This is a genomic window from Ramlibacter sp. WS9 (assembly GCF_003797765.1).
In the GTDB taxonomy this organism is placed as follows: Bacteria; Pseudomonadota; Gammaproteobacteria; order Burkholderiales; family Burkholderiaceae_C; genus Ramlibacter.
On record NZ_RKMB01000005.1, the window covers coordinates 1 to 55,235 of the forward strand.

Sequence of the window (55,235 nt, forward strand, 5' to 3'; positions counted from 1 at the left end):
GCGGGGGGCAGAGGCATGGAGTGGTGGGTTCCCGGATGAGAGGGTCGAGAAGCAAAAAAGCCGCCTGGCGAGCCGGGCGGCTTTGTGCGGGTTAGCGGTGATGACGCGATGCGCCGGGATCAACTGCATGAATTCATTATGCACAAGTCACTTGACGCTACAACCGCACCGGGTTGCATGTTGCTACAAAACGTCAGGCGGCCTTCTTGAGCAGCTTGACGGCCTTGAGCACGTCGTCAACGTGGCCGGGCACCTTGAGGCCGCGCCATTCCTGCTTGAGCACGCCATCGGCGCCGATGAGGAAGGTGCTGCGCTCGATGCCCTTCACCTTCTTGCCGTACATGATCTTGTTCTTGACCACGCCGAACATGTGGCACATCTTCTCTTCGGTGTCGGCGATGAGTTCGAACGGCAGTTCGAGCTTGGTCTTGAACTCGTCGTGCGACTTCATGTTGTCGCGCGACACGCCGAACACTTCCGCGCCGGCCTTCACGAAGTCTTTGTACTTGTCGCGGAACTGCATGGCCTCGGTGGTACAACCGGGGGTGTTGTCCTTCGGGTAGAAGTACAGCACCAGGACATTGCCGTTGTGCGAGGTGTTGGTGACTTTGACGCCGCCCGTGGCGTTTGCTTCGAATTCGGGGATGGGCTTGTTGACAACGATCGCCATGGACTTTGTTTCTCGTGTGACAGGAATGCTCGTTGCTACATGGGGACGGATAGTCCCGTTGCAACCCGTGATTTTACCCTGAAACTGCCCTCAGGACGGGCTGAGGTCACGCAGGCTGTTCAATCAGCAGGGCCACCGCGACATTGCGCCCCTCATGCGCGAGGATGTTGTAGGTGCGGCAGGCCGCGGCCGTGTCCATCGTTTCGATGCCGATGCGGCGCGCGATGAGCGGCCGCAGCCACGCGGCCTGCGGAAAGCGGATGCGCGATCCGCTGCCGAAGATCACAACCTCGGCATCCACCTCGGCCAGCCGCGCGAAGTGGTCCGCGTTGAGGTCCTCGAAAGTGCGCGAAGGCCAGTCGATGCGCTCACCGCGCGAACTGAGGATGACGCTTTTCGTGATTTTTTCCGAGCCGACGCCGACCCATCCGGGTCCGTGTCCGCTGATCGATTGCACATCTGACTTGTCGGGTTGCAGCTTCATGGTGCGGTCATTGTTGCGCTGCACTAAAAACAGGCAGAACTGTGGTCAAATTATAGGTTTTCACCCGTGAAGAACACCCTTGGAGGGGCTTTGAAGACTGTCCAGAAATCCGCCAAGCTGGCGAACGTCCTCTACGACATCCGGGGTCCGATCATGGACGCGGCCCGGCAGATGGAGGAAGACGGCCACAAGATCATCAGGCTCAACATCGGCAACCTGGCCGTGTTCGGCTTCGATGCGCCCGAGGAAATCCAGCAGGACATGATCCGCAACCTGCCCAATTCGGCCGGTTATTCGGACAGCAAGGGTATTTTCGCCGCCCGCAAGGCGGTGATGCACGAAACCCAGAAGCAGGGCATCAAGGGCGTCACGCTGGACGATATTTACCTGGGCAATGGCGCGAGCGAACTGATCGCCATGGCCACCAATGCCTTGCTGGACGATGGTGACGAATTGTTGCTGCCGGCCCCGGACTATCCGCTCTGGACCGCCGCGACCAGCCTTTCGGGCGGCAAGCCCGTGCATTACCTGTGCGAGGAGGCCAACGGCTGGATGCCCGACCTTGCCGATATCCGCCGCAAGATCACGCCCGCGACCAAGGGCATCGTCGTTATCAACCCGAACAACCCGACGGGCGCGCTTTACTCCGACGAACTGCTCAAGGGCATCGTCGAGATCGCCAGAGAGCATGGGCTGGTGATCCTGGCTGACGAGGTCTACGACAAGGTCCTGTACGACGGCGCGAAGCACACCGCGATCGCCAGCCTGTCCGACGACGTGCTGACGCTGACTTTCAATTCCCTCTCCAAGAGCTACCGCTCGTGCGGCTATCGCGCCGGCTGGGTGGTGGTCTCGGGCGACAAGAGGGCCGCTGCCGACTACATCGAGGGGCTGAACATGCTCTCGAACATGCGGCTGTGCGCGAACGTGCCTGGCCAATGGGCGATCCAGACCGCGCTGGGCGGCTACCAGAGCATCAACGAGCTCGTGGCCGACGGCGGGCGCCTGCGCCGCCAGCGCGACCTCGCTTACGAACTGATCACCGCCATTCCGGGCGTGAGCTGCGTCAAGCCGTCCGCGGCGCTCTACATGTTTCCGAAGCTCGACCCCAAGGTCTACCCGATCCAGGACGACCGCCAGTTCTTCCTGGAGCTGCTGCAGGAAACGCGCGTGATGCTGGTGCAGGGCACCGGTTTCAACTGGGCCACGCCCGACCATTTCCGCATCGTCTTCCTGCCGCATGAAGACGATTTGCGCGAGGCGATCAACCGCATCGCGAAGTTTCTTGAGAGCTACCGAAAGCGCACCACTGTATGAAACCAATCCAAGTAGGCCTGCTGGGCATAGGCACCGTCGGCACGGGCGCGTACAACGTACTCAAACGCAACCAGGAAGAGATCAAGCGCCGCGCCGGCCGCGGCATCGAGATCACGATGGTCGCGGACCTCGACACGGCACGCGCCAAGTCCCTCGTCGGCCCCGACACGCAAGTCGTCAGTGACGCCCGCGCCATCATCGCCAACCCCGAGATCGACATCGTCATCGAGCTGATCGGCGGCTACGGCATTGCCAAGCAGCTGGTGATGGAAGCCATAGAAGCCGGCAAGCACGTCGTCACCGCCAACAAGGCGCTGCTGGCCGTGCACGGCACCGAAATCTTCGCGGCCGCTCACCGCCGCGGTGTGATGGTGGCTTTCGAAGCCGCCGTGGCCGGCGGCATCCCGATCATCAAGGCGCTGCGTGAAGGTCTCACCGCCAACAGCATCGAGTGGATCGCAGGCATCATCAACGGCACCACCAACTTCATCCTGTCCGAGATGCGCGACAAGGGCCTGGATTTCGACGTCGCATTGAAGGACGCGCAGCGCCTGGGCTACGCCGAGGCGGACCCGACGTTCGACATCGAAGGCGTCGACGCCGCGCACAAGGCCACCATCATGTCGGCCATCGCGTTCGGCATCCCGGTGCAATTCGACAAGGCCTACGTCGAGGGCATCACCAAGCTGGGCGCGCAGGACATCAAGTACGCCGAGCAACTGGGCTACCGCATCAAGCTGCTGGGCATCACCAAGCGCACACCCAAGGGGGTGGAGCTGCGCGTGCACCCGGCGCTGGTCCCGGCCAAGCGCTTGATCGCGAACGTCGAAGGCGCGATGAACGCCGTGATGGTGCAGGGCGACGCCGTCGGCACCACGCTGTACTACGGCAAAGGCGCGGGCAGCGAGCCGACGGCAAGCGCTGTGATCGCCGACCTGGTCGACATCACGCGGCTGCACACGGCCGATGCGGCCAACCGCGTGCCGCATCTGGCCTTCCAGCCGGACCAGATGAGCGACGCGGTGGTCCTTCCCATGAGCGAAGTCGTGACCAGCTACTACCTGCGCTTGCGCGTGGCCGACCAGGCCGGCGTGCTGGCGAAGGTGACGGGCCAACTCGCCGCGGCGGGCATCAGCATCGACGCGATGCTGCAGCGCGAAGCGGGCGAGGGCGAGAAGCAGACCGACCTGATCATCCTGACCCACAGCGTGCGCGAAGGCACGATGAACGAGGTCATCGCGCAGATGCAGGGCCTCCCCACCGTGCTGGCGCCAATCACGCGCATCCGCAAGGAAGAACTCGCCTGATGTTGTACGTCTCGACGCGCGGTCACGCTGACCGCAAGCACTTCTGCGAAATCCTGCTCGAGGGCTTGGCGCCGGATGGCGGTTTGTACCTGCCCGAACGCTACCCGCAGGTCGATTCGGCCACGCTGGCGAAGTGGCGCGGCCTGCCGTACGCCGATCTGGCGTTCGAGATCCTGTCGCTGTACATCGACGACATTCCGGCGGCAGATCTGCGCGCGATCTGCCGCAAGACGTACACGGAGAAGGTGTTCGGCACGACGGAGATCGTGCCGCTGAAGAAGCTCGAAGACGGCCTGTGCCTGGAAGCCTTGTCCAACGGCCCGACGCTGGCGTTCAAGGACATGGCGATGCAGCTCCTGGGCAACCTGTTCGAATACGAACTGGCGCGCCGCGGTGAAGAACTCAACATTCTCGGCGCGACGTCCGGCGACACCGGCAGCGCGGCCGAATACGCGATGCGCGGCAAGAAGGGCGTACGCGTCTTCATGACGTCGCCGCATGGCCGCATGAGCCCGTTCCAGCAGGCGCAAATGTTCAGCCTGCAGGATGCCAACATCCACAACATCGCCATCGAAGGCGTGTTCGACGACTGCCAGGACATCGTCAAGGCCGTGTCGAACGACCTCGACTTCAAGCGCAAGTACCGCATCGGCACAGTGAACTCCATCAACTGGGCCCGACTGGTGGCTCAGGTCGTTTACTACTTCGCCGGGTATTTTCAAGCCACAAGCCCTCTCCCAGAGGGAGAGGGAGCGAAGAAGGTCAGCTTCACTGTTCCCTCCGGCAACTTCGGCAACATCTGCGCGGGCCACGTCGCCCGCAGCATGGGCCTGCCGATCGACAAGCTCGTACTCGCCACCAACGAAAACGACGTGCTCGACGAGTTTTTCCGCACGGGTGTGTACCGCGTGCGTGCCGCCGCCGATACGCACGAGACGTCCAGCCCGTCGATGGACATCAGCAAGGCCAGCAACTTCGAACGCTTCGTCTTCGATTTGCTGGGACGCGACGGTCCCAGAGTCAAGTCGCTGTTCGGCGAACAGCTGTCCGCACAAGGCAAGTTCGACCTCAGCGCAGATCCCGCCTTCAAGCACGCACGCGAGCGCTACGGGTTCATCAGCGGCAAGAGCACGCATGCCGACCGCATCGCGACCATCCGCGACACACACGAGCGGTTCAAGGCGACGATCGACACGCACACCGCCGATGGCCTGAAGATCGCGCGCCAGCACGTGCAGCCCGGCGTTCCGATGATCGTGCTCGAGACCGCGTTGCCGATCAAGTTCGCGGCCAGCATCGTCGAAGCGCTCGGCCACGAGCCGGAACGGCCGCCGCAGTTCGAGGGCATCGAGAAGCTGCCCAAGCGCGTCAAGGTCATGCCGGCGGACGTGAAGGCCATCAAGGAATTCATCGCCGCGGAATGCGCCTGATGCGCGGTATCTCGAGCCGGTAACGCGATGAAAGTCGTCGCCTTCGCGGGATTCTCGGGTTCGGGCAAGACCACGCTGGTCGAGCGGCTGATCCCGGCCCTCAAGCTGCGCGGCCTGCGCGTTTCGGTGGTCAAGCACGCGCACCACAAGTTCGACATCGATCAGCCCGGCAAGGACACGTTCCGGCACCGCGAGGCCGGCGCCTTCGAGGTGGTGGTTGCGTCCGACAAGCGTCTCGCTCTGATGCGCGAATTCGAGCAGCCGGCGCAGCTGACGGTGCACCATCTGCTGGCGGAACTGTATGAGGGCGTCGACTGGGTGCTGGTCGAAGGCTTCAAGGCCAGCAACCTGCTGAAGATCGAGGTCTGGCGGCCGGCCGCCGGCAAGCCGGCGCTGTACAACGACGACGACTTCATCGCGGCCATCGCCACCGACTTGCCCGCGCAACTGCCCGGGCCCACCCTGCGCCCGGTGCTGGATTTGAACGATCCCGATGCGGTGGCCCAATGGCTGACCGAAAATGGGCACCGCTTCGACTACGACCCGGAGATGTATTCATGAGCGCCCCACGCGCCCCACGCGCGCCGCTGAAGGCGCTCGACGATGCCTTGGCCGAGCTGCTGGGCCATGCACGAACGCTCGATGGCACCGAAACCGTCTCGACCTTCGACGCCGACGCGCGCGTGCTGGCGCAAGACCTCGTCTCGGCCTTACAGGTGCCGCCCCAGGACAACAGTTCGATGGACGGCTATGCCGTGCGCAGCAGCGAGATCGCCGACGAGGGCGTGAACCTGCCGGTTAGCCAGCGCATCCCCGCCGGCACCGCGCCCGAGCCATTGGTCCCAGGTAGCGCAGCGCGTATCTTCACCGGCGCGCCGATCCCGCCGGGCGCCGACGCGGTGGTGATGCAGGAAGAGACCGAACCCGCCGGTGAACAGGTCGTTCGCATCCTGCGCGTTCCCGCACCCGGCCAGTGGATCCGCCGCAGCGGCGAAGACGTGACGCGCGGTGCCGTGGTGCTGGCCAAGGGTGATCGTCTCACCGCCGCTGCGCTCGGCCTGGCCGCCAGCATCGGTATGGCCCAGCTGACGGTGGCTCGCCGCCCTCGCGTGGCACTCTTTTCCACCGGCGACGAGCTTGTGATGCCGGGCGAGGTTGCCCCGGACCAGATGAAGCCCGGTGCCATCTACAACTCCAACCGCTTCTTCCTCAGCGCCTTGCTGCGCCGGCTGGAGTGCGAGGTCAGCGACTACGGCATCGTGCCGGACAAGCGTGACGCCACGCTCCAGGCGCTGGCGCATGCCGGCAAAGAGCACGACCTGATCCTCACCAGCGGCGGCGTCTCCGTCGGCGAAGAAGATCACATCAAGCCGGCGGTGGAGCAGCTCGGCTCGCTGGACCTGTGGCAGATCGCGATCAAGCCCGGCAAGCCCTTCGCCTATGGCAAGGTCGGCGCCGCGCACTTCATGGGCCTGCCGGGCAACCCGGTGTCGAGCTTCGTCACCTTTCTGCTGCTGGTGCGGCCCTTCCTGCTCAAGCTGCAGGGCGCAACCCAGCTCGCGCCTGCCCGCACGCAACTGCAGGCGCATTTCGACTGGCCTCGCGCCGACAAGCGCCGCGAGTTTCTGCGCGTGCGCCGCAATGCAGAAGGCGGCCTCGACCTATTCCCCAACCAGAGCTCGGGGGTGCTGACTTCCGCCGCCTGGGGTGACGGCCTGGTCGACAACGCGCCCGGGCAGACGATCGCCAAGGGCCAGCTCGTGTCCTTCATTTCGCTCGCGGAGTTGCTGGCATGAAGGTCACGGTGAAGTACTTCGCGTCCATCCGCGAAGCGTTGGGGCAGGGCAGCGAAACCGTCGATACGTCCGCAGGCAGCCTCGCCGCGTTGCGTGAAGAGCTGATCGCCCGCGGCGGCGCGCATGCGCAAGCGCTGGCGCATGGCAAGTCCGTGCGGGTCGCGTTGAACCAGGTGATGAGCGATGAATCCGTCGCGCTGGCCGAGGGCTGCGAGGTGGCGTTCTTTCCGCCGGTGACAGGGGGCTGAGCCCATGGGCCCACGCGTTTCCATCCAGACCCAGGACTTCAACCTTGCCGACGAGATCGTGGCGCTGCAGGGGCCGGACAAGCGCGTCGGCGCCGTGTGCAGCTTCGTCGGCACGGTGAGAGGCGCGAATATGGCCCCCACGCTTGCCGCTGGCGCGGCTGCGCTGCCCCCCGAGGGGGCCCTGCCGCCTAGGGGCGGCCCGTCGCCGGCAGAGGGCAACAACGGTCCCCAGGTGCTGAGCATGGAGCTGGAGCACTACCCGGGCATGACGGAAAAGGCGATCGAAGCCATGATCGATGAAGCGCATCGGCGCTTCGACATCTATGGCGCGCGCGTGATCCACCGCATCGGCGTGCTGCAGCCGCTGGACCAGATCGTGATGGTGGCGGTGACCTCGGCGCACCGCGGCGAGAGCTTCAAGGCCTGCGAGTTCCTGATGGACTACCTGAAGACGCAGGCGCCGTTCTGGAAAAAAGAGCAGACACCGCAGGGCGCGCACTGGGTCGATGCCCGCGTGACCGACGACGCCGCGCTGGCACGCTGGGGCATCGAAAAACCCAACACCTGACTACTTCTTCCCCGGCGGCACGAAAGCCGCCCGCGCATCCTCTTCCAGCTCCCCCGTCAGCAACTGCAGCAGTTCCACCAACTGCGCCTGCTGCGCCTTGTCGAGCGGCGCCAGCAGGCGCTTGTAGGCCTTTTCGGCAGGTTTCTGGGCCCGTGCCAGCATGGCCGTGCCTTCCGCCGTCAGCGCGACCGAGACATTGCGCTTGTTGTCGGGCGCGGGTGCCCGAGCCACCAGGCCGCGCGCTTCCAGGCCGCGCAGCACCCGAAGCACCGTCACCTTGTCGAAGCCCAGGGCTCGCGCGAGGCTGGACTGCCCCAACCCGGGGTGGGCCTTGACGACAGTCAGGACCCCGAACTGGGCCGGCGTCAGCGCCAGGTCGCGGCACTCGTCCTCGAAGACGGCGGCCGAGATCTGGTGGGCCCGGCGCAAAAGAAAGCCGGGGCGCACATAAAGGCGGGAGAGACTGGCGGGCATCGAAGCGGGCGGCGGTACAGGACCTAAAGCGTTACGGGAATCCATGGATTGTGCCTCGTATGGAGCCGTCAATAATGGTTAGCATACAAACTTGCTCCGGAAAAAGCCATGCCTGCCTTCCAGCGCCGCATGGCCGTCCTGGTGTTGTCCGCGCTGGCGGTTTTCGGCGCCGCCGCGCAGTCGCCCACGCCGGCCACTCCCTCGCAGGCGCCCCTGCGCCTGATCGTTCCCTTCACACCCGGCACGGGAATCGACCTCATTGCCCGTACCGTCGGGCCCAAACTGTCTGAACGACTGGGTCGGCCCGTCGTGGTCGACAACCGGGCCGGCGCCTCGGGAAACATCGGCACGGAGGCCGTCGTGCGGGCACCGCCCAACGGCTCCACGCTGCTGGTCAGTGTCAACACCCTGGTCATGAACCGCAGTCTCTATCCGCAACTGCCGTTCGACCCCGTCAAGGACCTCGTCCCTGTCTCATTGACCAGCTGGGGCCAGCTGTTGCTCGTGGCCAGCTCGCAGTCGGGCTACAAGACGGCAGCGGAACTGGTGGCGGATGCGAAGCGGCGGCCCGGCGCCATCAACTATGCGAGCCCAGGTGTGGGCACGCCCCATCATCTGTCGATGGAGCTGTTCAAGACCACCGCGGGTGTGTTCCTCACCCATATCCCTTACCGGGGAACGGCGCAGGCGGTGACGGATGTCCTGGGCGGACAGATCGATGTGATGTTCCTGCCCATCCACGTGGCCCTGCCGCAGGTCAAGGCCGGCAAGCTCGTCGCGCTGGCGATCGGCAGCAACAAGCGACACGCACTGCTGCCGCAAGTGCCGACGCTGGCCGAGGCCAAGGCGGGCAACGTCAACGTCGACATGTGGTATGGCATCTTCGCGCCACCCGGAACGTCGCCGCAGCTGGTGGCGCAGCTCAACCGCGAGCTGAAAGACATCCTCGGCGCCCCGGACGTGCGCGCGGCTTTCGAGACGCAGGGCATGGACCCCGCGAGCAGCAGCCCCGAGGAATTCCGCCAACTCGTCGAACGTGACTCCGAGCGTTGGGCCCGCCTCATCAAGGCGCAGCACATCACGGCCCAATGAAGATCGCGATCATCGGCGGCGGTATTGGAGGGTTGGCCCTCGCGCTGTCGCTTCACCGGAAAGGCCTGGATTGCGATGTGTACGAAACCGTGCCCGAGGTGCGCGAGATCGGTGTCGGCATCACCTTGCTTCCGCACGCGATGCGCGAGCTCGCCGCCCTGGGCCTTCAACCCGAGTTGGAGGCCGCGGGCATCGAAAACCTGGAGAGCGTTTTCTTCAATCGCTTCGGCCAGTTCATTTATCGGGAGCCGCGCGGCCGGCATGCAGGATACGAAACACCGGAGATCGGCATTCATCGCGGCAAACTGCATCGCGTGCTGTACCAGGCCGTGCTGGAACGGCTTGGCCCCGGCCGCGTCCACCTGGACCACCGCTGCATGCGCGTGGAGCAGGACGGCGCCAGCGCCACTGTCCTTTTCCAGGACAGTTCCGGCGCGGCCCTGGCGCCGACGCGGGCTGACGTCGTCGTCGCTTGCGACGGCATCAACTCATCCGTCAGGCGGCAGTTCTATCCTGGCGAGCAACTCGCCTTCGGCGGCATCAATACCTGGCGCGGCGTTTCGGTGTACCCGCCGATCCTCAGCGGCCGGAGCTACCTGCGCATCGGCTCCATCGAGACCGGCAAGATGGTCATCTACCCGATCGCGGACAACGTTGACGGGCGCGGCAATCAACTGGTGAACTGGGTGGCTGAAATTCGCCGGGAAGGCGCCCAGATGAACGACTGGAACAAGGCCGGCGATCCGGCCGACTTCAGCGGCATCTTCAGCGATTGGCGCTTTGACTGGCTGGACGTGCCGGCACTGATCGCGTGCGCCCAGACCATCTTCGAGTACCCGATGGTCGACAAGGACCCGGTGTCTCGCTGGACCTTCGGGCGGGTGACCCTGCTGGGCGACGCGGCCCATCCGATGTATCCGCGCGGCTCCAACGGGTCGGCCCAGGCGATCATCGATGCGCGCGTGCTGGCTGAGCAACTGGCCGGCGTCGAGGACGGCCCGGCTGCGCTGGCCGCCTACGAGAGCCTCCGGCTCGCGGTGACGGCCCGCATCGTCGAAACCAACCGGACGGTGCCGCCCGATTTCATCAACATCAGGGTGGACGAACTGAGCGGCGGCAGGCCGTTCCGCCATATCGACGACCTGATCAGCCGGGACGAGCTGCAGCGGATGTCCGACGAATACAAGCGCATCGCCGGATTTGCGCTGGAGCCGAAAGCCTGAGGAAGAGCCCCATATCACCCCGCCTGCGCGGGAATGACGGCAACAACCTCAGTTCAGGTAGCGCGGCTTGCGCGGAACGGTCTGGTCATCGTCCGTCGGCGTCCCGTCGTCCACCGCCACCGGGGCGCCGAAGGGCTCGCGCCATTGCGAGCGTTCCAGCGCTTGCTCGAGCAGGTGCATCAGGCCCTGCATCAGCTTGGGCTCCATCTCCATCTGGAAGCTGCGCGGCTTGTCGGTATCGGGCGGCCGCTCGTTGAAGGAGAGGCGAAGGCGCCCGTTGGGCAGGGGCGAGGCGTCTACGTCCGTCACCAGCAAAGGTTCGTCGCCCAGGGGCAATGTCGCCTGGCTTTCCTGATACGGGGTGTCGAAATCGGCTTGCCGCAGGAACTCCTCCTTGCGGAAGTCCGCCAGCATCTTCTTCAGCCCGTCATCGGCCGCTTCCAGCGACGTGCCGGCCGCTTCCAGCTTGAGCAGGTGCTTGGTCAGCAGCTTCGACAACAGGGGCCACAGACCCAGCAGCAGGCGCCGGGTGAGCCACACGCGCATTTCTTCCGATGCAGACGTGTTGATGCGCACCAGAATGCGATCCTGCTCGGCCAGGTAACTCACGGACAACTGGTGGATCTTCATGGAGCTTGATTCTAGTCAACGAAAGGATGCGGGCCGAATACAGTGGGCTTGAAAACCAGGGCTTCGAGCCTAAGCTGGGGGTCACCGGAGAAATGCGAACATGAGACTCGACAAACTCACCACCAAATTCCAGGAAGCCCTGGGCGAGGCACAGACCCTGGCCCTGGGCAACGACCACGCCTACATCGAGCCCGAACACCTTCTGGTGGCCATGCTGCGCCAGGAAGACGGGCCCCGCGCCCTGCTGCAACGAGCCGGAGTGAACGTTCAGGGCCTGCTGGCCGCGGCGGAAACCGCCATGCACCGGCGTCCCAAGGTAGAAGGGCACGAACAGGTCCAGGTGGGCCGTGACCTGGGCACGCTGCTTCAAGCCACCGAGAAAGAGGCGATCAAGCGCGGTGACCAGTTCATCGCCGGCGAGCTGTACCTGCTGGCAGTGGCCGACACCAAGATGGACATCGGCCGCATCGCCCGCGACAACGGACTGTCGCGCAAGACGCTGGAGTCGACCATCGACACCGTGCGCGGCGGCCAGAGCGTCGACAACGCCGGCGCCGAGGGCCAGCGTGAAGCGCTCAAGAAATACTGCATGGACCTGACGGAGCGCGCGCGCCAGGGCAAGCTCGATCCGGTGATCGGCCGCGACGACGAGATCCGCCGCGCGATCCAGGTGTTGCAGCGGCGCACCAAGAACAATCCGGTGCTGATCGGCGAGCCGGGCGTCGGGAAGACGGCCATCGTCGAGGGCTTGGCCCAGCGCATCATCGCGGGCGAAGTGCCGGAGAGCCTGAAGAACAAGCGCGTCTTGTCGCTGGACATGGCGGCGCTGCTCGCCGGCGCCAAGTACCGTGGCGAGTTCGAGGAGCGCCTGAAGAACGTGCTCTCCGAGCTGGCCAAGGACGAGGGCCAGACCATCGTCTTCATCGACGAGCTGCATACCATGGTGGGCGCCGGCAAGGCCGAAGGCGCGATGGATGCCGGCAACATGCTCAAGCCGGCGCTCGCGCGTGGCGAGCTGCACTGCGTGGGCGCCACCACGCTGGACGAATACCGCAAGTACATCGAAAAGGACGCCGCGCTGGAGCGCCGCTTCCAGAAAATCCTGGTGGGCGAGCCATCGGTGGAAGCCACCATCGCCATCCTGCGCGGCCTGCAGGAAAAATACGAAGTGCACCACGGCGTCGAGATCACCGACCCGGCCATCGTGGCTGCGGCGGAACTCTCTCACCGCTACATCACCGACCGCTTCCTGCCCGACAAGGCCATCGACCTGATCGACGAGGCCGCTTCCAAGATCAAGATCGAGCTGGATTCCAAGCCCGAAGTGATGGACAAGCTCGACCGCCGGCTGATCCAGCTGCAGATCGAGCGCGAAGCCATCAAGCGCGAGAAGGATGAAGCCTCGAAGAAGCGCCTGTCGCTGATCGAGGAGGAAATCGGCCGCCTGCAGAAGGAGATCGCCGATCTCGACGAAATCTGGAAGGCCGAGAAGGCGCAAGCCCAGGGGTCGGCCCAGGTGAAGGAAGAAATCGACAAGCTGCGCCGCGTCATCGAGGAATACACGCGCAAGGCCGACTTCAACAAGGTCGCGGAGCTGCAATACGGCCGCCTGCCCGAACTGGAAAAGCAGCTGAAGGAAGCGCAGGCCAAGGAATCCGGCAAGGCCAAGACCGCCAAGGACGGCGGCCGTCCGCAGCTGCTGCGCACCATGGTGGGCGCTGAAGAGATCGCCGAAGTCGTGGCGCGCGCCACCGGCATCCCCGTGTCCAAGCTGATGCAAGGCGAGCGCGAGAAGCTGCTGGTGATGGAAGACAAGTTGCACCAGCGCGTGATCGGCCAGGACGAAGCCATCGCGGCGGTGGCCAATGCCATCCGTCGCTCGCGCTCGGGCTTGTCCGACCCGAACAAGCCCACCGGCTCGTTCCTCTTCCTCGGTCCCACCGGTGTGGGCAAGACGGAGCTGTGCAAGGCGCTCGCCACCTTCCTCTTCGACAGCGAGGAGCACCTGATCCGCGTCGACATGAGCGAGTTCATGGAGAAGCATTCGGTGGCTCGCCTGATCGGCGCGCCGCCGGGCTACGTGGGCTACGAAGAGGGCGGCTACCTGACCGAAGCCGTGCGCCGCAAGCCCTATAGCGTGATCCTGCTCGACGAGATCGAGAAGGCGCACCACGACGTCTTCAACGTGCTGCTGCAGGTGCTGGACGACGGCCGCCTCACGGACGGCCACGGCCGCACCGTGGACTTCAAGAACACCGTGATCGTGATGACCAGCAACATCGGCAGCCACATGATCCAGGCGATGGTGAGCAAGTCGTATGAGGAAGTGAAGGAGGCGGTGTGGGACGACCTGAAGAACCACTTCCGGCCGGAGTTCCTGAACCGCATCGACGAAACGGTGGTGTTCCACGGCCTGGACGCGAAGCACATCGCCAAGATCGCGGCGATCCAGCTGCGCATCCTGGAGCAGCGCCTGGCCAAGATGGACCTCACGCTGCAGGTATCGCCGGCGGCGTTGGAAGAGTTGGCCAAGGTTGGCTTCGACCCCGTGTTCGGCGCGCGGCCGCTCAAGCGGGCGATCCAGCAGCGCATCGAGAACCCGCTGTCCAAGCTGATCCTCGAAGGCCGGTTCCCGCCGCAGAGCGTGATCCCGGTGGAAGTGGACCCGGTGCGCGAACCGGGGGTGTTCCATTTCGGCAATGCGCAGCCGGTGGCGGAAGAGACGGCGGCTTGAGCGAGTTTTAAGTTTCGCCTAATGGCCGGCGTCCATACTCCGGCCATTGGCGTATTTGCCGCGAGGGGACACAATTGCCCAGCTTCATGAACTTCCTGTTTCGACTCTTCGTGCTGGCCGCCGGCCTGATCTTCGCGATCAGCGCGGGCATCGCCGCCTTGCTGATGCTCGGCATCTGGGGCGTGCGCGCGGTGTGGGCCCGGCTGACGGGCCAGTCGGTGAGCCCGTTCATCGTCCGCGTGAATCCGCGCCAGGGCTTCGAAGCGATGTACCCGCGCCGCAACGAAGACAGCCGCACGCCGCGGGCCGATTCGGTGGTTCAGGCAGGGAGGAAAATTCCCGACGTGACGGACGTGGAGCCCAGGGCGCCGAGCTCTCCGTAAGCCTGCAAATACTCCTAAACTGGCGGCTCACAGCCAAGGAGCACCGCCATGTTTCTGAACACTCCCGCAGACAGCGAGGCGGCAACCCGCCTTTTCCAGAAAGACCTGGACAACCGCGGCCACGTGATGAATCTCAGCCGGGCATGGGCCTGGCGGCCCGACATCACCGAAGCTTTCCTCGCGTTGCGAACGCAACTCACCTCGGCCTCCAAACTGTCCCAGCGCGAACTGGCGGTGATGGTCTGCTCGGCGGCTGGCACGCTCGGCGATTCGTACTGCTCGCTCGCGTGGGGCAAGATCCTGGCTGCGGCCGCTGGTCCCTCGGCAGCGGCGTCTGTGTTGCGCGCGGTGCCGGGCGCGGACCTGAGCGAGCGAGAACAGGCGTTGGCGCGATGGGCCCGGCAGGTCGTGCAGGACCCGAACGGCACCGGCGCGCAGGATGTCGATACGCTGCGCGCCGCCGGACTTTCGGACCAGGAAATTTTCGAGGCCACGGTTTTCGTGGCTTTCCGCATGGCGTTCTCGACCGTCAACGACGCGCTCGGGGTCGAGCCGGACGCGCAGGTTGCGGAGGCGGCGCCACCGGAGGTGCGAGAAGCAGTGACCTTCGGCCGGGCCGTGGCCACGGCATAGCAACCATGTGCCGCAACATCAAGACCCTGTTCAATTTCGAGCCGCCCGCGACCGAGCTGGAGATTCGCGACGCGTCGCTGCAGTTCGTTCGCAAGCTGAGCGGCTTCAGTGTGCCGTCGAAGGCCAATGAAGAAGCCTTCGACCGGGCGGTCGAGGAAGTGGCGGCGGTTGCGAGGGTGCTGATCGCGTCGCTGGTCACGACGGTCGAGCCGCGGAACCGCGAAGTCGAGGCCGCGAAGGCCAAAGCCAGATCGGCGATCAGGTTCCCGGTCGATGCACCGGGCCGCTCGTCAGCCTAGGCGGCTGGGGCGGGAGGCGAGCCCGCCGGGCAGCAGGCCCTGGAACTGGGCGTTGATCAAGGCGATCTGTTCGCGGGCAACGGCTTCGCCGTGCAGCCCGGCCACCGCGGCCATCAGGTCGCCGCGCAGGTACCACAGGTCCTTGATGTCGGTGGCATAGCGGATGCGCCGGGTCGTCCCTGCATACTGCTTGGCACCCTTGTCGCCCAAAACGGACAGCATCGCCTCGCGGATGTCCTCCAGCCCGTTTTCAAGAACGGACTCGGAAGGCTCCCTCGGCCGCCCGATCAGGCCTGAAATGCTGCTCCTGAAGTCAACCCTCTTTTTGAATATTCCCATCTACGCCTCGAAGTGCCGCGACCGCCCATATGCCGCGGCTTGCCGACTGTCCGGTGACAGCCGCCCATGTTACTGCCCTGCATTCGGCCTATTGTCGCCTGAGTCGCGGAAACTTCAAACTGACGAATTGCACGGAAGTCCCCTCATTTTCGCGGCAGCGCGCGGCCCGTGTTCCCCGCCACTCGGTGTCCATGCCCCGAGTGCCATACACACCCGTGGTGTTGAAAATGCAGGCGGTTGACACGCGGCCCGCGCACTGGGCATGATGGCCGCCCTGCCGGAAACGTCCGGCCTTATCCAGGAGAAAAACATGTCACTGCGCATCAATGACACCGCGCCCAATTTCACCGCGCAAACCACGCAGGGCCCGATCGACTTCCACCAGTGGATCGGCGACAGCTGGGCCGTCCTTTTCTCGCACCCGAAGGACTTCACGCCCGTTTGCACGACCGAGCTGGGCTACATGGCCAGGATCGAGCCGGAGTTCACCAAGCGCAATGCCAAGCTGATCGGCTTGTCGGTCGACCCGGTCGACAACCACACCCGCTGGGCTGCCGACATCGAGGAGACGCAGGGCGCCAAAGTCAACTACCCCATGATCGGCGACACCGACCTGGCCGTGGCGAAGCTCTACAACATGCTGCCGGCCGAGGAGCCGGGTTCCTCCGAAGGACGCACCGCCGCGAACAACGCGACCGTGCGCTCGGTGTTCGTGATCGGCCCCGACAAGAAGATCAAGCTGATGCTGACCTATCCGATGACCACCGGCCGCAACTTCGACGAGATCCTGCGTGTGCTGGATTCGATGCAGATGACGGCCAAGTACAAGGTGGCCACGCCGGCCAACTGGAAGAATGGCGAAGATGTCATCATCGCGGGCTCGGTGTCGGACGAAGAGGCCAAGACCCTGTTCCCCGGAGGTTGGAAGGCGGTGAAGCCGTACCTTCGCGTCACGAAGCAACCCGGAAGCTGATCAAAGGTCCATACTGCGGGACTTCACAACCAGGGAGTCCCCATGAACCTTGTTCCCCATATCGGCCCGGTCGCGGCGCTGGTCGCCGGCATCCTGATCCTCATCATGCCGCGCCTGCTCAACTTCATCGTCGCAATCTACCTGATCATCATCGGCGTGGTCGGGCTCCTCGGGAAGTAAAAGCCCACCCCGAAGCGGCCAAAGGCCGCCTCCCCTCAAGGGGCGCCACCAGCGGCCCGGCAGAGCCGGTTCCGCGGTGGCCGCTGGGAAAGACCCGCAATCTATTTCACGCTGTGCAGGCCGTACAGCTTCTGCATGCCGCCCAGCCATCGGTCGTAGTCCTGCCCCTTGGCCTGGAAGTACTTGGCGACTTCCGGGTGTGGCAGCACCAGGAAGGTTTCGTCCTTCATGACCCGCACCACGTCGTCGGCCACCTGCGCGGGCGTCAGCACGCCGTTCAGGCCGGCCGAACCGGTGCCGTCCTTGGTCATGTCGCTTTCCACCGATTGTGGGCACAGGCACGAGACGCGCACACCGCGGCGGCCGTACGCGATGCGCAGCCACTCGGCGAAAGCCAGTGCCGCGTGCTTGGTCACGCCGTAGGGCGCGCTTTCGACGATGTTGAGCAGGCCGGCGGCCGAAGCCGTGACGAGAAAGTAGCCTTCGCCGCGCGCCACCATCTCGGGCACCACCGCGCGGGCCGCCCAGACGTGGGCCATCCCGTGGATCTGCCACATCTTGTCCCACAAGGCGTCTTCCAGCTCGATGCCGCCGGGCTTTCCGAGGATGCCGGCATTCGACATGAAGATGTCGACCTGGCCGAACTGCCGGCGCGTCGACGCCACCAGCGCCTGGATGTCCGCCTCGACGCTGACGTCGCACTTCATCGCCACCGCGGTGCCGCCGATCTCGCCCGCCACGCCTTGGGCGCGCTCGAGGTTCACGTCGGCCAGCACCACGCCGCGCGCGCCTTCGGCCACAAAGCGCTTCGCCAGGCCGGCGCCTATGCCGCTCGCACCGCCGGTGACGATGGCGACTTTTCCTTGTATGTCCATGGGGTTCTCTCCGGTTTCCCGGAAGTATCGCGGCCCCCGGCGGCCGCGCAAGCCACGAAGGCGACAGCCGTTAGATGGCCGGCTCTATTGCCGGCTCGCCGTCAGCTTCAGGGGTGCTGCCGGCCTGGGCTGGTGCGCAGCCGAATGCACAGCCGGGATGGACACGGCCGGAAACACCATCCGGTAGGCCACCACACCGATGGAGACGACGGCGAAAGCAAAGGTGGCGAAGAGCAGCCACCAGGGCCACATCGCGTCGCGCACCGGCTGCTGCGCGGCACGCCGCGCGTTGTTGGCGCGAAGGCGCGCGCCGTCGATGGCACGGTCGTAGCTGGCGCGCTTTTGCGGATCGGAGAGCACGGCATAGGCCTCGTTCAGCGCGGCCATCACGCGGATGGCGTCGGCGTTGCCGGGGCGCTTGTCCGGGTGGTAGCGCTGCGCCAGGGAACGGTACGCCGCCCGCACGCCTTCGGGCGCGGCCTTGCGGTCGACTTTCAGCAGGTCGTAGTAGGTGGCTGTACTCACGCTATTGAAAGTATAGCAGCGGTGTCGTCCGAATCGGGTGCCGGTGTTTTCTCGGCGCAACAGTGGATGCCGTCCTACGCGCTGGGCCCATGGTTTCGCCGAGCATCACGCAAACCTGAAGGAGACCCCGATGAATGCCGTCGCAGAAGAGCTGGACACGTCCGAACTGGTCAAGGCGCCCGCCGCCTTGAGCCGACATGAAGCGCTGGGCGAGGATGCCCACTGGCAGCGCGCCCACAGCGGCGAAGGGTACTACCGAGCCGGGCTCGACTACGAGGACTATGCGCCGGCCTACTGTGTCGGTTACATGGGCTATGCGCAATACGGCGGCGAATTCGACGACGCCGAGCGTTCGCTGTGCGCCAACTGGGAGCGCATCAAGGGCGATTCGCGTCTGTCGTTCGACGAGGCATTGCCGGCGATGCGGGCCGCGTGGTCCCGCGTCGCGGGCCGTTAGTGCCCCGAGCCTCTGCGTTAACGGGCTCTAGCCGCGTTCCAGCACCAAAAAAGTCCAGTTCACGTCGGAACGCAGCAGCATGTCCTGCCGCGCCGCCCGGTGCACTTCAGTCATACCGGCAGCACGGGCCAACGCCGTGACGTCATCGGCCGACACATCGAACATGCGGCGCCCTTCGGGAACCGGGCCGTGGCGCAGCGTCATGGAGATGCGGCCGCCCGGCGTGACCAACTCCGCCAACGTCTGCATGGCCGCTCGCTGCTGCTCGGTGTCGAGGTGCATCCACACCGCGGTCAGCAGAACGAGATCGAATCGCTCACCTAATGTGTGGACGTTGTCCAGCGCCGGCAGCATGTCGTCGATCCAGCGGATGGAGGCGGGGTGATGGGCTTCGCCCCAGGCTCGAAGCTCGGTCGTGGGTTCGACGGCCGTGACGGAGTAGCCCTGGCGCGCCAACGCGGCGGCGTCGCGGCCCGTGCCGGCCCCGATATCGAGTGCGCGGCCCGGCGCCGCGGGAAAGTACCGCAGCACGGGCCTGTGCACCTGCTCGAAGGTGATGCTCTCGTACTGCGCGATCAGGGCCTCGGCCGATGCGCCGTAGCCGCTGTTGGAAGCGTCTTGGGTCATGCCGCCGCGGCGGCTTACTGCCGGATCTTGCCCGCGCCGCTGATGATGGACAGCTCGACGAACTTGGAGCCGGTGCGCACGCCAGGCTTGTACCCGACGACATAGCCACCCAGGTCGTAGTTGCTGATGCCGTCCAGCGCGGTGGCCATGCCTTCGCGCGTGGGCCGCGCGCCCTGGCGGCGCACCGCTTCGACGATGACCTTGGCCGTGATGTAGCCCTCCATCATCGCGTAGCTCACGGGCACTTCGAGCTTTTCGGCCTTGGCCACGGTGTCGCTGAATTCCTTGGCCAGGCGGCCGGCGATCTTGTAGGGGCTGGGCGTGACCTGCGCGATGGCGACCCCCTGCATCTGTTCTTCTGCGAGGCGCTTGGACAACTGCTCGATGTCGGCGCCCGAGTGCGCGAACAACTGCGCGGCGCCGCCGGCGGCACGGTACTGCTCGATGAAACCCGCCGCTGCGGCGCCGCTCGCGACCATGATGATGGCCTGGGGCGTCGACTTCATGAAGACGTCGATGGCGGGGGACACCTTGGCCGTGCCCGCCGGGTATGACGCCTTGCTCATGATCGAGGCTTTGGCGTTCTTCGCGGCCTCGTCGGCGGCGGCGAGCAGGGGCGGGGCACCGGAGCCTTCTTCATAGAACAGGCCCAGCCGCGTGATGCCGATGGTCGCCAGGTGTTCGGTCAGCTTGTTGATCTCGTCGCGCAGGCTCGCGCGCACGTTGTACAGGAGCGGGACTTCCGCCCGGATCTCGGCCGACCGGTAGCCGACGAGGACGATCTTTTCTTTTTCCAGCAGGCCGGCGGCGACCAGGTCGCTGATGTTGCGATTGCCGAAGAATCCGGCCAGTACCAGCGGCTTGTCGTCGGCCAGCATCTGCTTGGTGACGTTGACCGTATCTTCCGGCCGGCCGCCGTCGTCCTTGCGCACGAGCGTGAAGGTGTGGCCGTTGACGCCGCCCGCCTTGTTGACGTTGTTGAACAGGAGCTGCATGCCCGCCGAATAGGCGCGGCCCTGGTTGGCTTCGAGGCCCGACATCGGACCGACTTGCCCGACCATGAGCTGCGCCGCATGTGCCCATTGAGAGCCCGCCACGACGGCGACGGCGACGCCGATGCGCGCGAACAGACTGCTTGTTTTCATGGTGTCTCCTGTAATACGATCAGCCGCAGTTTGCACGATAAGGCAAGCGTCGCCGGTGCGTCAGTGTGGAAAGCACTTAGACGTTCAGCCGCGCTTTCGCTTCCCGTGTCAAATCACCGCATGAGGAACAACGACGCAACACGCGCAGACATCGAGTCACCCTATGCCTGGATGCGGCTTGCATTGTCGCTGCTGCTCATGACCATCGGCGGATCGGGCATGTATTCGGTGACGGTGGTGCTGCCGCGGATCCAGGAAGACTTCGGCGTGGCGCGTGCCGACGCGTCGCTGCCCTACACATTGACCATGATCGGCTTCGGCCTGGGCGGCGTGCTCATGGGGCGTTTGTCCGACCGGTTCGGCGTGGTGGTGCCCGTGGGCATCGGGGCCGTCGGCCTGGGCGCCGGATTCGTGGCCGCGGGGCTCGCGCCCAACCTCTGGCTTTTCTGCGCGGCACAGGGCGTGCTGATGGGCCTGCTGGGCACCTCGGCGACGTTTGCGCCGCTGGTGGCCGACACCTCGCAATGGTTCGACCGCCGCCGCGGCATCGCGCTGGCCATCTGCATGAGCGGCAACTACGTGGCGGGCGCCGTGTGGCCGCCGATCATGCAGCACTTCATCGACAGCGTGGGCTGGCGCTCCACTTACATCGGCATCGGTGTGTTCTGTGTGGTGACGATGCTCCCGCTGTGCCTGGTGCTGCGGCGCCGGCCGCCGCAGCAGATGCCGGCCGCGGCTGCGGCGAGCGGGGCCCGGCCGCAGAGCGCGCGGCCGATGGGGATGAAACCGGGGACGGTGCAGTTGCTGCTCTGTATCGCCGGCGTTTCGTGCTGCGTCGCGATGTCGATGCCGCAAGTCCACATCGTGGCCTACTGCGGCGACCTGGGCTTCGGCGCCGCGCGCGGCGCCGAGATGCTGGCGCTGATGCTGGGTCTGGGTGTGGTGAGCCGGCTCGTTTCAGGCTGGATCTCGGACCACATCGGCGGCCTGCGCACGTTGCTGCTCGGCTCCATCCTGCAGGGCGTGGCGCTGCTCATGTTCCTGCCGTTCAACGGCCTCGTGTCGCTGTATGTGGTGTCGGCGATGTTCGGCCTGTTCCAGGGCGGCATCGTGCCTTCGTACGCGCTGATCGTGCGCGAGCATTTTTCGCCGAAGGAGGCGGGAGCGCGCGTCGGGACGGTGCTGATGGCCACGATGTTCGGCATGGCGCTGGGGGGCTGGATGTCCGGCGCCGTGTTCGACCTGACCGGCTCCTACCGCGCGGCCTTCCTGAACGGCATCGCGTGGAACCTGCTCAACGTGAGCATCGTCCTGTTTCTGCTTTATCGCGTGAGGCTTATGTCCAGAAGCACCGGTTGATGGTCCGAGGCCTGGGTCTGGCCTTCCACTTCCACCCGCCTTACCGCTGGCGCGAGGTTCTTCGAGACAAAGATGAAGTCGAAGCACTGCTTGTGGCCGTGCCATTGCGCGTCGTCGTAGCAGCCGACGGTACTGGCGTGTTCCTCGCCAGGATGCGCAACGTCCCATGCATCGGTCCATTGCGCCGCGCCGCCCTTCAGCGGGGCCTGCATGCGTGCGATCAGTGGGTCGCTCACGTCGCAGTTGAAGTCGCCGGTGAGGATCGCGCGCGAATCCCGTGGGCGAGGCTCGAAGGGCCGGCCCTGCTGATTGGTGGGCTGGGCGCTCGACGCGTGGCCCGATGCCTCAACCTGCAGGCCTCGCAATGCCTCGACTTGGGCGGCGCGCTGCGCGGGGGCGTAGTACTCCAGGTGTGTCGTGACGATGCGCAGCGGCCCGCCGGGAGGATCGATCACCACCTCCAGCGCCATTCGCGGCATGCTGGGGTTGGCCGCGTCGGCGGGCCAGGGGAGTTGGTGGCGCAAGACCTGCAACGGCGCGAAGCGGCTGAAGACCATGTTGCCGAAGCGCTGGCGGCCCAGCCCCTCGGTATGGCGCTCGACGGCGATGCCCTCGCAGGCGTGAAAACCGGGCAGCAGCGCCGCCAGTTCAGCGAACTGGTTGCCGGTGCCGGCACCGGCCAGGCCCGGGTAGTTGTCGGCGACTTCCTGCAGGCACAGCACGTCGAAGTCGCCCATGCGCCTGGCGGTGTCCACGATGCGCTGCAGGTCTACGCGGCCGTCGACGCCGCGCCCCCATTGGATGTTCCAGGTGATCACAATCATCGGGCGAGCATCGCACGGCCGCCGACCCGTCTGCAATGGCCTGCGTCACAGTTGCTATAGTCGTCCGGCCATGGCCCATGATGTCCCGTCCGACCGCCGCCGCCTGTTGCAACTGGCTGCCGCAGCCGCCGGAACGCTATGGCTGCCGCGCAGCAGCTGGTCCCAGCCGCGCTTTTCCAGTGACCCCTTCGCGCTGGGTGTTGCCAGCGGGTCGCCGACGGCCGATTCCGTGGTGCTGTGGACGCGCCTGGTCACGCCCGGCCTTTTCGTCGGCGTGGGCAGCGAACCCGTCACCGTGCGCTGGGAAATCGCGCACGACGAGCAGTTCACCCGCGTCGCGCAGCGTGGGCAGGCGCAGGCGCTGGCCGCACTGGCCCATTCGGTCCACGTCGAGGCTGGCGGGCTGGAGCCCGACCGCTGGTACTTCTACCGCTTCATAGCGGGCAACGCTGTCAGTCCCACCGGCCGCACGCGGACCTTTCCTGCGCCCGACGCGGCCGCGCAGAAACTGCGGCTGGCTTATGCCTCCTGCCAGCGCTGGGAACACGGCTACTTCAGCGCCTGGCGCCATATGCGCGAGGAAAACCTGGATGCCGTGTTGTTCCTGGGCGACTACATCTACGAATACCCGCCCCTGCTGACCGGCGTGCGCTCCCATGCGGGCAGCGGGGTGTATTCGCTGGACGACTACCGGCAGCGCCATGCGCTGTACCGGAGTGAGCCGGAACTGCAGGCCATGCACGCGGCCTGCCCGTGGCTGGTGACGTGGGACGACCACGAGGTGCAGAACGACTATGCCGGCCTGGTCGAAGGGCGCGGAGGGGCTGTCCCCGACTTCGCTGGACGGCGCGCCGCTGCTTACCAAGCCTTCTACGAGCACATGCCGGTTCGCGCCGCTGTGCTGACGCGGGCCGTCGGCGGACTGGCGGCAGGCGCGGAGATGCGGCTGTATTCGCAGCACCGGTTCGGCCGTCTTGCCACGCTGATATTGCTGGACGGCCGGCAATACCGCGACCCTCAGTTGTGCACGTCTGGCGGGGCCCGGGGATCGGGCGAAGTCGACGTCGCCGGCTGCGTCGGGTGGAACGACCCGGCGCGCACCCTGCTGGGCGCGCAGCAGGAAGGCTGGCTCGACGCGGCGCTGGGGCAGGGCGGCACGGCCTGGAACGTGATCGGGCAGCAGACGCTGTTCGGCCAGCGCGACGCGCGCCCCGGCCCCGGGCAGGTGCTGTGGAACGACAGCTGGGATGGCTACCCCGCCGCCCGCCGGCGATTCATCCAGTCGCTGCAGCGCCACAAGACGGCCAACCCGGTCCTGCTGGGCGGCGACATCCACGAGAACTGGGTCGGCCACGTCAAGGTCGATTACCAGCGCCCGGACAGCGCTTCGGTGGGTGTGGAGTTCTGCGGCACCAGCATCACCTCCCGGTCGCGCGGCAACGAGAAGACGCCGCAGCGGCTGGCCGAGAACCCGCACTTCGTCTTCGCGGATGCGGCGCGCAGGGGCTATGGCGTCGCGGAGTTCACGCCCGGGCTCCTTACCACCACCCTGCGCGTCGTCGACGATGCGACGAAACCCGACGCCGCCATCGAAACCCTGGCGCGCTTCGCGGTGCAGGCCGGCCGGCCGCAGGTGGAGCGGGCATGATGCGTCACTGGTGGCTCGCCTGCCTCTGGTGTCTGGCGTTTTGCAGCGCTTTCGCCCAGGAGCCCGCCGGCGAAGTCGCCATCGCGAACGAGGACAGTTATCTGCTCTCGCGCACCTTCACCTTCCTGGAAGACAAGGAAGGCCGCCTGCAACTGGACGACGTTCTCCGGCCTGAAGCGCAGGCACGATTCCGCCCGGTGCCGCAGGCCGGGCCGGGCGCGAACTTCGGCCTGACGCGCTCCGCGATCTGGCTGCGCATCAAGCTGAAGGCGCAGCCGGGCACGCCGCGCGACTGGCTGCTGGAAGTGGCCTATCCGCCGCTGGACCTGCTGGAGGTCTACTCACCCGATGCGGCCTCCGGCTGGCGGAAGCAAGTCGCGGGTGACCTGCAGCCGATTGCGAGCCGCGTGATCGCGCATCGCAACCACGTGGTGCCGGTCAGGTTGGAACCGGGTGGCGACACCGTGCTGTATTTGCGCGTGCAATCCGAAGGCACGGTGTCCGCACCCACGCGCCTGTGGCAACCCGCCGCCTTGTGGCGGCACGACCAGGCCAACTACGCGGCGCTGAGCCTGTACTTCGGCCTGTTGGTGGGACTGCTCTTGTACAACCTGCTGCTGTTCACGTCGGTTCGCGACATGGGCTACCTGATCTACGCGGCCTTCGTTGCCTCCATGGGCATCGGCCAGGCCGCGTTGACAGGGCTGGGCGCACAGTTCCTCTGGCCGCAATGGACCTGGTGGAACAGCGTGTCGCCGCCGGTCGGCATGGCGGGCGCGGCCATGTTCGGCCTGCTGTTCGCGCGGCATTTCCTTTCCAGCGCCGCGCGCATGCCCCGCATGGACAAGTTCATGCTGGCGCAGCTCACGGGCTGGGCCCTGGCGCTGCTGGCCGCCCTGACGCTGCCGTACACCGTGTCGTCTTACATGGTCACGGTTCTGGCGGTGCTGAGCGTGGCGACGATGGTGGTGCTGGGCTACATCAGCATCCGGCACGACTTCGCCGGCGCCCGCCCGTTCTTCACTGCCTGGGCGTTGCTGCTGCTGGGCGTGGCGGCGCTTACGCTGCACAACACCGGCGTGCTGCCGTCCAATATTTTTACTTCCAACGCGCTGCTCATAGGCTCGGCGCTGGAGATGGTGCTGCTGTCGTTCGCGCTGGCCGACCGCATCAACGTGGCGCGCCGTTTCAAGGAGCAGGCCCAGGCGCGCATCGCGGCCGAACACGCGATGGTCGAGGCGCTCAAGGAATCGCAGGGGCGCCTGCGCACGGTGCTGGAAGAGCGCGAGATCATTCTGGAAAGCTCCATCGTCGGCATCGCCTTCCTCACACCCGACGGGCGCTTCCGCTGGGCCAACCGGGCGATGCAGGACATCTTCGGCGCGTTCGGCCATACCCACACGTCGATGGAGCCGTACTACCTGTCGCGCGAGCAGTACCTCCGGATTGGCGGCGAAGTGTCGAACACGGTTTCGCGCGGCGAGGTCTACGAAACCGAGCTGCAGATGCAGCGCGTCGATGGCGCAAAAATCTGGGTGTCGCTGTCGGGCAAGGCCGTGAGCCGGCGTGACCTGACCCAGGGCACGGTCTGGGTGATCATGGACATCACGCAGCGAAAAGAGCTGGAAGAGCAACTGCAAAAGACGAACTCCGAGCGCGAGGCCATCCTCAACAGCACGCTGGTGGGCATCGTGCTGTCGGTCGCGCGCCGGCACGAATGGGTCAACGACAAATTCGCGCAGATGCTGGGCTATCCGCGGCAAGTGCTGATCGGCCAGTCTTCCAGCTACATCCACACCGACGAAGTGTCGTGGGAGCGCTTCGGCGTCGAAGCGCGCGCCGCGCTGATCGCAACCAACTCCTACATCTGCGAGCGGCAGCTCAAGCGCCGCAACGGCCAATTGTTCTGGGTGGAGATGGGCGGCAGCTGCCTGCGGCCACATGACCCGGATTCCGGCGTCATCTGGACCTTCCTGGACATCACCGAGCGCAAGAAATCCGAAGCCGAGATTCGCGAGGCGCTGGAGCAGCAGAAGGCGCTGAACGAGCTGCGCAGCCGCTTCGTGGCCATGACCAGCCACGAGTTTCGCACGCCGCTCGCCGCCATCCTGTCGGCCGAGGAACTGCTACGCCACTACGGCGACAGGTTGCCGCCGGCCGAACGCATCGAAGTGCTGGACGGCATCGCCGCGGGGGTGCAGCGCATGTCGCGGATGATGGATCGTGTCTTGCTGCTGGGCAAGGCCGACGCGGGCATGCTGGAGTTCGCGCCCGAGCGCATCGAGTTGGTGCCGCTGTGCCGGCAGTTCGTCGACGAAGCCCGCGCGCAGCAGCCGGACAGCCGCAGCGAGGTGGTCACGGAATTCGGCGACGGGCTGGGCGTCGGCGACTACGACGAGAAATTGCTGCGCCACATTTTCAGCAACCTGTTGTCGAACGCGCTGAAGTATTCACCGGGCGGCGGCCGCGTCGGTTTCAAGGTGCGCCGTGAAGGCGAATCGACGATTTTCGACGTGACCGACCAGGGCATCGGCATTCCGCCGGAGGAAGTCCCGCATCTGTTCGAGTCCTTCCACCGCGCCAGCAACGTGGGGGCGATTCAGGGCACGGGGCTGGGCCTGGCGATCGTGAAGAACGCCGTGGAGATGCACGGGGGCGTGATGGAAGTGAAGAGCCGGCTGGGCGAGGGGACGACCTTCACGGTTTGGATTCCGGCCTGAAGCCCCTACTTGACGACTTCCAGCAGCCGATCCAGCCCACCATCATTGATCGCCACCATCGCCTGTTCCCGGACCGTGGGCTTGGCGTGGTACGCCACCGACAGGCCCGCTTCGCCCATCATCGGCAGGTCGTTGGCACCGTCGCCCATGGCGATGGCCTGCTTGGGCGAGATGCCCAGTTGCGCGCAGGTTTCGAGCAGCATCTTGCGCTTCTCGGCGCCGTCGCAGATATCGCCCCAGGGCTGGTCCACCATGCGGCCGGTGAGCTGGCCGCAGTTGGGGCCGGACTCGATCTCGAGGATGTTCGAGCGCGTGAAGTCGACGCCGAGCCGGTCGCGAATGCGGTCGGTGAAGAACGTGAAGCCGCCGGAGACCAGCAGCACCTTCATGCCGGCGGCCTTGCACGCCTTGACCAATGCCTCAGCCCCGGGATTGAGTTGCAGGCGTTCGGTGTAGACCTGCTCCATGTCCGCCACGGTGACGCCGCGCAACAATGCGACGCGCTTGCGAAGGCTGTCCTTGTAGTCGGTGATCTCGCCGCGCATCGCGGCTTCGGTGATCGCGGCAACTTCTTCCTTGCGGCCGGCGGCATCCGCGATCTCGTCCACGCATTCGATGTTGATCAGCGTGGAGTCCATGTCGAAGGCGATGAGCTTGAAGTCTTCGAGCTTCAGCGGCGGGGTGAAGTTCTGTATCACCAGGCCAGGGGAGATTTCAAGGGGTGAGGTCATGAAGCTCTTGCTTGTCGTGCGGCCATTTCCTGTTCGACGAGTTCGCGCAGCCGCGCGCGCATCGCCTTGCCCATCTCGTTGCGCGGTATCTTGTCGATGCGAACGACGGTTGGCGGAGGGTGCTTCGGGAAGGCCTCGCCGTAGCGGCGATACAGTTCTGTTTGGTCGAAGCCATCCGCGGCGACGATGGCGATCCAAAGCCGATCCGTCTTTGCGCCGGGCACCGAAAAAGCAGCCAGGTCAGCCACACCCGGGCAGCCAATCAATGCGTCGTCGATAACGTGAGGAGCGATCTTGAGGCCGCCGAGGTTGGCGATTTCCGTGACGCGGCCGACGATGTGCACGCCACCTGACGCATCGAGCTTGGCCCTGTCTCCGGGATAGAACCAACCGTCGCGGAACGCGGTGGAAGTGGTCTCGGCATCGTCGACGTAGCCAGTCGCCATGCCCGCGCCCTGCACCCGGAGGATTCCTTCCTCTCCGACCGGACGCGCATTGTGCTGTGCGTCGACGATCTCGATGCGCGCATAGGCCAGGCATTGCCCAACGTAGCCCGGCCGGCCGATTGCCAGCGGTGCATAGGCCAGCGTCGCGGTCGAGACTTCGGTGGAGCCATAGATGATGTACAGGTCCGGGGTGAGGCGTTGCCGTGCCTGCTCGTTCAGCGCTTCCGACAGCGGCGCACCGCCCACAATGATCTTCAGTCCCGGAATGGGCGGGGCGTCCTTCGGCAAACGCCGCATCACGTCGGCCAGCCGGGCCGGCGACGTGAACACCGATGTGACGCGGTCATCGCGCAGCGCCGGCCCGAAGTCATCACCCGCCAGCACCACGGCGCCACCCGAATACCAGGTGGCGACCGGGATCATGAAGCCGCCGACGGTCGACATGCCGACGCCCGACAGATAGCGGGCCGAAGGGTGCAACTCGTAAGTGCGGGCCCCGAACAGGCAGCGCCTTTGCAATTGCTCGTGGGTGATGCCCACGCACTTGGGCACGCCGGTTGTCCCCGACGAGAGAACCAGGCGGCAAAACGCGCCCGGATCTTGCGGCTTCTCGCGGTAGGGCGGCAGTGCCTCGGGCGTCATGCGGTCGAACCACTCTGGCGACAGCGTGAGCAGCCGGATGCCCGGCCCAAGATCGGTCGCCGGCCCGTCGGTCAGAAAAACGGTCGCGCCGACCTGCAAGACATCGGAGGCTGTCGCGGTCGCGCTCGGCATTCCCATCCTGGCGAGGGCCATCAGCACCAGCCAGGAGCGGTAGGCCCCACGCAGGTCCACGGCGACTCGCGCGCCTTCGGGCAACGCTTCGGCCGCGAGGGCCCGTGTGACTCTTTCAATGTCGGCGGCAAAACGGGCGTAGCTGAACTGCTTGCCGCCGGAAACGACGGCCGGGGCGTCGGGATTCAGCCGCGAATAAAAGAGGATTTCGCGGAAAATAAAGTTGGACATTGCGGTTTCAGGAATCAGGGGATTTTCAAGTATCGATCAAGCGGTCACTGTAACCTTCGGCTGACCCAATGAGCGCAGCATGTCGCGCACCGCTCATGGCGAGGATTTTCGCATCGCCATCCTGGTTGGCGCTCAATTTTGAAGCGCGTATGCTTGCGGACACGGAACAAGCTGGAGATCGGATCATGCGACGTTGGGGGAAGCTGCTGCTCGCACTCTCGATGTTGGTGCTTTCCGCGGGCTCTGTTCAGGCGCAGGAGTGGAACTACCAATCGTACGATCGAGCCGGCGCCTCTGCGGGCAAGGGGACGGTCCAGCTGCGAGAAGCGGGAGCGGGCACCCACGCGCTTCGCTTCATCGTGCCCAACATGGACTTTTGCTTCAGGGCGGAATTGCCCGCCGAGGTCCGGCAAGCGGGCGGAACCTTGATCATCGACGCCAAACCGCTGACCAGCGGGTGTGACCCCGTCCGCCTGGTCATCAATGGGGATGGCTCTGGCGGCCAGAGGCACTTTCTCGGGTCAAATGGGCAGTGGAGTTGGGATGGAAAGCAGCGCGGGCTCAATCGCATCGGAACTGCCTTGCGTCCCAGCGCATCTCCCAACGTCGCGGCTGCGCCAGTCGCCCCGGCCATCGTGCCCGCGCCGGCGACTTCCCCCCGTCCCACGGACAACACAAAGGATCTTCTGGCGGCCTTGCAGCAGCAGGTGGACGAACTCAAAAGCCAGCGTCCAGCCCCGCCGGCGCCGGCGCGGGCAAGGGCGGGCGTTCCGCGGCTTACGGCGCGTGCCCTCGTGATCGGCAACGGCAAATACACGAGCTTCGGCCGCCTCGCCAACCCTGTAGCGGACGCCCGCGCGATGGCGAAGAAGTTCGAGAGCTTTGGAATCGGGGTGGATCTGGTTCTGGACGCCGAGCGGGATGACCTGATCAAGGCGCTCAACGAGTACGCGCGCAAAGCGGCAGGGGCAGATATCAGCATCCTCTACTACGCAGGGCACGGCGTTCAGGTCGAAGGCAGCAACTACCTGATTCCGGTCAACATGCGCGCCGACGGAATCACCGCCGGCTACGTCAAACTGGCCGGCATTTCGCTGAACGCCGCGCTGGACTACTTGCCCGCAAAGACACGCCTGGTCTTCCTGGACGCGTGCCGCGACAATCCGGCCGCACGCAGCATGAGCAACACCCGCAGTGGCGCGGTGGCAGCCGGCCTTGCACCCGTCTCGGCCGCAAGCGGCACACTGATCGCGTACTCGACCCGTGATGGCTCCACGGCGGATGATGGCTCCGGTCCGAACAGTCCGTATACCTCCGCGTTGCTCCAGCACATCGACAACCCTGTCGACATATCACTGGTATTGCGGCAAGTACGGCAGACAGTGTTGCGGACCACATCCGGCCGCCAGGAACCTTGGGAATACGGGTCGCTCGTTGGCGAGCAGATCGTATTGCCGCTGATGGCCCGCTAGCCAAGCCAGGGGCGCGTCATGAAGTTTTCGCTTGTCGTGAGGTCAATTCCCGCTCGATGAGTTCGCGCAGCCGCGCGCGCATGGCCTTGCCCATTTCGTTGCGAGGAATCTTGTCGATGCGAACGACTGTTGGCGGAGGGTGCTTCGGGAATGCCTCGGCGTAGCGGCGATGCAGCTCCGCCTGGTCGAGGCCATCGGATGCGACGACCGCGATCCAAAGCCGATCCGTTTTTGCACCAGGCACGGAAAACGCTGCCAGGTCGATTACACCCGGGCAGCCAACCAATGCTTGGTCGATCACGTCGGGAGCGATCTTGACGCCGCCCAGGTTGACAACTTCGGTGACGCGGCCGGCGATTTGCAGGCCACCCGTCGCATCGACCCTGCCCGCATCTCCGGGATAGAACCAGCCGTTCCTGAAGGACGTGGCGGTGGCCTGGGCGTCTTCCAGGTAGCCAGTGGCCATGCCTGCCCCCTGTACCCGGACTATCCCTTCCATCCCGGTCGGAACCGTGTTGTCCTGCGCGTCGACGACCTCGACGCGCGCATAGGTGAGGCAATGCCCGACGTAGCCCGGCCGGTCCGCCGCCAATGCGCCATAGGCCAGCGTCGCGGTCGAGGTTTCTGTGGAGCCATAGGCGATATACAGGTTCGGCGTGAGGCGCTGCCGTGCCTGCTCGTTCAGCGCCGCCGACAGCGGTGCGCCGCCGACATAGAGCGTCAGCCCCGGCACGACAGGGGCATCCGCCGGCAAGCGTTCCAACAGCTGCGCCAGCTGCGTCGGCGACATCAGGAGCGACGTGACGCGGTCATCGCGCAGCGCCCGCCCATAGTCGTCGCCCGCCAACACCACGGTTCCACCCGATTGCCATGTCGCGACCGGGATCACGAAGCCGGCGACCGTCGACATGCCGACGCCCGAAAGGTAGCGGGCCGTCGGGCCGAGCTCGTAGCTACGGGCCGCGAACAGGCAGCGCCATTGCAATTGCTCGTTGGTGATGCCCACGCGCTTGGGCACGCCGGTCGTCCCCGACGAGAGAACCACGCGGCAAAGCGCGCCTGGATCTTGCGGTTTCTCGCGGTAGGGCGGCAGTGCCTCGGGTGTCATGCGGTCGAACCACTCCGGCGATAGCGCGAGCACCCGCATGCCCGGCGCAAGACCGGTAGCCGGCCCGTCGGTCAGGAAAATGGTCGCGCCCACGTGTGAGACATCGGGGGCGGACGCGGTCGCGCTGGTCATTCCCATTCTGGCGAGCGCCATCAGCACCAGCCAGGAGCGGTAGGCGCCGCGAAGGTTCACGGCGACTCGTGCGCCTTCGGGCAGCGCTTCCGCCGCAAGGGCTCGTGTCACTCTTTCGATGTCCGCGGCAAAGTGGGCGTAGCTAAACTGCTTGCCGCCGGAAATGACGGCCGGTGCGTCGGGATTCAGCCGCGAGTAAAAGAGGATTTCGCGAAAAATAAAGTTGGACATTGCGGTTCGACCCAGGGATCGGCAGGTTTCAAAATCTCGATCAAGCCGCCACTGTAACCTTCGGCTGGCCCAGTGAGCGAAGCACGTCGCGGACCATTTGCGCCCGGTCTTTCGGGTCCGGTAAATCCCGCTCGATGCGCAGCTTTTCGTTGCCGGCGAGCTTGATGTGCTTGTTCTTCTGCACCAGCTCGACGATGCGCATGAAGTCGATCGGAGGGTTCGCCTTGAAGGTGATGTTGATGACGCCGGGGGCGGCGTCGACCTTCACAACCCCGTAAGGACGGGCGAGCACGCGCAGGCGGTGCACGTCGATCAGCGTCTGGGCCTGGGGCGGCAACTTGCCGAAACGGTCGACGATCTCTTCGAGCAGCGCGTCGATCTGGTCCGTGGTCTTCGCAGTTGCCAGCCGTTTGTAGAACGACAGGCGCAGGTGCACGTCGCCGCAGTAGTCGTTGGGCAGGAGTGCGGGCGCGTGCAGGTTGATGTCGGTGGTGACGGACAGCGGGGCCAGCAGGTCGGGCTCCTTGCCCTCTTTCAACGACCGCACTGCTTCGGACAACATCTCGTTGTACAGCTGGAAGCCGATCTCGAGCATGTTGCCGCTCTGGTTTTCACCCAGCACCTCGCCCGCGCCGCGGATCTCCAGGTCGTGCATGGCCAGGTAGAAGCCCGAGCCCAGTTCTTCCATCTGCTGGATGGCATCGAGGCGTTGCGCCGCCTGCTTGGTGAGGCTCTCGGTGTCCGGCACCATCAGGTACGCATAGGCTTGGTGGTGGCTGCGGCCGACGCGCCCGCGCAGCTGATGCAGCTGCGCAAGGCCGAACTTGTCGGCGCGGCTGATGACGATGGTGTTGGCCGTCGGCACGTCGATGCCGGTCTCGATGATGGTGGAGCACAGCAGCAGGTTGTAGCGCTGGGCGATGAAGTCGCGCATGACACGCTCGAGTTCGCGCTCGGGCATCTGGCCGTGCGCGACAGCGATGCGCGCCTCCGGGAGCAACTCCTCGAGCCGCTGGCGCCGGTTCTGGATGGTTTCGACTTCGTTGTGCAGGAAGTAGATCTGGCCGCCGCGTTTGAGCTCGCGCAACACGGCCTCGCGGATTACGCCGTTGCCTTCGTTGCGAACGAAGGTCTTGATCGCGAGCCGCCGCTGCGGCGCCGTGGCAATCACGGAGAGGTCTCGCAAGCCCTCAAGCGCCATGCCCAGCGTGCGTGGGATCGGGGTGGCCGTGAGCGTGAGCACGTCCACTTCCGCACGCATGGCTTTCATCGCCTCCTTGTGCCGCACGCCGAAGCGGTGCTCCTCGTCGATGATCAGAAGGCCGAGGTTCTTGAACTTCGTCGACTCGGACAAGAGCTTGTGCGTGCCGACGACGATGTCGACACTGCCGTCGGCCAGGCCCTTGATCGTCGCCGTCACCTCCTTGCCCGAGCGGAAGCGCGAGACCTCGGCCACCTTGATCGGCCACTTGGAGAAACGGTCGACCAACGTGGTGTAGTGCTGCTCCGCCAGCAGCGTGGTGGGCGCGAGAAACGCCACCTGCTTGCCGCCCGTGATGGCGATGAACGCGGCGCGCAAAGCCACTTCGGTCTTGCCGAAGCCGACGTCGCCGCAGACCAACCGGTCCATCGGCTGCGGCGAGATCATGTCCTGGATGACGGCGTGAATGGCCGCGTTCTGGTCAGCGGTCTCCTCGAAGCCGAAGTCGTTCGCGAAGGTCTCGTAGTCTTGCGCGGAGAAGCGGAACGCGTGTCCTTCGCGCGCGGCGCGGCGGGCGTAGATGTTGAGCAATTCCGCCGCCGTGTCACGCACCTGCTCGGCGGCCTTGCGCCTGGCTTTCTCCCACTGGCCCGAGCCCAGCTTGTGCAGCGGCGCCTCGTCGGCCGAAACCCCGGTGTAGCGGCTGATCTGGTGCAAGCCGCTGACCGGCACGTACAGCGTGGCGTTGTCGGCATATTCAAGGTGCAGGAACTCGGTGCTGCCCTGGCCCAGGTCCATGTTGACCAGGCCCTTGTAGCGTCCGATGCCGTGCTGGGTGTGGACGACCGGATCGCCCACGTTGAGCTCCGACAGGTCCTTGATCAGCGCTTCGACGTCGCTGACCTGTTCCTGCTTCTTGCGGCGGCGCGTGGTGGGGCCCGCGGCGAAGAGCTCGGTCTCCGTGACGAAGTCGATGCCTTCTTCGAGCCAGCTGAAGCCAGTGTTGAGCGGCGCCGTTGCGATGCCCAGCTTCTCTTCGCTGGACTTGAATTCCTCCAGCGAGTCGAAGGCCGGCGGCGCCAGGTGGCTGGCGTGCAGGAAGTCGAGCAGGCTCTCGCGGCGGCCATCACTTTCGGCAAGCACCAGCACGCGGTGCTGCGTGTTGCGCAGGTGCTCCTTGAACTTCGCGAGCGGCTCGTCGGCGCCGCGGACCACGGCCATCGGGGGCAATTCCTCCAATTCGGCGTACGGCGGCGTGCCCCCACCCCCGCCCTCCCCCGGAGGGGGAGGGAGTGAAGGCCGGATCGCCAACTGCGCATGCTCGTTCGCGCGGCCATAAAACTGCTCGGCCGTGAGAAACAAAGTTTCCGGCGGGAGTGCCGGGCGTTCCGGGTCGCCCTGCACCAGTCGGTAACGGTCGCGCGTGTCCTGCCAGAACCGCTGGAACGCGGGCTCCAGGTCGCCATGCAGCACGACGGTGGCGGCGTTGCCGATGTAGTCGAACACCGTGGCCGTCTCTTCGAAGAACAGCGGCAGGTAATACTCGATGCCGGCTGTGGCGACGCCGTTGCCGATGTCCTTGTAGATGCGGCTCTTCGTCGGGTCGCCGTCCAACAGCTCTCGCCAGCGGCTGCGAAAGCGGGCGCGGGCATCGTCGTCCATCGGGAATTCGCGGCCCGGCAGCAGGCGCACTTCGGGCACCGGGTACAGGCTGCGCTGACTGTCGGGGTCGAAGGTGCGGATGGAATCGATCTCGTCGTCGAACAGATCCACCCGCAGAGGCACGTTGGAGCCCATCGGGAACAGGTCGATCAGGCCGCCGCGCACCGCGTATTCGCCCGGGCTCACCACCTGGGTGACATGGCTGTAGCCCGCCAATGTCAGCTGCGCTTTCAGCTTGGCTTCTTCAAGCTTCTGCTTGACCCGGAAATGGAACGTGTAGCCGGCCAGGAAGGACGGCGGCGCGACACGGTAGAGCGCCGTGGTGGCGGGCACAACCACCACATCGGCGTCACCCTGCGAAATGCGCCACAGCGTGGCCAGGCGCTCGCTGATCAGGTCCTGATGCGGCGAGAAGGTGTCGTACGGCAGCGTTTCCCAGTCGGGAAACAACGCGCAGCGCAGATCAGGCGCGAAAAATGCAATCTCTTCGATCAGGCGCTGCGCATCGGTGGCGTCGGCCGTGACAATGGCCGTGAGCTGGCGCGCGGCCTTGGCACGGCCGGCGACTGCGGCCACCAGCATGGCGTCGGCTGAGCCGGGAGGGCGTGGCAGGGTGTACCGTTTGCCGGTCAGAAGTTTGGGTAAATCCATGCAAGCCAAATGAAAAATACAAAACACCCCGCGCCTGAAGAGGGTGGGGTGTGAGCCTCGATTCTAGAATGGACCTTATGGCTACGAGTGACAGCAAACCCGATCACCCCCCTTCACGGTTCTACGCCCTGGTTCCCTGCGCCGGCACAGGCACCCGCGCGGGCACCCCGGGGCCTAAACAATACGAGCGCATCGCCGGGCAGCCCATGGTCTGGCACACGCTCGCGGCATTCGCCGCCGTCAAGCGCATTGCCCGCACCGTCGTGGTCGTTGCGCCGGGCGATGGCTTCTTCGAACGCAACGCCACCTCGGCATTGGTCGTGCCGTGCGGTGGCGCCACCCGCGCCGCCAGCGTCGCCAACGGCCTCTACGAGTTGACACGCGCCGGCGCGACCGAGCAGGACTGGGTCCTCGTGCACGACGCCGCGCGCTGCCTGATCACGCCCGCGCTGATCGATTCGCTGATCGATGCGTGCGCCGGCGACGAGGTCGGCGGCCTGCTGGCACAGCGGCTGCCCGACACGCTCAAGCGCGAGGAGGGCGGGCGCGTGGCTGCCACGATCGACCGCGAGGACAAATGGCTCGCGCAAACACCCCAGATGTTCCGCATCGGCCTGCTGATGCACGCGCTGGAGAAAGCCGGCGGGCAGGTGACTGACGAAGCGACGGCCGTGGAAAGCCTGGGACAAAGGCCGATGCTTGTGCAAGGCGGCACGCAGAACTTCAAGGTCACCTACCCGGACGACTTTGCTCTGGCTGAAGCGGTGCTGAAGGGTCGAGCCCGGTGAAGCCAAGTTTTCGCATCGGCGAAGGCTGGGATATCCACGCCCTGGTGCCGGGGCGCAAGCTGCTGATCGGCGGAGTGGAAATTCCTTTCGACCGCGGGTTGCTCGGGCATTCCGATGCTGACGTGCTGCTGCACGCGATCACCGACGCGCTGCTTGGCGCGGCCGGCTTGGGCGACATCGGAAGCCACTTTCCGGACACCGACGAGCGGTTCAAGGGCGCGGATTCGATCGTGCTGCTCACGGAGGCGGCGAGGCGCGTGCGCGAGCAGGGCTTCCAGATCGGCAACGTGGACAGCACCGTGATCGCCCAGGCTCCGAAGCTCGCACCGCACATCGATGCGATGCGCTCGCGCATCGCGCAGGCGCTGGACCTCTCGGCAGCGCAAGTCAACGTGAAGGCCAAGACGGCGGAGAAGCTGGGCCCCGTGGGGCAGGGCCTGGCGATTGAGGCGCGCGCGATCGTTCTGCTGGCGAATGACAAATGACTTCGGCTTCGCCGTCGATGACAAATGACGGCATGGTCATTCGTCATTTGTCATCTGTCATTTCCTAGTACGCCGGCTCGGCCTTGGACCGTGGCGCCATTTCCTCCGGTTCCTCGCCGGCCACGGGCAACTTCGGCTTTTGCAGCTTGATGTGCGCGGCGAGGCCGCCCGAGGTGGTGTTGGCCAGGGCGAAGATGCCGCCCATGCGCTGCACGGTCTTGTCGACGATGGCCAGGCCCAGGCCCGCGCCCGTGGCGGCCGTGCGCGCCGCGTCGCCGCGGAAGAACGGTTTGATCAGGTTGGGCAGCGCTTCTGGCGCAACGCCCATGCCGTGGTCGCGCACTTTCAGCAGCACCCATTCGTTGCGCGACTTGGCGGCGATGTCCACGATCGCGATGCCGGTCTCGGGCGTTTTGCCGTAGCGCCGGGCGTTTTCCAGCAGGTTCGAAATGACGCGCGCCAGCTCCACCTCGTCGGCCAGCACGTAGAGGCCCTTGGATACGTCGAGGTTGATGCGCATGTCGCCCTGGTCCTGCACGGCGTAGAGGCAAGCCTCGATGACGTCGTTGAGCAGCACCGGCTTGAGCTCGGCATGGTCCGGCCGCGCGTAATCGAGGAATTTGTCGATGATGGCGTCGAGCTGGTCGATGTCGGCCGCCATGTGGTCGCGTGCGTCCTTGTCGGCGACGCTCATCTCGGTTTCCAGGCGCAGGCGGGCCAGGGGCGTGCGCAGGTCATGCGAGATCCCGGCCAGCATCACAGCGCGATCCTGTTCGATCTTGGCGAGCTGCTGGGCCATGCGGTTGAACCCGATGTTGACTTCGCGGATCTCGCTGGTCACGGCCTTTTCGTCGAGCCGGCTGGCGTCGAAATCGCCGTCGCGCACGCGGCTGGCGGCAAAGGAAAGCTGCTTGAGCGGGCGATTGATGAGCCGCGCGATCAAGGCGGCACCGGCGAGCGACAGCCCTGCAGCGGTGATCAGCCAGATCAGCCACGTCTTGCCGCCGACCCTGGTGAAGCGTGCGCGGTCCAGCAGCATCCAGTACTGGTCGGCCTCGATCTTGAAGCCGATCCACAGGCCTTCTTCGCCGTTCACGCTGGCCGCCATGAGCGTGCCGGGGCCGAGGCGGCTGGCCAGCTCTTCCATGATGCGCGTGTCGAGCTCGCCGGCGCTGAAGTTGGCATAGCGGTCGCCAGGCTCGCGCGGCAGGATGCGCACGCCTTCCTGGTCAGCCAGCGTCTTGATCAGGGAAACGCGGTTGATCGAATCCGAGTGCACCAGGGCGGCGCGGCTCAGGTTGACGAGGGAGGCGATCTGCTGGGCGGTCTGCACCGCCCGCGGCTCGAACTCCAAGGCCCGGAATGTCTGCAGCCAGGCCACGATGCTGCCGATGAGCAGCAGCGACAGAAGGAAGAAAGTTCGCCAGAACAGGGAGAGGCCGACGCGCGGGCGCATCTCCAGCGGCGCCGGCGCCGTTTCAAGCGGTGCCGGGCCGGTGACGTCGATGCTCGTCGAATTGACCCCGCGGATCACGCATGTCCCCTGTTGATGTGGCTCACCCTCCGATTATTGGTGATTCGCAAAGGGGATGTGATCAGCCCGCGCCGTCCGGCACGAAAACGTAGCCCACGCCCCACACCGTCTGGATGTAGCGCGGAGCCGCCGGATCCATTTCCACGAGCTTGCGCAGGCGCGAGACCTGCACGTCCAGGCTGCGGTCGAAAGGCTCGAATTCGCGGCCACGGGCCAATTGGGCGAGCTTTTCGCGCGACAGCGGCTGGCGCGGGTGCCGCACCAGGGCCTTGAGCATTGCGAATTCGCCGGTAGTCAGCGGCAATTCCTCACCGTTCTTGCGTAACGTGCGCGCACCAAGATCGAAGGCGAACGGCCCGAAGCTGACCACTTCGTTGTCGCTCGACGGTGCGCCAGGCGCTTCCTGCGCCGGGCGGCGGCGCAGCACGGCATGGACGCGGGCCAGCAACTCGCGTGGGTTGAAGGGCTTGCCCAGGTAGTCGTCGGCGCCGACTTCCAGGCCGACGATGCGGTCCACGTCCTCGCCCTTGGCGGTGAGCATGATGATCGGAGTGCGGTCGTTGGCGGCACGCAGGCGCCGGCAAATGGACAGGCCGTCTTCGCCCGGCATCATCAGGTCGAGCACGATCAGGTCGGCCGTCTCGCGCAGCATCAGGCGGTTGAGGGCCTTGCCGTCTTCCGCCAGGATGACCTCGAAGCCCTCCTGGGTGAGGTAGCGGCGCAGCAGGTCGCGGATGCGGGCGTCATCGTCTACCACCAGGATCTTGTCGGTACGGGCTGCAGCTTGTGTCATGGTGCTCCAAAGAGATATGTAACAGAGCCGATTCTGAGGGGCTTGGGAGCCTGCGTGCGGGGTTTTCCCGGACCCTTGACACAGTGTTACAAATGTTGCCCTGCAGTTCAATACGAAATTCATTCCTTCGTAACCCCATGCAAGCGCCTGGGCCGTTTAAATCGGCATATGAAAAATCTCATCACTGCCTTGCTCTTCACGGCGGTCATCGCCGCGGCTCCCGCGTTCGCCCAGACCGTCGCCTACCCGCCGCCGCAAAACGTGCTGCAACTGTCAGCGACCGGGTCCGTCGAGGTGCAACAGGACCTGTTGAGCTTGTCCCTCACCACCACGCGCGAAGGTACCGACGCCAACGCCGTGCAGCACCAGCTGAAGGTCGCGCTCGATGCCGCACTGGCCGAAGCGCGCAAGGCGGCGCAGCCCGGCCAACTCGACGTGCGGACCGGCAATTTCTCGCTGTACCCGCGCAGCACGCGCGACGGCAAGATCAGCGGCTGGAACGGGACGGCTGAGCTGATCCTGGAAGGCCGGGATTTCGCCCGCATCACGCAGACGGCAGGGCGCATCCAGACCATGACCATGGGCGGCGTGAGCTTCAGCCTGAGCCGCGAGCAGCGTGCCAAGGTCGAAGGCGAGGCGCAGACCATCGCCATCGAGCGCTTCAAGGCGAAAGCCGGTGAACTGGCGAAGGGCTTCGGGTTTTCCGGCTACACGCTGCGCGAGGTGGCCATCAATGCGAACGACCAAGGATTCCCGCGCCCGATGATGCGTATGCAGATGGAGGCCAAGGCTGCGTCCGCCGACATGGCCGTGCCGGTCGAAGCAGGCAAGAGCACGGTGATGGTGACCGTATCAGGGTCGGTGCAACTCAAATAGTTATTGAGCCGCCCAACCCCCATCCATGTTCCAAGCCACCCCGCGAACGTTGTTCGCCGCGGGCGAGCAGAAGAACACGGCCAGCTGGCCCAGTTCTTCCGGCGTGGTGAACTGCAGCGACGGCTCCTTTTCGCCGAGAAGCTGCTTGGTCGCTTCCTCGTTGCTCCAGCCATTGGCAGCGGCCTTCGCATCGACTTGCTTTTGCACCAGCGGCGTGAGGACCCAGCCGGGGCAGATCGCATTGCAGGTGATGCCGGTGGTGGCGTTTTCCAGCGCGGTCACCTTGGTCAGGCCGACCAGGCCGTGCTTGGCGGCGACGTACGCTGACTTCTGCGCCGACGCGACGAGGCCGTGCACCGATGCCAGGTTGATGATGCGGCCCCAATTGGCCGCCTTCATCGCGGGAAGTGCGAGGCGCGTGGCATGGAACGCGCTGGACAGGTTGATGGCGATCACGGCGTCCCACTTCTCCGGTGGGAAATCTTCGACCGGTGCGACGTGCTGGATGCCTGCGTTGTTGACGAGGATGTCGACGCGGCCGAACTGCGCTGCGGCGAACTTCATCATGTCCTCGATCTCGGACGGCTTGCTCATGTCCGCGCCGTGGTACGCCACCTTCACGCCCAGCGCCTCCACTTCGGCCTTGGGGCCCTGGACGTCGCCGAAGCCGTTGAGGACGATGTTGGCGCCCTGGCCGGCGAGGGCCTTGGCGATGCCTAAGCCGATGCCGCTGGTGGAGCCGGTGACGAGGGCAGTCTTGCCTTTGAGCATGAGGAAGTCTCCGTTGGATTAGGATGCTGTGGAACCACAAGCAAACCCGCAAAGTATCCGGGTTTTTCCACGCCATGCCTGAACCTACGCTGAACTACGTACCGTGCCCTGATCCATCCGGCGGGCACCGCATGGCGTACTGGGAATGGGGCGACGCGAAAGCCGCGCACGTCGTCGTTTGCATCCATGGCATTTCGCGCCAGGGACGGGATTTCGACGTGCTGGCGCAGGGGCTGGTCGCTCGCGCCGAGGAGCCGCTGCGCGTCGTCTGCCCCGATGTGGTCGGGCGCGGCCGCAGCGACTGGCTCAAGGACCCCGCCGGCTACCAGGTCCCCAACTATGTGGGCGACATGCTGGCGCTACTGGCGCAACTGAACCAGCAGGCGCCGATCAAGACGCTCGACTTCGTCGGCACCAGCATGGGCGGGCTGATCAGCCTGGGGCTTTGCGGCACGCCCAAGCTCCCGCTGCCCGCGCCGGTGCGCAGACTCGTGATCAACGACGTGGGCCCGGTGATCCAGTGGGAAGCGGTGCAGCGCATCGGCGGCTACCTCGGAAAGACGGGCCGCTTCGACACGGTGCAGCAGGCGGCCGACATGATGTGGGCCATCTCCACCGGGTTCGGTGCGCACACGCCCGAGCAGTGGCTGGCGCTGTCGCAGCCCATGGTCAAGCCCCTGGCCGAAGGCGGCTTCACCTTGCATTACGACCCTTCCATTGCCGTGCCTTTCCGCAGCGTCACGCAAGAGTCCGCGCAGGACGGCCAGGCCGCGCTGTGGCAGGCCTATGACAACATCACGGCCGAGACGCTGATCACCCGCGGCGCCGCATCCGACGTGCTGGCGCCGGCCACGGCGCAAGCCATGACCGGGCGCGGCCCTCGCGCGCGCCTCATCGAATTTGAAGGCGTGGGCCATGCCCCCACCTTCGTCACCAACGATCAGGTCGAGGCCGTGGCCTCTTTCCTGCTGAGACCGACTTCCCATGAAAAGCCTGACAGCGGAGCAAGTTGACTCCGCGCCCGTTCCCGAGCTGATCGCCGCCACCGAGCAGGCGCTGCCGCACCAAGCCCACGCCCTGGCGCGTGCACGCGCGTTTGCCGAGCCGTTCATCGCGGCCGAGACGCTGGACACCGGCGAGAACACCCTGGCCCACGCCGATGCGGTCGCCGCCATCCTGAAGTCGATGGGCGGCTCCGAAGCCATGCAGGCGGCGAGCTACCTCGTCTATGCCGTCGCGCACCTGAACAAGCCGCAGGAGGTGATCGCCAAGGCATTCGGTGACAGCTACGCCGCGCTGGCGATGGAAACCAACAAGCTGGTGAAGATCCAGCTGCAGACGCGCGAAGCGGAAGACGCCGGCCGGCTGGTGGACGACCCGAAGGCCCAGACCGAGGCGGTGCGCAAGATGCTGCTGGCGTTCTCGCGCGACCTGCGCGTGGTGATGCTTCGACTGGCGTCGCGCTTGCAGACCCTGCGCTGGCACGCGGCCTGCAAGACCGTGGCACCGCCGAGCGTTGCGCGTGAAGCGCTCAATGTGTTCGCGCCCCTGGCCAACCGCTTGGGCATCTGGCAGCTGAAGTGGGAGATGGAAGACCTGGCCTTCCGTTTTCTCGAGCCCGACACGTACAAGCAGGTGGCGGGACTCCTGGACCAGAAGCGCGTCGAGCGCGAGCTTTATGTCGAGGAGATGCGCTCCCGGCTGGAGGCGGAGCTCAAGGCGCGGGGCATCCGCGCCCAGGTGCATGGCCGGCCCAAGCACATCTACAGCATCGTGAAGAAGATGCGCGGCAAGTCGCTGGACTTCGACCACGTGTTCGACATCCGTGCGCTGCGCGTCATCGTGCCCACGGTGGACGATTGCTATGCGGCGCTGTCGTGGGTGCACGAAAAGTTCACGCCGATGGTGGAAGAGTTCGACGACTACATCGGACGGCCCAAGGCCAACGGCTACCAGTCGCTGCACACCATCGTGCGGGATTCTGGGGGCCGGGCCATCGAGATCCAGATCCGCACGCAGGCCATGCACGACCACGCGGAGCACGGCGTCGCGGCGCACTGGGCGTACAAGGAAGCGGGCAGCAAGGGCTATTCGGGCGTGTCGGCTGCCGGCGAGTACGACGCCAAGATCGCGGTGCTGCGCCAGCTGCTGGCGTGGGAGCGGGACCTCGCCGGCTCGGGCGAGGGGCTGTTCGAAGACCGCATCTACGTTCTGACGCCCGGGGCTGCGATCGTCGAATTGCCGCAGGGCGCCACGCCGGTGGACTTCGCGTACACCTTGCACACCAACCTGGGCCACCGCTGCCGCGGCGCCCGGGTCGACGGCGTCATGGTGCCGCTGAACACGCAGCTGCAGAACGGCCAGACCGTGGAGATCACGGCGGCCAAAGAGGGCGGGCCGTCGCGCGACTGGCTCAATGCCGACCTGCACTTCCTGGCGAGCCATCGCGCCAAGGCGAAAGTCCGCGCGTGGTTCAACGAGCAGATCAAGCACGAGACCATCGCGCGGGGCCGTGAATCAGTGGAAAAACTGCTGCAGCGCGAAGGCAAGACAGCGGTGAAGCTGGAAGACCTCGCGTCGCAGTTGGGCTTCAAGTCGGCTGACGACCTGTTCGCGGTGGTGGGCAAGGACGAATACTCGCTGCGCCAGATCGAAACCGTGCTGCGGCCGCCCGAAGCGCCGATCGCGGTGGACGACCTGCTGCTGCTGCGCAAGTCGCGCAATGTCGAGAAGACGCCCAAGGGCGGCGTGCTGGTGGTGGGCATCGATTCGCTGATGACGCAGCTCGCCAAATGCTGCAAGCCGGCGCCGCCCGACGCCATCGCGGGCTTCGTCACGCGCGGCAAGGGCGTGAGCGTGCACCGCCGCGACTGCAGCAATTTCCGCGAGATGTCGGCCCGCAACGGCGAGCGCGTGATCGACGTTGAGTGGGGCACACCGAAGGCCGACAGCGGCGCTGTCTACCCGGTGGACGTGGGCGTGGAGGCGGCCGACCGGCAGGGTCTTCTGCGCGACATTTCGGAAGTGTTCGCCAAGGAAAAGATGAACGTGATCGGTGTGCAGACCCAATCCGTCAAGGGGACCGCCTGGATGACATTCACGGTCGAAGTGGCCGACTCGGGCCGCCTGAACAAGGTGCTTGGCCTTGTCAATGAAGTGGGCGGTGTGCGCTGGGCCAAGCGGCGCTGAGGCCGCACTGATGGACGAACCCCCATCCATCGATCTTCTCCTGATCGCCTGCGAGCTGGCGGGCAAGGTGGAGTGCAAGCCGCAGCGTGAGGATGGCACGGACGCCGCCGTCTATGCGAGCTCAGGTCCGACGGTCGCGCGCCGGATCAAGGCCGGCGCGAAATTCGTCGCCTCTTTCAACGGGGCACCCCTGGAGCCGGGCCTTTGCCCGGCCCGCTTCTATTGGGCCGTCTCCATGCAAGTCGGCGCTGTGCGCAAAACCAACTACAAGCTCTGGCTCGACCAGTCGCCGGAAGAGGTCAAAAACTTGTGGCGGGCTCGCCAGGAAGCCAGGGTTCTGCGCGACAGCCTGCCGCACGGCCAGCGAAAGAAGAAGCCCTGGGGCCCACTCTGACTCAGAGGTGCGCCATAAATCCGCATGGGTTCCGGGTTTGCTATAATTCGAGGCTGTCAGGTAGCCCAACTGCTTTTGTAGGGGCGCACCGATGACACGGGCCGTTAGCTCAGCGGTAGAGCGCCTCTTTGACGTGGAGGATGTCGGAGATTCGATCTCTCCACGGCCCACCAATGAACAGTGTTTGCAATAAGCCTGCAACCGCAAGGAAGCAGGCTTTTGCTTTTTGGCGGCCCCATCGTCAGGGAAAACCTTGGGGAAACGCCCCCGCCCCCTCCCTAGAATCTGCTGCAGTGCAATACCCGAGCGCCGGTCCCAGCGCGCCCGTGCCCAGGAGCCCCTCAGTGCAAAGCAAGAAAACCGCCGCCGCCGGCAAGCCCGCGCAGCGCGTCATCAAGAAATATCCCAACCGGCGGCTCTACGACACGGACACCTCCACCTACATCACGCTGGCCGAGGTCAAGCAGCTGGTGATGGACAGCGAATCCTTCGTGGTGCGCGACGCCAAGAGCAATGAGGACCTGACGCGCAGCATCCTGCTGCAGATCATCCTGGAAGAAGAAGCCGGTGGCCAGCCGATGTTCAGTGAAGCCGCGCTGGCCAACCTGATCCGCATCTATGGGCATGCTTCCCAGGCATTCATGGGGTCGTACCTCGAGAAGAACGTGCAGGCCTTCACCGACATCCAGGCCAAACTGACCGAGCAGTCCAAGACGCTCACGCCCGAGATGTGGGCCCAGTTCATGAGCCTGCAGAACCCGCTGATGCAGGGGGTGATGGGCAACTACGTCGAGCAGTCGAAGACCGTCTTCGACAAGATGCAGGAGCAGATGGCCAAGCAGACGGAGCAGATGCTCGGGGCATTTGGCATCAAGCGATAGGCGTGCCGGTTAACTGGGACAATAGAGGGATGAGCGAAGTTGCCTCCCCCGAAACCAAAATCCCGAAAGTCGGGTTCGTCAGCCTGGGCTGCCCCAAGGCCCTGACGGATTCCGAACTGATCCTCACCCAGCTGAGTGCCGAGGGCTACCAGACGTCCAAGACCTTCGAGGGCGCGGACCTGGTGATCGTCAACACCTGCGGCTTCATCGATGACGCGGTGCGCGAAAGCCTCGACACCATCGGCGAGGCGCTCGCGGCAAATGGCCGCGTGATCGTCACCGGCTGTCTGGGCGCCAAGGCAGGCGAGGGCGGCGGCAACCTTGTCAAGCAGATGCACCCTTCGGTGCTGGCCGTCACCGGCCCTCACGCGACGCAGGAAGTGATGGACGCTGTCCACCTGAACCTTCCCAAGCCGCACGACCCGTTCATCGACCTCGTTCCGGCGGCCGGCATCAAGCTCACGCCGAGGCATTACGCGTACCTGAAGATCAGCGAGGGCTGCAACCACCGCTGCACCTTCTGCATCATCCCGTCGATGCGCGGCGATCTGGTCAGCCGGCCCATTGGTGACGTGCTGAAAGAAGCCAAGGCGCTTTTTGAAGGCGGCGTGCGCGAGTTGCTGGTGATCAGCCAGGACACCTCGGCCTATGGTGTCGACGTGAAATACCGCACGGGCTTCTACGACGGCAAGCCGATCAAGACCCGCATGCTGGAACTGGTGCAGACCCTGGGCGAAATGGCCGAGCCGTACGGCGCGTGGGTCCGCCTGCACTACGTCTACCCGTATCCGTCGGTGGATGAAGTCATCCCGTTCATGGCGACCGGCAAGATCCTGCCGTACCTCGATGTGCCGTTCCAGCACAGCCACCCCGACGTGCTGCGCCGCATGAAGCGGCCCGCCAGTGGCGAGAAGAACCTGGAGCGGATCCAGCGTTGGCGTGAAGCCTGTCCGGAGATCGTGATCCGCAGCACGTTCATCGCGGGCTTTCCGGGCGAGACCGAAGAAGAATTCCAGCACCTGCTGGACTTCATGCGCGAGGCGCGAATCGACCGGGCCGGCTGCTTTGCCTACAGCCCCGTCGAGGGAGCCTTGGCCAACGAAATTCCCGGCATGCTGCCGCAAGAACTGCGTGAAGAACGCCGCGCGCGCTTCATGGCGGTGGCAGAGGAAGTGTCAGCCGCCAAGCTGCGCGAGCGCGTGGGCATGACGATGCAGGTGCTGGTGGATTCGGCCCCGGCGTTGGGGCGCAAGGGCGGCGTGGGCCGCTCCTATGCGGATGCGCCGGAGATCGACGGCACCGTGAAGCTGCTGCCGCCGGAAAAGATCAGCAAGCAGCTGAGGGTGGGCGAGTTCACCCAGGCGCGCATCGTCGGCACGCAGGGCCACGACCTGGTGGCTGTCCCTGTCTGAGCGGCATTCTGCCCAACAGACATGCCCAACAAAAAAGCCGCTCGGTAGGAGCGGCTCAATTTGTACACTTCGTTCACAACAAAGCCGGCAGCGCCGGCTTTATGATCAACTCCATTGTTGGTGCCCAGAAGAGGACTCGAACCTCCACGATGTTACTCGCTAGTACCTGAAACTAGTGCGTCTACCAATTCCGCCATCTGGGCATCTCAGGAAAGAAAAGGATTCTATATCAAAAATATCGGACACATCAGCACAGGGCTGCTTGATGAAATAGAGGGAGTCATCCAGGGCCATCGCGACGGGCACGGTTACGTGGTCCGCGACGACGGCGAAGGTGACATTTATCTCCCCCCCAACGAGATGCGCGCCGTGCTGCACAAGGACCGCGTGAAAGCGCGTGTCGTGCGCCACGACCGCAAGGGCCGCGCCGAAGGCCGCGTCGTCGAGATCATCGAGCGGCCGCCGCAGCCGATCATCGGGCGGCTGCTGCACGAGAGCGGTGTCTGGCTCGTCGCGCCGGAAGACAAGCGGTACGGGCAGGACGTCCTGATCCCCAAGGGCGCCACGGGCCTCGCGAAGGCTGGGCAGGTGGTCGTGGTCGAACTGACCGAGCCACCCAGCCTGTATGGCCAACCCGTGGGCCGCGTCAAGGAAGTGCTGGGCGAGATCGACGACGCCGGCATGGAGATCGAAATCGCCGTGCGCAAGTACGGCGTGCCGCACGAGTTTTCCGATGCGTGCATCGGCCTCGCGCGTTCGCTGCCGGACAAGGTCCGCCCGCAGGACAAGCGGCATCGTGTCGACCTGACCGACGTCCCGCTCGTCACCATCGACGGCGAGGACGCACGCGACTTCGACGACGCGGTGTACTGCGAACCGGCCAAGGTCGGGCGCGGCAAGGGCTGGCGATTGCTGGTGGCCATCGCCGACGTGAGCCATTACGTGGAGACCGGCAGCGCGATCGACATTGACGCGTACGACCGCGCCACCAGCGTTTATTTCCCGCGCCGCGTGATCCCCATGCTGCCGGAGAAGCTGTCGAACGGACTGTGCTCGCTCAACCCCGAGGTCGAGCGGCTGTGCATGGTCTGCGACATGCTGATCACCGCCACCGGCGAGATCCAGGCGTACCAGTTCTACCCTGGCGTGATGTGGAGCCATGCGCGCTTCACGTACACCGAAGTCGCGGCCATCCTGGCCAACACGCGCGGCCCCGAGGCCGTGCGCCGCAAGGACCGCGTCACCGACCTGCTGAACCTGCACGACGCCTATCGCGCGCTGCTCAAGGCGCGCAACGTGCGCGGCGCGGTGGACTTCGAAACGACGGAAACGCAGATCATCTGCGACGAGAACGGCCGCATCGAGCGTATCGTGCCGCGCGTGCGCAACGATGCACACCGGCTGATCGAGGAAGCGATGCTGGCGGCCAACGTCTGCAGCGCCGACTACATCCAGCAAAGCAAGCACCCGGGCCTGTACCGCGTGCACGAAGGCCCGACGCCCGAGAAGAAGGACCTGCTGCGCAACTACCTCAAGGCCATCGGCGTGCCGCTGACCATCACCGAGGACCCGCTGCCGGCCGAGTTCCAGCGCATCGCCGAAGCAACCAAGGAGCGGCCCGACGCGCAGCAGATCCACACGATGCTGCTGCGCTCCATGTCGCAGGCAATCTACGGGCCGATCAACGCCGGCCACTTCGGCCTGGCCTACGACGCCTACACACACTTCACCAGCCCGATCCGGCGCTATCCCGACCTGCTGGTGCACCGCGTGATCAAGGCGATCCTGCGCAACGAGAAGTACGAGCTGCCGGCGTTGCCGACGCCCGGTGAGGCGCACGAGAAACTGGCGCGCCGCCTGGCGTCGCGCGTCAAGGCGCCGCAGAACAAGCTGAAGAAGCCCGCCCCTCCGCCCAGCCGCGAAGTGCAGGCATGGGAAGCCGCGGGCCTGCATTGCAGCGCCAACGAGCGCCGCGCCGACGAAGCCAGCCGCGACGTGGAAGCCTGGCTCAAGTGCAAGTACATGCGCGAACACCTGGGCGAGGAGTACGGGGGCATCGTCACGGCGGCCACCAGCTTCGGCATCTTCGTCACGTTGGACCAGATGTACGTCGAAGGCTTGGTGCACATCACCGAGTTGGGCGGCGAATACTTCAAGTTCGACGAGGCGCGGCAGGAATTGCGCGGCGAGCGCACCGGAATCCGCTATGTCATCGGCACGCGTGTTCGTGTGCAGGTGAGCCGCGTCGACCTCGACGGCCGCAAGATCGATTTCCGTCTGGTGCGCGAGGGCGAGGAACTCGTGGCTCGCGCATTGAAGGAGAAGGGCGTGCCCGGCGGTGGCCGCGGCGGTGCCAGCGGTACACCCGCCAAGTCGTCGACCAAGCGCGCAGCCAAGAAGGCCGAGGCCAAGTCGCCCATCCAGGCGTTGAAGGCGGCGGTCAAGAAGACCGTGGCCAAAGGCAAGAGCCGCAAGGCCAGGCGTTAACGGGGAGAAGTTTTCAATGACTACGAATGCAACGGGCGGCCGGGTCGCCATCGTCACTGGGGGTGGCACCGGGGTTGGCAAGGCGGCGGCACTGGCGCTGCTGGGTGATGGATGGCGAGTCGCCATCGCCGGGCGCCGCAAGGAGCCGCTGGACGAGGTGGTGGCGCAGGCGAATGCGGATGGCCGCGCGATGGCCGTTCCCACCGATGTGACGGATCCAGCGTCGGTCGAGGCGCTGTTTGCCACGACGGCGAAGTCCTGGGGCCGCGTCGACCTGCTGTTCAACAACGCCGGTGTCGGCGCCGCCGCAGGGCCGCTGGAAGACCTGCCGCTGGAGCAATGGAAACGCGTGGTCGACACCAACCTCAACGGCATGTTCTACGGCATCCAGCAGGCCTTCCGCCAGATGAAGGCGCAGACGCCGATGGGCGGGCGCATCATCAACAATGGGTCGATCTCGGCGCACGCGCCACGGCCCAGCTCGATCGCCTATACCGCCACCAAGCACGCGGTCACCGGCATGACCAAGACGGCGGCGCTTGACGGCCGCAAGTACGACATCGCCGTGGGCCAGATCGACATCGGCAACGCTGCTACGGAAATGGCGATGCGCATGGCCAAGGGCGTGCCCCAGGCCAATGGCGAGATCGCGATCGAACCGCTGATGGACGTGAACATCGTCGGCCAGTCGATCCTCTACATGGCGAACCTGCCGCTGGAGGCGAACGTCCTCTTTCACACGGTCATGGCCACAAAAATGCCGTTCGTGGGCCGAGGCTAGGCTGTCATTGCGGGCCGATCCCGGAGGGATCCTCCGGATCCGCCGCAATCCAGGCCGTTCTATCGGCGCGCCAATGCACTCGCGGTAAGAGGCTCGCCCGCCGGCCAGCGATCCGCCGCCAGCCCGTGCGCATAGACCGCGCCCGCCGCGGCATCCATCGCCGAGGCGCCTGCCGCCAGCCGCGCGGCAATCATTCCCGCCAGCACATCCCCGGTGCCCGCCGTGGCCAGGCGCGCGTTGCCGGTGGGGTTGATCAGCGGCGCCGACCCCGGCGCTGCGATCACCGTCCCCGATCCCTTGAGCACCACCACGCACGCGAAACGTTGTGCGAGGTCACGCGAGGCTCGGAGGCGGTCGCCCTGGACGTGAGTGGTATCGCAGCCGAGCAGGCGCGCCGCTTCCAGGGGGTGGGGTGTGAGCACCGTGGCCTTTTGCCGGCGCGCTCGCGCTTGCAACAGCGACTGCAGTTGCATGTCGGCTGCGATGGCGTTGAGTGCATCGGCGTCAAGCACCAGTGAGTCGGCCGATGAAAGAACTTTGGGCAGTACTGCCCGGATCGAGTCCCCGCCGCCGCAGCCGCAGGCGACAGCCATGTGCGCGAGGTCGAGCGAGTCCCAGGGGCGCAGCATCAGCTCCGGCTGCGGGGGGTCGATTGCAAGCCCCATGCCGTCGAGCAAAGAGACGAATACCCGTCCGGCACCGTCATGCAATGCCGCCGACGCGGCGAGCAGCGCGGCGCCCGTCATGCCGGGCCCGCCGCCGACGACGCCCACGTCGCCGTAGCTGCCCTTGTGCGATGCATGTGCCCGCACGGGCACCGCCGGGGGGCCAGCCAGCCACGCAGTCGGCGTTTGCTCGCCATGCCCGACGCCCAGATCGTCGAGCCAGACCTGGCCCGACGCATCGCGGCCCGCAGCGGTGAAGAGTCCCGGTTTCAACACCAGCAACGCCAGCGTATGCGTCGCTCTGACGGTGTGCCCTGCGCCCGTGTCGGCGCCAAGGCCGGAGGGCAGGTCGACTGCCAGCACGGGTGCCGGGGCCGCGCTCATGAGCGCGGCCCATTGCGCCATCGCGCCGTCCATGGCGCGGGCGCCGCCGAGGCCGAGCAGGGCGTCGATGGCCAGGTCCCAGTGCGCGGGGGGCTCGCTCGCAAACAGAACACCGGCGTCGCGGGCTCGCTTCAACGATGCCAGTGCATCGGCCGGCGCCTTCGCTTCGTCGCCCAGCCACGTCACCACGGCCTGTTTGCCCCAGCCCTGCAAGTGCATCGCGGCTTCGAAGCCGTCGCCGCCGTTGTTGCCGGGGCCGCATGCGATCCAGATGGTTTTCGCGTTCGGGGCCAGCGCCAGGGCCAGCCGGGCCACGGCCAGGCCGGCGCGCTGCATGAGGGTGTGAGGTGGCAGCGACGCGGCTGCCGCGGATTCGATCGCGCGGGTTGCCGCGACGTCGAAAAGCGGCCAGGGCTGATGGGTTGTGACGCGTTGCATGGATCGCGGATCAAGCGTCCGCAATGACAGTTTAATCACGCCTTTGCGTTCACGCGGCCAGCCGCTCCACGCCCAATCCCTCGATGTCGACCTCCGGTGCGCGGCCGTCCATCAGGTCGGCCACGACGCGGGCGCTGCCGCACGACAGTGCCCAACCACTGGAGCCGTGCCCCAGGTTGATCCATACGCCGGGGATGCCGGTGGCCCCGAGCAGCGGCGGCCCGTCGGGCAGCATCGGGCGTGCGCCTTTCCACTCCTGCACTGTCGCGCCGGTGCTGGCGATGCGCGCGGCGCCCGGAAACCAGTCGTGCAACACCTTGTACAGGGTCTGGATCGCGGCCGGGTTCTTCTTGTCCGGTGAACCGCCGATCTCCGCGCTGCCGGCCACGCGCACGCGGTTGCCCAGGCGCGAGATCGCGACCTTGTAGCGTTCGTCCATCAATGCGCTGCGCGGGGCGTTGAGCGGCTCCTGGATCGGCGCGCTGATCGAGTAGCCCCACACCGCGGCAAGCGGCACGTGCAGCCCCAAAGGACGCAGCAACTGCGCGGAGTCGACCCCACCGCAGACCACGACGGCGTGGAAGCGCCGCGGCACGGGCGCGGTGGCGTCCAGGCTCCACACCTGCAACGAGGTGGGATTGGCTTGGTCCAGCGGTCCGACGGCGCAGTTGAACTCGAACGTCACCCCGCGCGCCTGCGCCTCGTTCTTCAGCAGCATGGCGAACTGCCTGCAATTGCCGACGCCGTCCTGCGGCAGGTGGACGGCGCCCACGAAGTCGGTGTCGGGGCTCAGCGCAGGCTCGATCGCGCGCGCTTGTGCGGCGTCGATTTCCTTGAACACGACGCCGGCTTCGCGCAGGAAGTCGAGGCCGGGCTGCACGAGCTTGCGGTCTTTCTCGCCGCGCAGCAGGACCATGTAGCCGGTGCTGCGGTCGTACTCCAGCTGGAAGTGATCGGTGATGTCGTTCAGGCGGGTGCGGCTGTAGAACGCCAGGCGCTGCATGCGCGCGCGATTGGCCTGGTAGCTGGCGAGGTCGCAGGCGCGGTACCACTGCCTCATCCACGACAGCTCGTCGCGGGACAAAGGAAGGGACACGCGGACCGGGGCATGCTGGCTCAGCAGGAAGCGTGCGACCTTGCCCGGCATGCCCGGCGCCGCCCACGGCGTCACGTAGCCCGGGGCCACGACCCCTGCATTGGCGAAACTGGTTTCCTCCGCGACCGCGGCACGGCGCTCGTACACCGTGACGTCGTGCCCGTCGGCGGCTAGCTCGAAGGCCGTGGTGACGCCGACAATCCCGGCGCCGATGACGGCGATTTTCATGAATTCCCTGTTGTTGCTTTTGCGAGTATGGCCTCGGCCTGGAGCGCGACGTTCAAAACCGTGTCGTCACGCATTGCACTTTGCCAGATCATGAGCCCGCATGGGAGTTCGCCGGGCACATGGCAGGGAATCGAGATGGCGCATCCATCCAGCATGTTGACGACGCTCGGGTTGCGCAGCAGCAGGGCGTTGACGCGAAAGAACTCTTCGTCCCGCTCCGCACCGGGCGCGACTTGCGCGACAAGCGGCGCGGTGATGGGAACCGTGGGCGACAACACGGCATCGAAACCGCGCAGGGCCGACTCGACGCGAGCGATCCAGCCGGCGCGCGCCTGGACGAGCTCGAGATATTCGTAAGCCAGCATGCCGGTGCCGCGCAGGATTCGGACGCGCACGCGGGGGTCATAGCGCTCGCCCGCGCGATCGAACAGCGCGCGGTGCCACGCGTAGCTTTCCGGGGCCGTGAAGCCGCCGGTGGCCTGGAGCGCGCCCAGGTCGCGGATCTCGGCCAGGGGGATCTCCTGGATGCTCGCGCCCGCGTCGCGCAGGGCTTTAAGCGTGCGCTCGAAGGCGGTTGCGACCACCGGATCCAGCCCGTCCAGCATGGAAGTGCGTGCCACGGCCAGCCGGTAACCCGACAGCGGCATGTGCCTGCGGGTCACGAGCCGGTCGGCCAGGATTTCGTGAACGAGCATGGCGTCGCGCACGGAACGCGTCATCGCGCAGACGGTATCCAGCGTGGTCGACAGCGGGACGGCACCCTCGCGCGGGGTGAGGCGGGCCGTGTTCTTGAAGCCGACGATGCCGCACAGCGCGGCGGGGATGCGGATGGAGCCACCCGTGTCCGAGCCCAGGCCGACGAATGCGGCGCCGGTTGCAACGGACACCGCCGCGCCCGATGACGAACCGCCGGGGATGCGCTCGTCGACGGCGTCGGCAGGGTTGGCGGGTGTTCCGAAATGCGGATTGACGCCGACGCCCGAGAAGGCGAACTCCGTCATGTTGGTCCGCCCGATGATGGCGCCACCTGCCGCTTTGAGTCGGGCCACGGCCGGGCTGTCCCGCGTGGCAGGCGGCGCGTCGGCCAGGACCGTCGAGCCGGCGGCCGTGACATCGCCCGCGATGTCGAACAGGTCCTTGACCGAGACGGCCAGGCCCGCGAGCGGACGCTCCACGACCGATGGGGCAGCTGCGGCCGAGCGAGCCGTGTCGAAGTGAGTTTTGGTGAATGCCCTGGCGCACGCCGGCGACTGGGCCGCGGCGATTGACGCTGCCATTGAGTCGGATGCACGGCCCTGGCCGCTGCGAAGGTTTTCACGGGTGGCGAGGAGGTCGGGGCGCATGGGCTTCCAGGTGGGGCGTGCTACAATCTTTGGGTTTTGCCGGGTAGTGGGCGCAGGGTGCGTCCACAACGCTGTCGGCAAGACGAAACGCGAATCCAGGCCAACAAGGTGTCGATGCCCGTGCGCACATGCACATGGGTCAGCGATTTCGGGCTGGATTTTAGACCCAACCTTCAGGAAACAATATGTCCGTCACCATGCGTCAAATGCTGGAAGCCGGTGTCCATTTCGGCCACCAAACGCGCTTCTGGAACCCCAAGATGGCCCCGTACATCTTCGGCCATCGCAACAAGATCCACATCATCAACCTGGAAAAGTCGCTCCCGCTCTTCCAGGAAGCCACCAAGTTCGTCAAGCAGCTGTCCGCCAACCGCGGCACCATCCTCATGGTGGGCACGAAGCGCCAGGCGCGCGAGACCGTCGCCATGGAAGCCAAGCGCGCCGGCGTCCCGTACGTCGACCAGCGCTGGCTCGGCGGCATGCTGACCAACTTCAAGACCGTCAAGACGTCCATCAAGCGCCTGAAGGATATGAAGGCCCAGCAGGAAGCCGGCCTCGATTCCATGAGCAAGAAAGAACAGCTCATGTTCGCCCGCGAGATGGAAAAGCTCGAGAAGGACATCGGCGGCATCCAGGACATGAACAGCCTGCCGGACGCCATCTTCGTGATCGACGTGGGCTTCCACAAGATCGCCGTGTCCGAAGCCAAGAAGCTGGGCATCCCGCTGGTCGGCGTGGTTGACTCCAACCACTCGCCCGAAGGCATCGACTACGTGATCCCGGGTAACGACGACTCGTCCAAGGCCGTGACGCTGTATGCGCGCGGCATCGCCGACGCGATCCTCGAAGGCCGCTCCAACGCCGTGAACGACGTGGTCAAGGCCGTGTCCGAAGGCAGCGACGAATTCGTCGAAGTGGAAGAAGGCGCCGCCTCCTGATCCGCCTGCCGAGAGCTGAACAAGGGGGCTTTCGGGCCCCCTTTGCACAACTGAAACCGAACTGAACAGTACGAGGAAGAAAAAAATGGCTGCAATTACCGCAAGCATGGTCGCTGAACTGCGCGCCAAGACCGATGCCCCGATGATGGAGTG

Annotated in this window: 51 protein-coding genes, 2 tRNA genes and 1 pseudogene (1 of these 54 running past the window's edge); 33 read left to right on the plus strand and 21 right to left on the minus strand. The window is 65.7% G+C overall.

The features are described from left to right. Nucleotides 1-193: 193 nt before the first annotated feature. Together EEB15_RS09970 and EEB15_RS09975 are read right to left on the minus strand one after the other, a co-directional pair. Nucleotides 194-670 carry a peroxiredoxin gene (locus EEB15_RS09970; protein ID WP_141509702.1) on the minus strand — a complete coding sequence of 159 codons (477 nt, stop codon included), beginning with the start codon at nt 668-670 and terminating at the stop codon, nt 194-196. 106 nt (nt 671-776) lie between these two features. Then, nucleotides 777-1,154, minus strand: coding sequence for an Mth938-like domain-containing protein (locus EEB15_RS09975; protein WP_141509703.1), 378 nt, complete (start codon nt 1,152-1,154; stop codon nt 777-779). A 90-nt stretch (nt 1,155-1,244) separates the two neighbouring features. On the opposite strand from EEB15_RS09975, the gene EEB15_RS09980 reads away from it, so the two are divergent. The 7 genes and pseudogenes from EEB15_RS09980 (at nt 1,245) to EEB15_RS10010 (ending at nt 7,820) form a co-directional block, all read left to right on the plus strand. Continuing rightward, nucleotides 1,245-2,471, plus strand: a complete 1,227-nt coding sequence (locus EEB15_RS09980) for a pyridoxal phosphate-dependent aminotransferase (protein ID WP_141509949.1) — start codon at nt 1,245-1,247, stop codon at nt 2,469-2,471. Beyond that, nucleotides 2,468-3,778, plus strand: a complete 1,311-nt coding sequence (locus tag EEB15_RS09985; protein WP_141509704.1) for a homoserine dehydrogenase — start codon at nt 2,468-2,470, stop codon at nt 3,776-3,778. The genes EEB15_RS09980 and EEB15_RS09985 overlap by 4 nt, the downstream gene beginning before the upstream one ends. Beyond that, on the plus strand, nt 3,778-5,208 hold the full coding sequence (gene thrC, locus EEB15_RS09990) for a threonine synthase (protein WP_141509705.1): 1,431 nt from the start codon (nt 3,778-3,780) through the stop codon (nt 5,206-5,208). The genes EEB15_RS09985 and thrC overlap by 1 nt, the downstream gene beginning before the upstream one ends. Nucleotides 5,209-5,226: 18 nt before the next feature. After that, a pseudogene (mobB, locus tag EEB15_RS09995) lies at nt 5,227-5,769 on the plus strand (molybdopterin-guanine dinucleotide biosynthesis protein B); the annotation flags it as partial. Continuing rightward, on the plus strand, nt 5,766-7,004 hold the full coding sequence (glp, locus tag EEB15_RS10000) for a gephyrin-like molybdotransferase Glp (protein WP_141509707.1): 1,239 nt from the start codon (nt 5,766-5,768) through the stop codon (nt 7,002-7,004). The pseudogene mobB and the gene glp, both read left to right, overlap by 4 nt. Continuing rightward, entirely contained in the window at nt 7,001-7,252 is a 252-nt protein-coding gene (moaD, locus tag EEB15_RS10005) for a molybdopterin converting factor subunit 1 (protein WP_141509708.1), read from the plus strand. Before glp ends, moaD begins: the two co-directional genes overlap by 4 nt. 4 nt (nt 7,253-7,256) lie before the next feature. Then, the gene (locus tag EEB15_RS10010) at nt 7,257-7,820 is read left to right on the plus strand and encodes a molybdenum cofactor biosynthesis protein MoaE (RefSeq protein WP_141509709.1); all 564 of its coding nucleotides are present in this window, start codon (nt 7,257-7,259) and stop codon (nt 7,818-7,820) included. Here the strand turns inward: EEB15_RS10010 and EEB15_RS10015 are convergent, their stop codons facing one another. Then, complete coding sequence (locus tag EEB15_RS10015; RefSeq protein WP_233259442.1) at nt 7,821-8,339, minus strand: MarR family winged helix-turn-helix transcriptional regulator; 519 nt, start codon at nt 8,337-8,339, stop codon at nt 7,821-7,823. It abuts the gene before it with no gap. 63 nt (nt 8,340-8,402) lie between these two features. Here EEB15_RS10015 and EEB15_RS10020 point away from each other — a divergent pair, with 63 nt between their 5' ends. Both EEB15_RS10020 and EEB15_RS10025 read left to right on the plus strand, forming a co-directional pair. After that, nucleotides 8,403-9,386 (plus strand): tripartite tricarboxylate transporter substrate binding protein, encoded by a 984-nt coding sequence (locus EEB15_RS10020; protein WP_233259443.1) that lies wholly within the window; start codon nt 8,403-8,405, stop codon nt 9,384-9,386. Next, nucleotides 9,383-10,609 (plus strand): flavin-dependent oxidoreductase, encoded by a 1,227-nt coding sequence (locus tag EEB15_RS10025; RefSeq protein WP_141509710.1) that lies wholly within the window; start codon nt 9,383-9,385, stop codon nt 10,607-10,609. The genes EEB15_RS10020 and EEB15_RS10025 overlap by 4 nt, the downstream gene beginning before the upstream one ends. A 48-nt stretch (nt 10,610-10,657) precedes the next feature. Here EEB15_RS10025 and EEB15_RS10030 read toward each other — a convergent pair whose 3' ends face one another. Then, a complete protein-coding gene (locus tag EEB15_RS10030; protein WP_141509711.1) occupies nt 10,658-11,239 on the minus strand; it encodes a hypothetical protein in 582 nt (193 codons plus the stop codon). Nucleotides 11,240-11,339: 100 nt separating this feature from the next. On the opposite strand from EEB15_RS10030, the gene clpB reads away from it, so the two are divergent. The 4 genes from clpB (at nt 11,340) to EEB15_RS10050 (ending at nt 15,288) form a co-directional block, all read left to right on the plus strand. Beyond that, on the plus strand, nt 11,340-13,973 hold the full coding sequence (clpB, locus tag EEB15_RS10035; RefSeq protein ID WP_141509712.1) for an ATP-dependent chaperone ClpB: 2,634 nt from the start codon (nt 11,340-11,342) through the stop codon (nt 13,971-13,973). Between the two features lie 86 nt (nt 13,974-14,059). Continuing rightward, the gene (locus tag EEB15_RS10040) at nt 14,060-14,356 is read left to right on the plus strand and encodes a hypothetical protein (RefSeq protein ID WP_141509713.1); all 297 of its coding nucleotides are present in this window, start codon (nt 14,060-14,062) and stop codon (nt 14,354-14,356) included. Between the two features lie 48 nt (nt 14,357-14,404). Then, nucleotides 14,405-14,989, plus strand: coding sequence for a carboxymuconolactone decarboxylase family protein (locus tag EEB15_RS10045; RefSeq protein ID WP_233259444.1), 585 nt, complete (start codon nt 14,405-14,407; stop codon nt 14,987-14,989). A gap of 5 nt (nt 14,990-14,994) precedes the next feature. Next, nucleotides 14,995-15,288 (plus strand): DUF2277 domain-containing protein, encoded by a 294-nt coding sequence (locus EEB15_RS10050; protein WP_141509714.1) that lies wholly within the window; start codon nt 14,995-14,997, stop codon nt 15,286-15,288. Here the strand turns inward: EEB15_RS10050 and EEB15_RS10055 are convergent. After that, nucleotides 15,280-15,627 carry a hypothetical protein gene (locus EEB15_RS10055; RefSeq protein ID WP_141509715.1) on the minus strand — a complete coding sequence of 116 codons (348 nt, stop codon included), beginning with the start codon at nt 15,625-15,627 and terminating at the stop codon, nt 15,280-15,282. The genes EEB15_RS10050 and EEB15_RS10055 overlap by 9 nt on opposite strands. 310 nt (nt 15,628-15,937) lie before the next feature. Here EEB15_RS10055 and EEB15_RS10060 point away from each other — a divergent pair, with 310 nt between their 5' ends. Both EEB15_RS10060 and EEB15_RS10065 read left to right on the plus strand, forming a co-directional pair. Continuing rightward, nucleotides 15,938-16,600 (plus strand): peroxiredoxin, encoded by a 663-nt coding sequence (locus EEB15_RS10060; RefSeq protein ID WP_141509716.1) that lies wholly within the window; start codon nt 15,938-15,940, stop codon nt 16,598-16,600. A gap of 42 nt (nt 16,601-16,642) precedes the next feature. Next, on the plus strand, nt 16,643-16,780 hold the full coding sequence (locus EEB15_RS10065; RefSeq protein ID WP_141509717.1) for a DUF3096 domain-containing protein: 138 nt from the start codon (nt 16,643-16,645) through the stop codon (nt 16,778-16,780). A gap of 101 nt (nt 16,781-16,881) precedes the next feature. Here EEB15_RS10065 and EEB15_RS10070 read toward each other — a convergent pair whose 3' ends face one another. Then, nucleotides 16,882-17,655 (minus strand): SDR family oxidoreductase, encoded by a 774-nt coding sequence (locus EEB15_RS10070; RefSeq protein WP_141509718.1) that lies wholly within the window; start codon nt 17,653-17,655, stop codon nt 16,882-16,884. An 84-nt stretch (nt 17,656-17,739) separates the two neighbouring features. Next, nucleotides 17,740-18,180 (minus strand): DnaJ domain-containing protein, encoded by a 441-nt coding sequence (locus EEB15_RS10075; RefSeq protein ID WP_141509719.1) that lies wholly within the window; start codon nt 18,178-18,180, stop codon nt 17,740-17,742. A gap of 130 nt (nt 18,181-18,310) precedes the next feature. Between EEB15_RS10075 and EEB15_RS10080 the strand changes: the two genes are divergently transcribed. Then, nucleotides 18,311-18,637, plus strand: a complete 327-nt coding sequence (locus EEB15_RS10080; RefSeq protein ID WP_141509720.1) for a hypothetical protein — start codon at nt 18,311-18,313, stop codon at nt 18,635-18,637. Nucleotides 18,638-18,664: 27 nt separating this feature from the next. Here the strand turns inward: EEB15_RS10080 and EEB15_RS10085 are convergent, their stop codons facing one another. Beyond that, nucleotides 18,665-19,264, minus strand: a complete 600-nt coding sequence (locus EEB15_RS10085; protein WP_141509721.1) for a bifunctional 2-polyprenyl-6-hydroxyphenol methylase/3-demethylubiquinol 3-O-methyltransferase UbiG — start codon at nt 19,262-19,264, stop codon at nt 18,665-18,667. A gap of 14 nt (nt 19,265-19,278) precedes the next feature. Beyond that, complete coding sequence (locus EEB15_RS10090) at nt 19,279-20,409, minus strand: ABC transporter substrate-binding protein (RefSeq protein ID WP_141509722.1); 1,131 nt, start codon at nt 20,407-20,409, stop codon at nt 19,279-19,281. 120 nt (nt 20,410-20,529) lie between these two features. Here EEB15_RS10090 and EEB15_RS10095 point away from each other — a divergent pair, with 120 nt between their 5' ends. Beyond that, the gene (locus tag EEB15_RS10095; RefSeq protein WP_141509723.1) at nt 20,530-21,768 is read left to right on the plus strand and encodes an MFS transporter; all 1,239 of its coding nucleotides are present in this window, start codon (nt 20,530-20,532) and stop codon (nt 21,766-21,768) included. Here EEB15_RS10095 and EEB15_RS10100 read toward each other — a convergent pair. Beyond that, nucleotides 21,732-22,592, minus strand: coding sequence for an endonuclease/exonuclease/phosphatase family protein (locus tag EEB15_RS10100; protein WP_141509724.1), 861 nt, complete (start codon nt 22,590-22,592; stop codon nt 21,732-21,734). The genes EEB15_RS10095 and EEB15_RS10100 overlap by 37 nt on opposite strands. A 70-nt stretch (nt 22,593-22,662) precedes the next feature. Between EEB15_RS10100 and EEB15_RS10105 the strand changes: the two genes are divergently transcribed. Both EEB15_RS10105 and EEB15_RS10110 read left to right on the plus strand, forming a co-directional pair. Then, nucleotides 22,663-24,240 (plus strand): alkaline phosphatase, encoded by a 1,578-nt coding sequence (locus EEB15_RS10105; protein WP_141509725.1) that lies wholly within the window; start codon nt 22,663-22,665, stop codon nt 24,238-24,240. After that, entirely contained in the window at nt 24,237-26,960 is a 2,724-nt protein-coding gene (locus EEB15_RS10110; RefSeq protein WP_141509726.1) for a 7TM diverse intracellular signaling domain-containing protein, read from the plus strand. The genes EEB15_RS10105 and EEB15_RS10110 overlap by 4 nt, the downstream gene beginning before the upstream one ends. Before the next feature lie 5 nt (nt 26,961-26,965). Here EEB15_RS10110 and serB read toward each other — a convergent pair whose 3' ends face one another. Together serB and EEB15_RS10120 are read right to left on the minus strand one after the other, a co-directional pair. Continuing rightward, nucleotides 26,966-27,691 carry a phosphoserine phosphatase SerB gene (gene serB / locus EEB15_RS10115; RefSeq protein ID WP_141509727.1) on the minus strand — a complete coding sequence of 242 codons (726 nt, stop codon included), beginning with the start codon at nt 27,689-27,691 and terminating at the stop codon, nt 26,966-26,968. Continuing rightward, on the minus strand, nt 27,688-29,142 hold the full coding sequence (locus EEB15_RS10120) for a class I adenylate-forming enzyme family protein (protein WP_141509728.1): 1,455 nt from the start codon (nt 29,140-29,142) through the stop codon (nt 27,688-27,690). The genes serB and EEB15_RS10120 overlap by 4 nt, the downstream gene beginning before the upstream one ends. A 425-nt stretch (nt 29,143-29,567) precedes the next feature. Here EEB15_RS10120 and EEB15_RS10125 point away from each other — a divergent pair, with 425 nt between their 5' ends. Then, nucleotides 29,568-30,614: a caspase family protein gene (locus EEB15_RS10125; RefSeq protein WP_158290058.1), complete on the plus strand. Its 1,047-nt coding sequence runs from the start codon at nt 29,568-29,570 to the stop codon at nt 30,612-30,614. Nucleotides 30,615-30,630: 16 nt separating this feature from the next. Here the strand turns inward: EEB15_RS10125 and EEB15_RS10130 are convergent, their stop codons facing one another. Continuing rightward, complete coding sequence (locus tag EEB15_RS10130) at nt 30,631-32,085, minus strand: class I adenylate-forming enzyme family protein (RefSeq protein ID WP_141509730.1); 1,455 nt, start codon at nt 32,083-32,085, stop codon at nt 30,631-30,633. A 40-nt stretch (nt 32,086-32,125) separates the two neighbouring features. Beyond that, the gene (gene mfd, locus EEB15_RS10135; protein WP_141509731.1) at nt 32,126-35,599 is read right to left on the minus strand and encodes a transcription-repair coupling factor; all 3,474 of its coding nucleotides are present in this window, start codon (nt 35,597-35,599) and stop codon (nt 32,126-32,128) included. Between the two features lie 77 nt (nt 35,600-35,676). Between mfd and ispD the strand changes: the two genes are divergently transcribed. Beyond that, on the plus strand, nt 35,677-36,387 hold the full coding sequence (ispD, locus tag EEB15_RS10140; RefSeq protein WP_233259445.1) for a 2-C-methyl-D-erythritol 4-phosphate cytidylyltransferase: 711 nt from the start codon (nt 35,677-35,679) through the stop codon (nt 36,385-36,387). Continuing rightward, entirely contained in the window at nt 36,384-36,872 is a 489-nt protein-coding gene (ispF, locus tag EEB15_RS10145) for a 2-C-methyl-D-erythritol 2,4-cyclodiphosphate synthase (RefSeq protein ID WP_141509733.1), read from the plus strand. Before ispD ends, ispF begins: the two co-directional genes overlap by 4 nt. Before the next feature lie 64 nt (nt 36,873-36,936). Here the strand turns inward: ispF and EEB15_RS10150 are convergent, their stop codons facing one another. Together EEB15_RS10150 and ompR are read right to left on the minus strand one after the other, a co-directional pair. Beyond that, a complete protein-coding gene (locus tag EEB15_RS10150; RefSeq protein ID WP_233259455.1) occupies nt 36,937-38,328 on the minus strand; it encodes a sensor histidine kinase in 1,392 nt (463 codons plus the stop codon). A gap of 139 nt (nt 38,329-38,467) precedes the next feature. Then, nucleotides 38,468-39,199, minus strand: a complete 732-nt coding sequence (gene ompR / locus EEB15_RS10155; protein ID WP_141509734.1) for a two-component system response regulator OmpR — start codon at nt 39,197-39,199, stop codon at nt 38,468-38,470. A gap of 168 nt (nt 39,200-39,367) precedes the next feature. On the opposite strand from ompR, the gene EEB15_RS10160 reads away from it, so the two are divergent. Continuing rightward, nucleotides 39,368-40,075, plus strand: coding sequence for an SIMPL domain-containing protein (locus tag EEB15_RS10160; RefSeq protein ID WP_141509735.1), 708 nt, complete (start codon nt 39,368-39,370; stop codon nt 40,073-40,075). Here the strand turns inward: EEB15_RS10160 and EEB15_RS10165 are convergent, their stop codons facing one another. Continuing rightward, a complete protein-coding gene (locus EEB15_RS10165; RefSeq protein WP_141509736.1) occupies nt 40,076-40,846 on the minus strand; it encodes a 3-hydroxybutyrate dehydrogenase in 771 nt (256 codons plus the stop codon). A 74-nt stretch (nt 40,847-40,920) separates the two neighbouring features. Between EEB15_RS10165 and EEB15_RS10170 the strand changes: the two genes are divergently transcribed. The 6 genes from EEB15_RS10170 to rimO all read left to right on the plus strand — a co-directional run bounded on the left by EEB15_RS10170 (nt 40,921) and on the right by rimO (nt 46,722). Then, nucleotides 40,921-41,859 carry an alpha/beta fold hydrolase gene (locus EEB15_RS10170; RefSeq protein WP_141509737.1) on the plus strand — a complete coding sequence of 313 codons (939 nt, stop codon included), beginning with the start codon at nt 40,921-40,923 and terminating at the stop codon, nt 41,857-41,859. Then, nucleotides 41,831-44,035: a bifunctional (p)ppGpp synthetase/guanosine-3',5'-bis(diphosphate) 3'-pyrophosphohydrolase gene (locus EEB15_RS10175; protein WP_141509738.1), complete on the plus strand. Its 2,205-nt coding sequence runs from the start codon at nt 41,831-41,833 to the stop codon at nt 44,033-44,035. Before EEB15_RS10170 ends, EEB15_RS10175 begins: the two co-directional genes overlap by 29 nt. 10 nt (nt 44,036-44,045) lie before the next feature. Continuing rightward, a complete protein-coding gene (locus EEB15_RS10180) occupies nt 44,046-44,429 on the plus strand; it encodes a hypothetical protein (protein ID WP_141509739.1) in 384 nt (127 codons plus the stop codon). Nucleotides 44,430-44,527: 98 nt separating this feature from the next. Next, nucleotides 44,528-44,602 (plus strand) — tRNA-Val (locus tag EEB15_RS10185). A gap of 171 nt (nt 44,603-44,773) precedes the next feature. Next, entirely contained in the window at nt 44,774-45,310 is a 537-nt protein-coding gene (phaR, locus tag EEB15_RS10190) for a polyhydroxyalkanoate synthesis repressor PhaR (protein WP_141509740.1), read from the plus strand. Nucleotides 45,311-45,339: 29 nt separating this feature from the next. Further along, nucleotides 45,340-46,722, plus strand: a complete 1,383-nt coding sequence (rimO, locus tag EEB15_RS10195; RefSeq protein ID WP_141509741.1) for a 30S ribosomal protein S12 methylthiotransferase RimO — start codon at nt 45,340-45,342, stop codon at nt 46,720-46,722. Between the two features lie 118 nt (nt 46,723-46,840). Here rimO and EEB15_RS10200 read toward each other — a convergent pair. After that, nucleotides 46,841-46,925, minus strand: a tRNA-Leu gene (locus tag EEB15_RS10200). Nucleotides 46,926-46,980: 55 nt separating this feature from the next. Between EEB15_RS10200 and rnr the strand changes: the two genes are divergently transcribed. Together rnr and EEB15_RS10210 are read left to right on the plus strand one after the other, a co-directional pair. Continuing rightward, nucleotides 46,981-49,209, plus strand: coding sequence for a ribonuclease R (rnr, locus tag EEB15_RS10205; protein ID WP_199236508.1), 2,229 nt, complete (start codon nt 46,981-46,983; stop codon nt 49,207-49,209). Nucleotides 49,210-49,225: 16 nt separating this feature from the next. Beyond that, complete coding sequence (locus tag EEB15_RS10210; RefSeq protein ID WP_141509743.1) at nt 49,226-49,990, plus strand: SDR family oxidoreductase; 765 nt, start codon at nt 49,226-49,228, stop codon at nt 49,988-49,990. 59 nt (nt 49,991-50,049) lie between these two features. Here the strand turns inward: EEB15_RS10210 and EEB15_RS10215 are convergent, their stop codons facing one another. From EEB15_RS10215 to EEB15_RS10225, 3 genes are read right to left on the minus strand one after another with little or no spacing between them, the layout of a single operon-like run. Beyond that, nucleotides 50,050-51,477 carry an NAD(P)H-hydrate dehydratase gene (locus EEB15_RS10215; protein WP_141509744.1) on the minus strand — a complete coding sequence of 476 codons (1,428 nt, stop codon included), beginning with the start codon at nt 51,475-51,477 and terminating at the stop codon, nt 50,050-50,052. A gap of 49 nt (nt 51,478-51,526) precedes the next feature. Next, the gene (locus EEB15_RS10220; RefSeq protein ID WP_141509745.1) at nt 51,527-52,801 is read right to left on the minus strand and encodes a D-amino acid dehydrogenase; all 1,275 of its coding nucleotides are present in this window, start codon (nt 52,799-52,801) and stop codon (nt 51,527-51,529) included. Continuing rightward, nucleotides 52,798-54,144: an amidase gene (locus EEB15_RS10225; protein ID WP_141509746.1), complete on the minus strand. Its 1,347-nt coding sequence runs from the start codon at nt 54,142-54,144 to the stop codon at nt 52,798-52,800. Before EEB15_RS10225 ends, EEB15_RS10220 begins: the two co-directional genes overlap by 4 nt. A gap of 185 nt (nt 54,145-54,329) precedes the next feature. On the opposite strand from EEB15_RS10225, the gene rpsB reads away from it, so the two are divergent. Next, a complete protein-coding gene (rpsB, locus tag EEB15_RS10230; protein WP_141509747.1) occupies nt 54,330-55,082 on the plus strand; it encodes a 30S ribosomal protein S2 in 753 nt (250 codons plus the stop codon). 85 nt (nt 55,083-55,167) lie between these two features. After that, nucleotides 55,168-55,235: the 5' end (the start) of a translation elongation factor Ts gene (tsf, locus tag EEB15_RS10235; protein ID WP_141509748.1), read on the plus strand. It continues 856 nt past the right edge of the window; only the first 68 of its 924 coding nucleotides appear in the window; the start codon lies at nt 55,168-55,170; the stop codon falls past the right edge of the window.

What these genes read in the sequence shown, in the direction of transcription:
- EEB15_RS09970 (WP_141509702.1), bottom strand. Translation starts at nt 670, where the DNA reads ATGGCGATCGTTGTCAACAAGCCCATCCCCGAATTCGAAGCAAACGCC.
- EEB15_RS09975 (WP_141509703.1), bottom strand. Translation starts at nt 1,154, where the DNA reads ATGAAGCTGCAACCCGACAAGTCAGATGTGCAATCGATCAGCGGACAC.
- EEB15_RS09985 (WP_141509704.1), top strand. Translation starts at nt 2,468, where the DNA reads ATGAAACCAATCCAAGTAGGCCTGCTGGGCATAGGCACCGTCGGCACG.
- thrC (WP_141509705.1), top strand. Translation starts at nt 3,778, where the DNA reads ATGTTGTACGTCTCGACGCGCGGTCACGCTGACCGCAAGCACTTCTGC.
- glp (WP_141509707.1), top strand. Translation starts at nt 5,766, where the DNA reads ATGAGCGCCCCACGCGCCCCACGCGCGCCGCTGAAGGCGCTCGACGAT.
- moaD (WP_141509708.1), top strand. Translation starts at nt 7,001, where the DNA reads ATGAAGGTCACGGTGAAGTACTTCGCGTCCATCCGCGAAGCGTTGGGG.
- EEB15_RS10010 (WP_141509709.1), top strand. Translation starts at nt 7,257, where the DNA reads ATGGGCCCACGCGTTTCCATCCAGACCCAGGACTTCAACCTTGCCGAC.
- EEB15_RS10015 (WP_233259442.1), bottom strand. Translation starts at nt 8,339, where the DNA reads ATGGATTCCCGTAACGCTTTAGGTCCTGTACCGCCGCCCGCTTCGATG.
- EEB15_RS10020 (WP_233259443.1), top strand. Translation starts at nt 8,403, where the DNA reads ATGCCTGCCTTCCAGCGCCGCATGGCCGTCCTGGTGTTGTCCGCGCTG.
- EEB15_RS10025 (WP_141509710.1), top strand. Translation starts at nt 9,383, where the DNA reads ATGAAGATCGCGATCATCGGCGGCGGTATTGGAGGGTTGGCCCTCGCG.
- EEB15_RS10030 (WP_141509711.1), bottom strand. Translation starts at nt 11,239, where the DNA reads ATGAAGATCCACCAGTTGTCCGTGAGTTACCTGGCCGAGCAGGATCGC.
- clpB (WP_141509712.1), top strand. Translation starts at nt 11,340, where the DNA reads ATGAGACTCGACAAACTCACCACCAAATTCCAGGAAGCCCTGGGCGAG.
- EEB15_RS10040 (WP_141509713.1), top strand. Translation starts at nt 14,060, where the DNA reads ATGAACTTCCTGTTTCGACTCTTCGTGCTGGCCGCCGGCCTGATCTTC.
- EEB15_RS10045 (WP_233259444.1), top strand. Translation starts at nt 14,405, where the DNA reads ATGTTTCTGAACACTCCCGCAGACAGCGAGGCGGCAACCCGCCTTTTC.
- EEB15_RS10050 (WP_141509714.1), top strand. Translation starts at nt 14,995, where the DNA reads ATGTGCCGCAACATCAAGACCCTGTTCAATTTCGAGCCGCCCGCGACC.
- EEB15_RS10055 (WP_141509715.1), bottom strand. Translation starts at nt 15,627, where the DNA reads ATGGGAATATTCAAAAAGAGGGTTGACTTCAGGAGCAGCATTTCAGGC.
- EEB15_RS10060 (WP_141509716.1), top strand. Translation starts at nt 15,938, where the DNA reads ATGTCACTGCGCATCAATGACACCGCGCCCAATTTCACCGCGCAAACC.
- EEB15_RS10065 (WP_141509717.1), top strand. Translation starts at nt 16,643, where the DNA reads ATGAACCTTGTTCCCCATATCGGCCCGGTCGCGGCGCTGGTCGCCGGC.
- EEB15_RS10070 (WP_141509718.1), bottom strand. Translation starts at nt 17,655, where the DNA reads ATGGACATACAAGGAAAAGTCGCCATCGTCACCGGCGGTGCGAGCGGC.
- EEB15_RS10080 (WP_141509720.1), top strand. Translation starts at nt 18,311, where the DNA reads ATGAATGCCGTCGCAGAAGAGCTGGACACGTCCGAACTGGTCAAGGCG.
- EEB15_RS10085 (WP_141509721.1), bottom strand. Translation starts at nt 19,264, where the DNA reads ATGACCCAAGACGCTTCCAACAGCGGCTACGGCGCATCGGCCGAGGCC.
- EEB15_RS10090 (WP_141509722.1), bottom strand. Translation starts at nt 20,409, where the DNA reads ATGAAAACAAGCAGTCTGTTCGCGCGCATCGGCGTCGCCGTCGCCGTC.
- EEB15_RS10095 (WP_141509723.1), top strand. Translation starts at nt 20,530, where the DNA reads ATGAGGAACAACGACGCAACACGCGCAGACATCGAGTCACCCTATGCC.
- EEB15_RS10100 (WP_141509724.1), bottom strand. Translation starts at nt 22,592, where the DNA reads ATGATTGTGATCACCTGGAACATCCAATGGGGGCGCGGCGTCGACGGC.
- EEB15_RS10105 (WP_141509725.1), top strand. Translation starts at nt 22,663, where the DNA reads ATGGCCCATGATGTCCCGTCCGACCGCCGCCGCCTGTTGCAACTGGCT.
- EEB15_RS10110 (WP_141509726.1), top strand. Translation starts at nt 24,237, where the DNA reads ATGATGCGTCACTGGTGGCTCGCCTGCCTCTGGTGTCTGGCGTTTTGC.
- serB (WP_141509727.1), bottom strand. Translation starts at nt 27,691, where the DNA reads ATGACCTCACCCCTTGAAATCTCCCCTGGCCTGGTGATACAGAACTTC.
- EEB15_RS10120 (WP_141509728.1), bottom strand. Translation starts at nt 29,142, where the DNA reads ATGTCCAACTTTATTTTCCGCGAAATCCTCTTTTATTCGCGGCTGAAT.
- EEB15_RS10130 (WP_141509730.1), bottom strand. Translation starts at nt 32,085, where the DNA reads ATGTCCAACTTTATTTTTCGCGAAATCCTCTTTTACTCGCGGCTGAAT.
- mfd (WP_141509731.1), bottom strand. Translation starts at nt 35,599, where the DNA reads ATGGATTTACCCAAACTTCTGACCGGCAAACGGTACACCCTGCCACGC.
- ispD (WP_233259445.1), top strand. Translation starts at nt 35,677, where the DNA reads ATGGCTACGAGTGACAGCAAACCCGATCACCCCCCTTCACGGTTCTAC.
- EEB15_RS10150 (WP_233259455.1), bottom strand. Translation starts at nt 38,328, where the DNA reads ATGCGCCCGCGCGTCGGCCTCTCCCTGTTCTGGCGAACTTTCTTCCTT.
- ompR (WP_141509734.1), bottom strand. Translation starts at nt 39,199, where the DNA reads ATGACACAAGCTGCAGCCCGTACCGACAAGATCCTGGTGGTAGACGAT.
- EEB15_RS10160 (WP_141509735.1), top strand. Translation starts at nt 39,368, where the DNA reads ATGAAAAATCTCATCACTGCCTTGCTCTTCACGGCGGTCATCGCCGCG.
- EEB15_RS10165 (WP_141509736.1), bottom strand. Translation starts at nt 40,846, where the DNA reads ATGCTCAAAGGCAAGACTGCCCTCGTCACCGGCTCCACCAGCGGCATC.
- EEB15_RS10170 (WP_141509737.1), top strand. Translation starts at nt 40,921, where the DNA reads ATGCCTGAACCTACGCTGAACTACGTACCGTGCCCTGATCCATCCGGC.
- EEB15_RS10175 (WP_141509738.1), top strand. Translation starts at nt 41,831, where the DNA reads ATGAAAAGCCTGACAGCGGAGCAAGTTGACTCCGCGCCCGTTCCCGAG.
- EEB15_RS10180 (WP_141509739.1), top strand. Translation starts at nt 44,046, where the DNA reads ATGGACGAACCCCCATCCATCGATCTTCTCCTGATCGCCTGCGAGCTG.
- rimO (WP_141509741.1), top strand. Translation starts at nt 45,340, where the DNA reads ATGAGCGAAGTTGCCTCCCCCGAAACCAAAATCCCGAAAGTCGGGTTC.
- EEB15_RS10210 (WP_141509743.1), top strand. Translation starts at nt 49,226, where the DNA reads ATGACTACGAATGCAACGGGCGGCCGGGTCGCCATCGTCACTGGGGGT.
- EEB15_RS10215 (WP_141509744.1), bottom strand. Translation starts at nt 51,477, where the DNA reads ATGCAACGCGTCACAACCCATCAGCCCTGGCCGCTTTTCGACGTCGCG.
- EEB15_RS10220 (WP_141509745.1), bottom strand. Translation starts at nt 52,801, where the DNA reads ATGAAAATCGCCGTCATCGGCGCCGGGATTGTCGGCGTCACCACGGCC.
- EEB15_RS10225 (WP_141509746.1), bottom strand. Translation starts at nt 54,144, where the DNA reads ATGCGCCCCGACCTCCTCGCCACCCGTGAAAACCTTCGCAGCGGCCAG.
- rpsB (WP_141509747.1), top strand. Translation starts at nt 54,330, where the DNA reads ATGTCCGTCACCATGCGTCAAATGCTGGAAGCCGGTGTCCATTTCGGC.